This is a genomic window from Prevotella nigrescens, assembly GCF_031191185.1.
GTDB lineage: Bacteria > Bacteroidota > Bacteroidia > Bacteroidales > Bacteroidaceae > Prevotella > Prevotella nigrescens.
Map to the genome: position 1 here is coordinate 461,372 of NZ_CP133464.1, position 57,671 is coordinate 519,042.

Annotated in this window: 45 protein-coding genes, 1 tRNA gene, 3 pseudogenes and 1 CRISPR repeat array (2 of these 50 running past the window's edge); of the genes and pseudogenes, 17 read left to right on the forward strand and 32 right to left on the reverse strand. The window is 43.0% G+C overall.

The window, feature by feature from the left end; translation table 11 throughout:
- Window positions 1-764: direct repeats of the CRISPR family, unit length 47 nt; unit sequence GTTGTGATTTGCTTAAAAAGTTGTATCTTTGTGGTGTCAATTACAAC; it begins 4,970 nt to the left of the window's first position.
- Window positions 765-887: 123 nt separating this feature from the next.
- The 3 genes from cas2 to RDV52_RS01735 all read right to left on the reverse strand — a co-directional run bounded on the left by cas2 (window position 888) and on the right by RDV52_RS01735 (window position 6,428).
- Window positions 888-1,229, reverse strand: a complete 342-nt coding sequence (gene cas2 / locus RDV52_RS01725; RefSeq protein ID WP_004367722.1) for a CRISPR-associated endonuclease Cas2 — start codon at window positions 1,227-1,229, stop codon at window positions 888-890.
- Between the two features lie 33 nt (window positions 1,230-1,262).
- Complete coding sequence (gene cas9, locus RDV52_RS01730; protein WP_004367721.1) at window positions 1,263-5,783, reverse strand: type II CRISPR RNA-guided endonuclease Cas9; 4,521 nt, start codon at window positions 5,781-5,783, stop codon at window positions 1,263-1,265.
- A gap of 261 nt (window positions 5,784-6,044) precedes the next feature.
- Window positions 6,045-6,428, reverse strand: coding sequence for a fluoride efflux transporter FluC (locus RDV52_RS01735; protein ID WP_040557249.1), 384 nt, complete (start codon window positions 6,426-6,428; stop codon window positions 6,045-6,047).
- 138 nt (window positions 6,429-6,566) lie between these two features.
- Between RDV52_RS01735 and RDV52_RS01740 the strand changes: the two are divergent.
- The 6 genes and pseudogenes from RDV52_RS01740 to smpB all read left to right on the forward strand — a co-directional run.
- Window positions 6,567-8,484 (forward strand): annotated as a pseudogene (locus tag RDV52_RS01740) (endonuclease MutS2); the annotation flags it as partial.
- An 86-nt stretch (window positions 8,485-8,570) separates the two neighbouring features.
- Window positions 8,571-9,200: pseudogene (locus RDV52_RS11220) on the forward strand (Smr/MutS family protein); the annotation flags it as partial.
- Between the two features lie 671 nt (window positions 9,201-9,871).
- Window positions 9,872-11,089: a hypothetical protein gene (locus tag RDV52_RS01745; protein WP_004367716.1), complete on the forward strand. Its 1,218-nt coding sequence runs from the start codon at window positions 9,872-9,874 to the stop codon at window positions 11,087-11,089.
- Between the two features lie 447 nt (window positions 11,090-11,536).
- Entirely contained in the window at window positions 11,537-12,703 is a 1,167-nt protein-coding gene (locus RDV52_RS01750; protein ID WP_004364903.1) for a replication initiation protein, read from the forward strand.
- Window positions 12,704-12,737: 34 nt separating this feature from the next.
- Window positions 12,738-13,247 carry a DMP19 family protein gene (locus RDV52_RS01755; protein ID WP_004367714.1) on the forward strand — a complete coding sequence of 170 codons (510 nt, stop codon included), beginning with the start codon at window positions 12,738-12,740 and terminating at the stop codon, window positions 13,245-13,247.
- Window positions 13,240-13,719, forward strand: a complete 480-nt coding sequence (gene smpB, locus RDV52_RS01760) for an SsrA-binding protein SmpB (protein WP_004364756.1) — start codon at window positions 13,240-13,242, stop codon at window positions 13,717-13,719. Before RDV52_RS01755 ends, smpB begins: the two co-directional genes overlap by 8 nt.
- A 209-nt stretch (window positions 13,720-13,928) precedes the next feature.
- On the opposite strand, the gene RDV52_RS01765 is transcribed toward smpB, so the two are convergent.
- The 9 genes from RDV52_RS01765 to RDV52_RS01805 all read right to left on the reverse strand — a co-directional run bounded on the left by RDV52_RS01765 (window position 13,929) and on the right by RDV52_RS01805 (window position 20,585).
- Entirely contained in the window at window positions 13,929-14,765 is an 837-nt protein-coding gene (locus tag RDV52_RS01765) for a hypothetical protein (protein ID WP_004367713.1), read from the reverse strand.
- A gap of 47 nt (window positions 14,766-14,812) precedes the next feature.
- Window positions 14,813-15,250, reverse strand: a complete 438-nt coding sequence (locus RDV52_RS01770; RefSeq protein ID WP_004367712.1) for a hypothetical protein — start codon at window positions 15,248-15,250, stop codon at window positions 14,813-14,815.
- Window positions 15,240-15,707 carry a hypothetical protein gene (locus tag RDV52_RS01775; protein ID WP_004367711.1) on the reverse strand — a complete coding sequence of 156 codons (468 nt, stop codon included), beginning with the start codon at window positions 15,705-15,707 and terminating at the stop codon, window positions 15,240-15,242. Before RDV52_RS01775 ends, RDV52_RS01770 begins: the two co-directional genes overlap by 11 nt.
- Window positions 15,698-16,207, reverse strand: a complete 510-nt coding sequence (locus RDV52_RS01780) for an RNA polymerase sigma factor (protein WP_004367710.1) — start codon at window positions 16,205-16,207, stop codon at window positions 15,698-15,700. The genes RDV52_RS01775 and RDV52_RS01780 overlap by 10 nt, the downstream gene beginning before the upstream one ends.
- Window positions 16,208-16,464: 257 nt before the next feature.
- Window positions 16,465-16,971, reverse strand: a complete 507-nt coding sequence (locus RDV52_RS01785; RefSeq protein ID WP_004367709.1) for a gamma carbonic anhydrase family protein — start codon at window positions 16,969-16,971, stop codon at window positions 16,465-16,467.
- 163 nt (window positions 16,972-17,134) lie between these two features.
- On the reverse strand, window positions 17,135-17,710 hold the full coding sequence (locus tag RDV52_RS01790; RefSeq protein ID WP_004367707.1) for a Maf-like protein: 576 nt from the start codon (window positions 17,708-17,710) through the stop codon (window positions 17,135-17,137).
- Between the two features lie 7 nt (window positions 17,711-17,717).
- Complete coding sequence (locus RDV52_RS01795; RefSeq protein WP_256593323.1) at window positions 17,718-19,175, reverse strand: S41 family peptidase; 1,458 nt, start codon at window positions 19,173-19,175, stop codon at window positions 17,718-17,720.
- An 81-nt stretch (window positions 19,176-19,256) separates the two neighbouring features.
- A complete protein-coding gene (locus RDV52_RS01800; protein ID WP_004364764.1) occupies window positions 19,257-19,775 on the reverse strand; it encodes a KdsC family phosphatase in 519 nt (172 codons plus the stop codon).
- Between the two features lie 36 nt (window positions 19,776-19,811).
- On the reverse strand, window positions 19,812-20,585 hold the full coding sequence (locus tag RDV52_RS01805; RefSeq protein WP_004367705.1) for a Rossmann-like and DUF2520 domain-containing protein: 774 nt from the start codon (window positions 20,583-20,585) through the stop codon (window positions 19,812-19,814).
- A gap of 131 nt (window positions 20,586-20,716) precedes the next feature.
- Here RDV52_RS01805 and RDV52_RS01810 point away from each other — a divergent pair, with 131 nt between their 5' ends.
- Both RDV52_RS01810 and kdsB read left to right on the forward strand, forming a co-directional pair.
- Window positions 20,717-21,700 (forward strand): GNAT family N-acetyltransferase, encoded by a 984-nt coding sequence (locus RDV52_RS01810; RefSeq protein WP_004367703.1) that lies wholly within the window; start codon window positions 20,717-20,719, stop codon window positions 21,698-21,700.
- Between the two features lie 92 nt (window positions 21,701-21,792).
- The gene (gene kdsB, locus RDV52_RS01815; protein WP_004367702.1) at window positions 21,793-22,548 is read left to right on the forward strand and encodes a 3-deoxy-manno-octulosonate cytidylyltransferase; all 756 of its coding nucleotides are present in this window, start codon (window positions 21,793-21,795) and stop codon (window positions 22,546-22,548) included.
- Window positions 22,549-22,784: 236 nt separating this feature from the next.
- Here the strand turns inward: kdsB and RDV52_RS01820 are convergent, their stop codons facing one another.
- The 3 genes from RDV52_RS01820 to RDV52_RS01830 form a co-directional block, all read right to left on the reverse strand.
- A complete protein-coding gene (locus tag RDV52_RS01820) occupies window positions 22,785-24,146 on the reverse strand; it encodes a dipeptidase (RefSeq protein WP_004367700.1) in 1,362 nt (453 codons plus the stop codon).
- 294 nt (window positions 24,147-24,440) lie between these two features.
- Complete coding sequence (gene rbr / locus RDV52_RS01825) at window positions 24,441-25,094, reverse strand: rubrerythrin (RefSeq protein ID WP_004364910.1); 654 nt, start codon at window positions 25,092-25,094, stop codon at window positions 24,441-24,443.
- Between the two features lie 249 nt (window positions 25,095-25,343).
- Window positions 25,344-25,511, reverse strand: coding sequence for a hypothetical protein (locus RDV52_RS01830; RefSeq protein WP_155799712.1), 168 nt, complete (start codon window positions 25,509-25,511; stop codon window positions 25,344-25,346).
- Between the two features lie 589 nt (window positions 25,512-26,100).
- Between RDV52_RS01830 and RDV52_RS01835 the strand changes: the two genes are divergently transcribed.
- Together RDV52_RS01835 and RDV52_RS01840 are read left to right on the forward strand one after the other, a co-directional pair.
- On the forward strand, window positions 26,101-26,514 hold the full coding sequence (locus RDV52_RS01835; protein WP_004367691.1) for a leucine-rich repeat domain-containing protein: 414 nt from the start codon (window positions 26,101-26,103) through the stop codon (window positions 26,512-26,514).
- Between the two features lie 5 nt (window positions 26,515-26,519).
- Window positions 26,520-27,539 (forward strand): leucine-rich repeat domain-containing protein, encoded by a 1,020-nt coding sequence (locus RDV52_RS01840; RefSeq protein ID WP_004367690.1) that lies wholly within the window; start codon window positions 26,520-26,522, stop codon window positions 27,537-27,539.
- Window positions 27,540-28,015: 476 nt separating this feature from the next.
- On the opposite strand, the gene buk is transcribed toward RDV52_RS01840, so the two are convergent.
- From buk to RDV52_RS01855, 3 genes are all read right to left on the reverse strand, one after another.
- On the reverse strand, window positions 28,016-29,080 hold the full coding sequence (gene buk / locus RDV52_RS01845) for a butyrate kinase (RefSeq protein ID WP_004367687.1): 1,065 nt from the start codon (window positions 29,078-29,080) through the stop codon (window positions 28,016-28,018).
- A gap of 3 nt (window positions 29,081-29,083) precedes the next feature.
- Window positions 29,084-30,001, reverse strand: a complete 918-nt coding sequence (locus RDV52_RS01850; protein WP_004367685.1) for a phosphate acyltransferase — start codon at window positions 29,999-30,001, stop codon at window positions 29,084-29,086.
- Between the two features lie 307 nt (window positions 30,002-30,308).
- Window positions 30,309-30,716 carry an OsmC family protein gene (locus RDV52_RS01855; RefSeq protein WP_004367683.1) on the reverse strand — a complete coding sequence of 136 codons (408 nt, stop codon included), beginning with the start codon at window positions 30,714-30,716 and terminating at the stop codon, window positions 30,309-30,311.
- Between the two features lie 352 nt (window positions 30,717-31,068).
- Between RDV52_RS01855 and RDV52_RS01860 the strand changes: the two genes are divergently transcribed.
- From RDV52_RS01860 to RDV52_RS11225, 4 genes and pseudogenes are all read left to right on the forward strand, one after another.
- Window positions 31,069-31,782, forward strand: a complete 714-nt coding sequence (locus RDV52_RS01860; protein WP_040557345.1) for a DUF2975 domain-containing protein — start codon at window positions 31,069-31,071, stop codon at window positions 31,780-31,782.
- 13 nt (window positions 31,783-31,795) lie between these two features.
- Complete coding sequence (locus RDV52_RS01865) at window positions 31,796-32,023, forward strand: helix-turn-helix domain-containing protein (RefSeq protein ID WP_004367680.1); 228 nt, start codon at window positions 31,796-31,798, stop codon at window positions 32,021-32,023.
- Between the two features lie 103 nt (window positions 32,024-32,126).
- Complete coding sequence (locus tag RDV52_RS01870) at window positions 32,127-34,946, forward strand: M16 family metallopeptidase (protein WP_004367679.1); 2,820 nt, start codon at window positions 32,127-32,129, stop codon at window positions 34,944-34,946.
- 414 nt (window positions 34,947-35,360) lie between these two features.
- Window positions 35,361-35,515, forward strand: a pseudogene (locus tag RDV52_RS11225) (IS256 family transposase, variant Zn-binding type); the annotation flags it as partial.
- A gap of 59 nt (window positions 35,516-35,574) precedes the next feature.
- On the opposite strand, the gene nifJ reads toward RDV52_RS11225, so the two are convergent.
- Both nifJ and RDV52_RS01880 read right to left on the reverse strand, forming a co-directional pair.
- The gene (gene nifJ, locus RDV52_RS01875) at window positions 35,575-39,141 is read right to left on the reverse strand and encodes a pyruvate:ferredoxin (flavodoxin) oxidoreductase (protein ID WP_004367678.1); all 3,567 of its coding nucleotides are present in this window, start codon (window positions 39,139-39,141) and stop codon (window positions 35,575-35,577) included.
- A 126-nt stretch (window positions 39,142-39,267) separates the two neighbouring features.
- Window positions 39,268-40,452 carry an ATP-binding protein gene (locus RDV52_RS01880; RefSeq protein WP_004363790.1) on the reverse strand — a complete coding sequence of 395 codons (1,185 nt, stop codon included), beginning with the start codon at window positions 40,450-40,452 and terminating at the stop codon, window positions 39,268-39,270.
- Window positions 40,453-40,711: 259 nt separating this feature from the next.
- Between RDV52_RS01880 and RDV52_RS01885 the strand changes: the two genes are divergently transcribed.
- Window positions 40,712-41,827, forward strand: coding sequence for a hypothetical protein (locus tag RDV52_RS01885; protein ID WP_004363789.1), 1,116 nt, complete (start codon window positions 40,712-40,714; stop codon window positions 41,825-41,827).
- A gap of 218 nt (window positions 41,828-42,045) precedes the next feature.
- Here RDV52_RS01885 and RDV52_RS01890 read toward each other — a convergent pair whose 3' ends face one another.
- Window positions 42,046-43,161: a porin gene (locus RDV52_RS01890; protein WP_040557343.1), complete on the reverse strand. Its 1,116-nt coding sequence runs from the start codon at window positions 43,159-43,161 to the stop codon at window positions 42,046-42,048.
- 244 nt (window positions 43,162-43,405) lie between these two features.
- Between RDV52_RS01890 and rlmD the strand changes: the two genes are divergently transcribed.
- Window positions 43,406-44,845, forward strand: coding sequence for a 23S rRNA (uracil(1939)-C(5))-methyltransferase RlmD (gene rlmD / locus RDV52_RS01895; protein ID WP_004367674.1), 1,440 nt, complete (start codon window positions 43,406-43,408; stop codon window positions 44,843-44,845).
- 85 nt (window positions 44,846-44,930) lie between these two features.
- Here rlmD and RDV52_RS01900 read toward each other — a convergent pair whose 3' ends face one another.
- The 11 genes from RDV52_RS01900 to pyrB form a co-directional block, all read right to left on the reverse strand.
- Entirely contained in the window at window positions 44,931-45,506 is a 576-nt protein-coding gene (locus RDV52_RS01900; RefSeq protein ID WP_004367673.1) for a LutC/YkgG family protein, read from the reverse strand.
- 31 nt (window positions 45,507-45,537) lie between these two features.
- Window positions 45,538-46,929, reverse strand: a complete 1,392-nt coding sequence (locus RDV52_RS01905; protein ID WP_004367672.1) for a lactate utilization protein B — start codon at window positions 46,927-46,929, stop codon at window positions 45,538-45,540.
- A 22-nt stretch (window positions 46,930-46,951) separates the two neighbouring features.
- Window positions 46,952-47,683 carry a (Fe-S)-binding protein gene (locus RDV52_RS01910; RefSeq protein WP_004367671.1) on the reverse strand — a complete coding sequence of 244 codons (732 nt, stop codon included), beginning with the start codon at window positions 47,681-47,683 and terminating at the stop codon, window positions 46,952-46,954.
- Between the two features lie 312 nt (window positions 47,684-47,995).
- Window positions 47,996-48,068, reverse strand: a tRNA-Phe gene (locus RDV52_RS01915).
- Between the two features lie 359 nt (window positions 48,069-48,427).
- Complete coding sequence (locus tag RDV52_RS01920; RefSeq protein ID WP_040557341.1) at window positions 48,428-49,528, reverse strand: thiamine-phosphate kinase; 1,101 nt, start codon at window positions 49,526-49,528, stop codon at window positions 48,428-48,430.
- Between the two features lie 26 nt (window positions 49,529-49,554).
- Window positions 49,555-50,364 (reverse strand): purine-nucleoside phosphorylase, encoded by an 810-nt coding sequence (locus RDV52_RS01925; RefSeq protein ID WP_004367669.1) that lies wholly within the window; start codon window positions 50,362-50,364, stop codon window positions 49,555-49,557.
- The gene (gene lpxK / locus RDV52_RS01930; RefSeq protein WP_004367668.1) at window positions 50,249-51,436 is read right to left on the reverse strand and encodes a tetraacyldisaccharide 4'-kinase; all 1,188 of its coding nucleotides are present in this window, start codon (window positions 51,434-51,436) and stop codon (window positions 50,249-50,251) included. Before lpxK ends, RDV52_RS01925 begins: the two co-directional genes overlap by 116 nt.
- Window positions 51,437-51,481: 45 nt before the next feature.
- Window positions 51,482-53,251 (reverse strand): signal peptide peptidase SppA, encoded by a 1,770-nt coding sequence (gene sppA, locus RDV52_RS01935; RefSeq protein WP_004367667.1) that lies wholly within the window; start codon window positions 53,249-53,251, stop codon window positions 51,482-51,484.
- 335 nt (window positions 53,252-53,586) lie between these two features.
- Window positions 53,587-53,874, reverse strand: a complete 288-nt coding sequence (locus tag RDV52_RS01940; RefSeq protein WP_004367666.1) for a hypothetical protein — start codon at window positions 53,872-53,874, stop codon at window positions 53,587-53,589.
- Window positions 53,875-53,902: 28 nt separating this feature from the next.
- Window positions 53,903-54,358, reverse strand: coding sequence for an aspartate carbamoyltransferase regulatory subunit (gene pyrI, locus RDV52_RS01945; protein ID WP_036875284.1), 456 nt, complete (start codon window positions 54,356-54,358; stop codon window positions 53,903-53,905).
- 13 nt (window positions 54,359-54,371) lie between these two features.
- Window positions 54,372-55,319, reverse strand: a complete 948-nt coding sequence (gene pyrB, locus RDV52_RS01950; RefSeq protein ID WP_004367665.1) for an aspartate carbamoyltransferase — start codon at window positions 55,317-55,319, stop codon at window positions 54,372-54,374.
- A gap of 175 nt (window positions 55,320-55,494) precedes the next feature.
- Here pyrB and RDV52_RS01955 point away from each other — a divergent pair, with 175 nt between their 5' ends.
- On the forward strand, window positions 55,495-57,671 hold the 5' portion of the coding sequence (locus tag RDV52_RS01955; RefSeq protein ID WP_004367664.1) for a transglycosylase domain-containing protein. It continues 127 nt past the right edge of the window; 2,177 of the gene's 2,304 nt are visible here — the first part of the coding sequence; its start codon is at window positions 55,495-55,497; the stop codon falls past the right edge of the window.

The following is a 57,671-nucleotide window of genomic DNA, read 5'->3' on the forward strand; positions in this document are numbered from 1 at the left end:
TATGATAAGCTGTATTTTCTTTTTGGTGTTGTGATTTGCTTAAAAAGTTGTATCTTTGTGGTGTCAATTACAACGGGGCGCAAGTTAAACATTAAACATTAGATGTTGTGATTTGCTTAAAAAGTTGTATCTTTGTGGTGTCAATTACAACGATACGTCTCTCCGTCTGTATTTGAATAGCGTTGTGATTTGCTTAAAAAGTTGTATCTTTGTGGTGTCAATTACAACATAACATAAATTTTTAATAAATAAATAAATGTTGTGATTTGCTTAAAAAGTTGTATCTTTGTGGTGTCAATTACAACCTTCAAGATGCTGCAAAGCATCCGTGCCCTGTTGTGATTTGCTTAAAAAGTTGTATCTTTGTGGTGTCAATTACAACGTTGTAGAAGTTACTATCAAAACCTTATTGTTGTGATTTGCTTAAAAAGTTGTATCTTTGTGGTGTCAATTACAACACGCACTTTCTTTGAAGAATACGAATACTTGTTGTGATTTGCTTAAAAAGTTGTATCTTTGTGGTGTCAATTACAACTCTTCATGTGCTTGCCATCAGTACAAGAAGGTTGTGATTTGCTTAAAAAGTTGTATCTTTGTGGTGTCAATTACAACTTTAAGCGTTTCACGCAGAGCCAGGCAACGTTGTGATTTGCTTAAAAAGTTGTATCTTTGTGGTGTCAATTACAACACCGACACGCCAAGTGTCAGTGTGCCCATGTTGTGATTTGCTTAAAAAGTTGTATCTTTGTGGTGTCAATTACAACTGATTATTAATAAATACTTGATAATCAGATATATGTATAGTTATTAAAAGAAAATAAAAATGAGACCACAAAAGGAAATCCCACTCGGTAAGAGTGGGATTTTTACTTCTATATAGACAAGACTTAGAATAGTTCTAATTGCTGTCCGGGTGCATTGGGTGGCTTAGGTTTCTCACAAGAAAATAATTGAATATTGGCAAATTGCTTATCGGTAATATACAATATACCCACATCTCCATGACGAGGAAGGTGGGCACGAATACGTTTCATGTGGACTTCGGCATTTTCCATACTCGCACAATGACGCACATAGATAGAGAACTGAAACATAGTAAAGCCGTCTTTCACTAAGAACTGACGAAAGTTAGTATAAGCCTTTTTATCTTTCTTAGTCTCAGTTGGTAAGTCGAAAAACACGAGAATCCACATGACACGATATTCGTTGAAACGATAACTATCTAACATAAGAAAATAATAGCGTATGATATGGAGACATCGTTACTTGATAACTTTGATGATATTCCCCAAGCGATCTACCTTAAGTTTCCAGCAGATTTCTTTAATCATTTCACCAGTTAGGGCACGTTGATTCTTTGACTGTGGGCTACCAAGTCCATACTCATTCAGAAAAACAGCACCATTACAGCATTTTTCGGCATATTCTTTATCTACATTATAAATAGTATTAGCCGATGTGTGAGGAACGAAATTGGCAGTTGTACCACTTGAATCAACGAATTTGTAGATTCTATCTCTACATAACTCATCTTCATTTTCCTTAGTTGGGACATACACCAAATCGTTAGGCGATAAGTAAAACTTAAGTGGAATGTCAGCTTCATTGGCTTGGGGTACTGGACTCAGCCCCTCTTTTAGTCGCTCTACCACAATATTTAATGGAATTGTATCGTAACTACGTACCCCTAATTCATTTTCATAGATGGCAAAATAAAGGTTTGTTCCCTTTTCTGCTACTACAAATTTAGTAGCTTTATTGCCTGTTTGTCCCACGGGATATTTCATTCCTTTTGGTGTTGCCACTCTCACTTTCAGTATCGGCTGGTGTGCTTTACCGTCATTATATAGAGAGATGTTCTTATTCATCTCTTCAATACCTTCGGGCGTGAAGGCTATTTCCGCATTACCATCTTTCGTTTGAAGATAATTTAATAAGATTTTCTGGATACCAGTATCGGTAATAGACGATATTTGTTTGTCATCGAACGATGTGTCGAGTGATTTTCTTCTTGCCACCATCTCTATTTTTTCATCGCTGAACTGCCACACTTCTACCTTCTCGACACATTGCCTGTTCAACCGATAGTTAATGCTTTTGAAGTGTGCTAACAATTGTCGTGTATTAAAATGCTTCTCAACCAAAGCATTAATATAGTCGCGAAGAGTTTTATCGCAAATAGCGGGAATATTCTCTAAAGCCTTTTTTAGGCTGACAATAACCTTTCTGCAGAGATTCACACGACCGAAGACAGATTCTTTGTGCAGTGGTTTCCTGATAGCCCACATATCATTTCCTTTTTGCGAGATCATAACTTTATTGCCAGATGAACTATAATGTTCGTAGTAATTGGTAGCTTTATTAATAACACGCACATAATTTTTAAAGCTAACCACTACATCACTTAAAGCTTCACGAGCATCTTGCGTAAAGGTCTTCCATGGTTTTCTAATCTTGCGTTTCTCATCGCAAAGCTTTTTACGCAGGTCTTCACGCTTCTCAGGACTATTTGCCGATTCGTTGTTCAGATAATTAACAATATTGCGCGAAGCACACGCAATAACAAGCGCGTCCATAGCATGGTGCCGGTGGTCGATGCGTTTCTTGCTAAACCCACGCTGCAATTCTAATGGAACAGTAGTTTGAAAGACATGTTTACCGGCTTTATCTTCCCAATGACCGAATGCGTTTGTTTTTGTTATTTCGTTGAGTCGCTTGAAGCGTGGACACACTATGCTACTCCAAACATCGTTCAGTCCCCAGTCTTTCTTTAGTCTATTGGTTATTGCACCATTGCACGACACAACGAATTTAGACGTTGCTTCTTGTTCGTTTTCGGCTCTGACAATATTGGACAGCACGGTTTGTACCATCTTACTTATATATCTGCTGTCATTCAGTTGTCGGGCTGAGAACTCTTGTGGGATATCTTCCAATAGAAGTTTATCCCGTTTATATGTATTATCAATATAGTGCTTGGTTACGAAATCTTTATATTCTTCCTTCGTAAAAATCTTTACATCACCCAACAATGTGCAATGTACTATCCGTCCTCCACATTCCTTAATAAACTCATAGCCCAACATATTATCCTTCAAACTATTTACTTCCGATTCACAAATAACTTTATTATTGAAAGAATCGTCGAAATAACGACTCTGTGGAATGATATGCTCTATTTGATAAGCTGTGGTAAACAGCTTCGAAAGAGGAATTACCCTGCCTGTATAAGGTGAACGATATTTCTGTTCGAGCCACAGTTTATATCGTGAAAGTTCCGTTGGTGAAGGCTGCGCCATCTTCGATATCTTTGAAATATCTTCAAACATCTCGTCTTCTTTCGATAACTCTTGCAAAGCACCTTCTTCGTAAATACGTAATATTTCCTGTTGTGAGGGCGAGTAAGGACGTACGTTCTCTATCTTATCATCGTTCTTCAGTTCCACCAGCAGATTTTTTATACGCAAATTTGTATTCTCATTACGTAGAATATCTTTTGTTTTGCGTGCTCGTTGCTCCGCTGTACTCTTCATGTTTCGTCCTAACTCTATATGGATTTCATCTATTTGTCCTGCATCTTTCCATATATCGTACACCGTACGAAGTGTTTCGAGTAAACATTGTTCTACTATTGGGTTACGAAGCGAGTGTTGTTTAAACTTGTTTATATAAGTCTTTAAATCTTCTGGAGACTGCCAACATTGTATTTGCGCAGCCTCAGAGTGCCGACCATACACTACATAACAAGCAAGCCATGTAGGCAAACCTTGAAAATCTGACAGTTTATTAAATGAAGAAACAGCCGCTTCTATTTTCTTTTTTAGCTTCTCATCAATATCGTTTTGCAGTATTTTGGCAATATTCTGCTTTGTTGCCTCACAAATATCAGCTTCTTTCCATAAACTGCCTCTACGCATAACAGCTAACAGTTTCTTTATTGCTTTTTCAGAATATGCCCCATACTCCTTTTCAAAAGGCTTTATTTTTAGGAACGAATTAACAAAAGCATCATCTATGTTAAGGTCGCCGAATGCTTTGTTTGCTTTCAGTTTACGCAATGCGCTTTCTGTTTCTTCTTTCGCTTCTATAGAATATAACAGATGCCAAAGCCTGTATTCTCTCTCTTCCACATCTAACAATTCACGCGGTATGTCTGCTCTGTCGAATGCAAGAAGCAACTCATGTCGAGTAGCATTGCACGGATAGCTTTTATTAGCATCTTCTATGTAATTCCAACGAATGGGATATATCTTCTCTGAACCTATGGATTCTTTCTTCAGCTTTAGGAAACTTCTCAAAAATGTTTCTTGTTTTATATCTTTCCGGTCATTCAGAAAAGAAAATAAGCGGACATAATCTTCTTCCGTCTTAAGGTATTCTGCTGTTACCTCTTTGCCGTCTGTTACGCTGAAAAGGCGAAGATTGGCTATAAACTGCCACAACCTGAACTCCTGATAATAAGGATTAGACTTAGCTATACATTTTATTTTCTTCTGCCCCTTTTTGCCTGTCAGCTTATCATCGTACTTATATACTTCGTACGGACAATCGGCTATTAACGATTTCTTGCTTTTTAATGGTCGTTGATAGAATATCAAATCATTGAGAAGAAGAAATGTCATATCTTTCTTCAACAAGTATTCCTGATGCTGTTGGTTATTCTTATACAGTTCTTCAGCACATATTTTCAATGCTTCTAAGCTATGTAATCCTTCATGATACTTAGTTTGTTCGCGCAGAATTTCACGCAATTCATTCTTATAATACTTGCGTTCTATCGTGCGAATATACTTTCCACGAATCTTATCGAACGGCTTTTCTAAAAGATAGTCGTATATAAATGCACCTACAGTTTTATTCGAATCGTCTATAAATTTCTCCGTTCGGGTCTTTATAAGTTGCCAATCGTCTTTTTCAGGAGATTTGAACGAACGCTTAACTTTGCCTTCCTTATCGCATTTGGGCGTTTTTCCATCGTCCTCATATTCGGTGGTTACAATATATTCTTTTACCTTTCCAACCCAGTCATCTAATGGTATCTTACTCTGACAACGAGCTGTCCATCCGTTTTCTAAGTGTATATTGTACCACGTTTTCCCACCTTTTGGTGCTCCATCGGCTTCAACTCCAACAACTTTCAACTTATAATACTCTTTACGTTTCGTTAGATTATCTTCTTCTTCCTCGCCTCTCAACTGGTAATAGCCACGCTTCTGATTGAAATTAAGCAGAATCCAAGCCAATTCTTCTTTCTTTATTGGTCGTGTCAATGCTTTCTTTCGCAGATAATAAATGGTCCAATCAAGCGGTATTTTCTTTCCATCAGATACTAATGATGGTTGGTTCTGGGCAAAATCTGCCACCATCTCGTTGAACGATTCCATAAAGAGAAAACGCATAGACCCGTCTTCTTGTCTCTCCCAAGCTAATTTTGGCTCGCTATTATTAACGAATTTACCGTATGTGGCAGGTTCGTTTCTATCCCACCCTATGGCATCTTCATAATGTTTAGGTAGAAACTTTAATGCGTGTAGCACCCTGTGCAATCGTTCACGACGCAACAAATGTCGTTCTATTAAACGTCTATTGCCTCGAAAATCCGTTCTTATTGCCGTTTGAGACACCTTTACTCCTTTGTCGAAATCACCAAGCATATCTTGAGTCATAGGTATAATACGACTGCCAAGCTTAATGTTTCTTAAGTAGTTTCCTTCATCGTCTACTTCTACTTTAGCCCAACCAATGCTATTGGGTCCTAAGTCTAATCCAAGGATTGTTTTCATTTTATCTTGTTTTAATTTGGTTTTTAATTATTAAATGCTTAAATTTGCACTCAACTTTTTAAGCAAGTCACAATAAGGATTATTCCGTTGTGAAAACAAATTGGGTGGGACACTTCAGGTGTACTCACCCTCCTTATTTTATATATGGGTTCAAATTTAGTAATAATTTTATAGACTTGCAACTTTTCTTAATTCTTTTTCATACTTCGTTCTTGTGCAGAAGAAGGCTTAAAAGGACCATTTCCAAACAGTATTTGCTGCTTATAATTTGTTGAAAAAGGTAGCTGTCAGTTGTCCCATCAATACTGCAAGCGAACCTAAAACGATGCTTCCAAGAAGATAAAGGAGTGTTGCTGTAGGTGCTCCTCCCTTCCAAAGTGTCGCATTTCCGTGCGAAAAGGTTGAACAGACTATGAAACCGGCACACAGACCAATCACCAACATTAACCGTGTATGGGGATTAAGCGACTGACTATAATGGAAAATGGAAGCAAAGCCAACGATAAAGCAGCTTAATATATTAACGAAAAACACTGCACGAGGCGTTGGCTGGGTTACGAAATTCGACACCATGCGCATGACAAAGGGGCTTATGACAGCACCAAAGGCACCACTAAAGATTAATAGAATAATATTGATTGCCATCTGCTTTTTTGTCTACAAAGATACAAAATCCACAATAAATAAACGAACGTAGCTATGTTTTAAAAAGAAAAATAGTAACTTTGCTTCTCAAAAAACACCGACGAAAGGTGCATTTTAACAACCATTTTACAAGCAAAGATGATATATCCCAACAATTTTGAACAGAAAATAGGTTTCAACGAAATTCGTTCGCTACTGCACGAACGCTGTCTTTCCACGCTCGGACGCGAGCAGGTAGACTGCATGGAGTTCTCTTCCGACACGACACAGATTAACTGTTGGCTGACCGAAGTGCGCGAGTTTCGCCGCATTCAGGACGGTTTAGAACCCTTTCCACTCGACAACGTGTTCGATGTCCGGGCAAGCGTGGCTCGCATTCGCCTTGAAGGCACGCACATGGAAGAGGACGAACTCTTCGATTTGAAGCGGTCTTTGGAGACCATCATTGCGGTTGTTAAGTTTCTAAGTGCGGGCGAAGCGTTGCCAAATGGAGAAATACAACGCACCTACCCTACCCTTTATGCGCTTTCCGATGGCGTGGCAACGTTCCCAGTCTTGGTGCAACGCATCAGCCAAATCATCGATAAATTCGGCAAAATGCGCGATTCTGCATCGCCAGACCTGCTCCAAATCCGCCGAGAACTGGCTCGTGTGGAGAGCAGCATATCGCGCACGCTGACCCATATCCTGCATTCGGCACAGAGCGAGGGCGTGGTAGACCGCGACGTAACACCGACCATGCGCGACGGACGCTTGGTTATTCCAGTGGCTCCGGGCATGAAACGCAAGATTTCGGGTATTGTACACGACGAGAGTGCAACGGGAAAGACGGTCTTCATAGAGCCTGCCGAGGTGGTGGAAGCCAACAACAAGATACGCGAATTGGAGAATGAGGAACGCAAAGAGATTATCCGCATACTCCGAGAGTTTGCCAAACAGGTGCGTCCGCACGTCCGCGAAATCCTCGATTCCTATCATTTCCTTGCCCTTATCGACTTTATCAGGGCGAAAGCAGAGCTGGCTCGTATGTTCAAAGCCATTGAACCGGAAGTCGGAACAGAGCCGTACATCGACTTTATTCGTGCCATTCACCCGCTGTTGCAGCTTTCGTTGGCTAAGAAACAGCGCACGGCAGAAAACAGCGATGCCCCTTTGGCAGTCGTTCCGCTCGACATTCAGCTTACAAAAGAAAAACATTTGCTTATTATTTCCGGACCAAATGCCGGCGGAAAGTCAGTCTGTCTGAAAACCGCCGGACTGCTTCAGTATATGCTTCAGTGTGGTCTTTCAATCCCAGTGAGCGAGCGTTCCACCGCAGGAACGTTCCAGAACCTCATGATAGACATTGGTGATGAGCAGAGTATAGAGAACGATTTAAGTACATATTCATCTCATTTGATGAACATGAAAGCCATGATGAGGCAGGCAAACAGCCACACGCTCATCTTGATAGACGAGTTCGGAACGGGAACGGAGCCGCAGATAGGCGGTGCAATCGCCGAAGCTGTGCTGAAACAGTTCTGGAAAAAGCAGGCGTGGGCGGTGATAACGACCCACTATCAGAACCTTAAGCACTTCTCAGAAGACCACAAAGGAGTGGTGAACGGGGCTATGTTGTACGACAGGCACGAGATGCGACCGCTCTTTCAGTTGGCTATCGGTCGTCCGGGCAGCTCGTTTGCCATAGAAATAGCGCGCAAAACGGGTATTCCCGAAGAAGTTATCAGCGATGCTTCTGCCATTGTTGGCTCGGATTACATACAGAGCGACAAGTATTTACAGGATATTGTTCGAGATAAACGCTATTGGGAAGCAAAGCGACAGACCGTGCACAGCCACGAAAAGGAACTGGAACGAACCATTGCCAAATACGAAAAGGAACTGGAAGAGCTGCGCCAAAGTCGTAAGGAAATTATAAAGAAGGCGAAAGAAGAGGCGGAGGAGATAATCCGAGAAACCAACAAGCGCGTTGAAAACACCATTAGAGAGATACGCCAACAGCAGGCGGAGAAAGAAGCAACGAAACGTATTCGACAGGAACTTGCTGCCTACGAGCAATCTATGCTCGGTGGTTCTACAATATCTTCAGGTGGAAAAGACAACGCAAAGACACCGAAAGCAAACAACAAGCAAGCTATGCGCGAAGGTGGTTTGATGACCGACGAGGAACTGCAGGCACGCATAGAAAAGATAAAGAACAGGAAAGAACGACACGAACGACACCTGCATGAGAAGGAAGAACGCAAGCAGAATGCTGCCGAAGGACTGAGGGCGGCTGCCGAAAAGCGGGCTGCCGCCCGACCAATTGGCGTAAATGACACCGTTCGCATCAAGGGATTGACATCAATTGGGACGGTTGAGACAACCGATAACAAGCAAGCTGTGGTGATATTTGGCGGAATGCGCACCAAGATGGCGCTGTCGCGGCTTGAACGTGTAGATGAAAACACGCTGAAAGAAAGTCAGAAACAGTTTACAGCATACAGCTATAGCCGACAGACCCGGGAGACGATAGACGAGCATCGCAACCAGTTCAAACAAGAAATAGACGTGCGGGGAATGCGCACCGACGAGGCTTTAAACCAAGTGCAACACTTCATTGACGACGCCATTCTTGTTGGCGTGAGCCAAGTGCGCATACTTCATGGAAAGGGGAACGGCATTCTGCGCACCATGATAAGGCAGTATCTGAATGCCATTCCGAACGTCAGGAACACCCGGGACGAGCACGTTCAGTTCGGAGGAGCCGGCATAACGGTAGTAGAATTATAGGGCTTGCACATATTCATAAAGCGTCGTCGTGTCCCGGCAGTGTGTAGCAAAACACCGTTGAGCCTGCTTTATTGCATGCCTAATATCTATGTTGTACCGTTTCATCGTTGCCAATTGTCCACAGTATGGACACGATGATGCAATGAATTGACTGCCATCTACTTTCAACATGCCTGCGGATATGCACAAGCAGACAGACAGATATCCATTATATGGAGTCGTAACACAGAGTGTTCTGCAATGATTAAAAACCCCAATGTGTGGTTGCTGATTTTCAAAAGAGCCTGTTCTGTACACCAAAAGAGCCTGTTTTACCTTGCAAAAGGGCTTGTTTTGGCATGCAAAACAGGCTCTTTTGCAATCCATTGATAATGAAATGGTTAAAGAATACGGCAGAATATGCCTCATACGCAGCCATTTAAACACCGCTTTTTTATATATCAACAAAGCGGAAAACGAAGCAAATGGGATTTAATTGTGAGACTTTGACAATATTCGACCCATCGGTTTGGCAGTAAAGACAAAAAGACGTAACTTTGCCATGGCACGCAATGCAGGTTTACCGATGCTGAAACGATACTGCCATGGCGTTGCCCTTGCAGCATAACGCCCAATGTATGGTATGCACATACCGATGCGTGAGCGATGTGGTAAATAATCCAAATGGTACAATGAAAAGATTTCAAACAACCCTGTTAATGCTTGTTGTGGCAACAATGTCGCTGCAATGCAATGCACAGACCACGAAAACAACGGTCGATGCCCATCAGCAGGAAATGGCATCACGCCCCGTCTACAAGCGTTTGCTCACGCGCGAACAGCTGGAAGCAATGGGAATTAACTGGAACAAACTGCTGAAACATATAGAACTTCAGAAAGTTGCATGGAAAGGAGGCGACTTTCGCGACGACCAATCGGAACCAAGATACGAGCCAACGCGCGAAGATTTTCTGCTAACAATACCCTTAGTGGAATATTATATGCGCACACATGGCTACCAAAAGCCTTCCGACGAACTTTTTGCACAACGCATACAAGAAGTGTTTGGTGCAAATCTTAATATGCAAAGTCAGAAACCTTATTTGCCTATACAAGGAGAAGCTGATTACAATTTTGCCAGTACGTATTATGCCTTGTGTGGTAAAGGTATTATAACCTACAACTGGTTGTTAGACGATTTGATGGACGTTAGAACAAACAAAATAGTGTTGCGCCCGAAAATATTTCAGCAAATACTTGCCCTGAACAACTTTGTCATGTACAACGATACAGCAGCTTTCAAGTTCTTGACGCAGGCAACCTATAGCGGACACGAGGACGACTATGATGGAATGGGCGACCCTTACGATGGAAACAATATTCTGTGCGATTTGTTTTCAACCTATAACTATTATGGAAGTGCCCCACTTAACCAGTGGTATTTTACCACACAAGACGTTAATCCAGTGTTGTTCTATCATCTAATATTCGAAAGAACACCGCAAGGCAAGTTGGTTGCCCATCGTCAGCTGATAGAATTGATAGAGCAAAACACCACAGGCACAGATACATACACGTATTGGAAGTATTTTGGCAGACTGCTTTTTGACGTATTAGACAACGAAGACGACTTTAAAGATATGCACTATAGCGTTGTACATAAGGCAAAAATGCTTTGCTATTTTGCCAATTCGGAACACAAAATGCGCAAGCGTTATGCCAAATATATACCTTCGCTCACAGCAACAGCTTATTGGGACAAGTCTTCAACCACCTCTTCCATGATTATGCAGCACCCCGATGTGTACGATATGGCATGCAAATACAACTACTTCGGAGTGGTTAGACCCGAAGTAATGAAGGCGTATGCCGCAGAAGCCGAGCAGCGGAAGAAGAACGAAGGAATGTAAAATGTATCGCAGTAGCATTCACAGTGTGTTGCAATAATATTCAGAATGGAACGGATAAACATAAAAAAAGATTGACTGTCTCACGACAACCAATCTTCAAAACCTTAATAATCTAATACCATGAAAAACACTTTGCAAAGTTAAACGGATATTTCCAACATTGCAAATATATTCCTTTAAAGAATGTTAATCATCTTGAATTGCACCAATTTTCTTAGTGTATTGCTCTTTTTTCGCCAAGAATATTGTTCAACGGGTAACATATTGCACATACTCGGATAAATAATTGCATTCCAACATCGGTTTTTTGCAAGTGCGAAAGTTTTTTTAGTTTTTGTCGCCAATAGTCGCTTTTATCAAAAAGTTTTGTTATCTTTGCAATCAAAATATAGCTGTACACTTGGCGAAAATACAATTTAGATTTCCCCACACATTATATAATAAGGTATGGTAACAACCAAAAAGACTGCAACGACGAAGCCTGCGACCACGGTTTCGAAGCCCAAAAAGGGAGCAAAAGCCCAGAAAGCACCCGTAAAACGAGGCATTTCGGACGAGCTGATTCCCATTGAAGAAGAGACGTGGCTGCTTCAACCCATTGCAGTAACGATGATGCGGCACGACTATTCGCTCATTCAAGTGCGCATACTTGTATCTATTGTAGAGAGCTTGCAGTCCATTTTGCATGGCATTCTGAACAATAAACGCAGTCCGCAGTTAGACCTTTTCAAGACAAAAGAATTGGACGAAGACGGAAGAATGCCCATAAAGCTACCCTTCAAGGAACTTGGCGTAGACCCAAACCATTATCCGCAGTTGCGGACATCGCTGAAAATGCTGGCTGCTATCCCCGTTGAAATACCTTACAAGACGAGCGAAGGGCGCAAATATACAAAGGCAACGAACCTTTGCGACGTGTATATTCCAGAAGACAGGTCGTACAACAAGTATGCAATATTGAAGCTCGACCGAAGCGTTGCCGAACGTCTCGTATCGTTGGACTTCGGTTACCATCGTCTTGGAAAGCAGATAGTGTTCGCCTGCAAGAACCGATATACGCAGCGTATATATATGTTCATCGAGTCGTGGGTAGACAAAGGGCGTACCGTTATAAAGACTCTGGAGTTCAGGAAGATGCTCCGTTTAGAGAACAATTACAAGAAATTCTCCGACTTTTGCCGCCGTGTGCTCGAGCCGGCAAAGCAGGAATTGAAGGAGTTAGCCGACAAAGGGTTCTGCGATTGCTACTTCGATTACGAGAAAAAGTACGACCATGGGCAGCGTGGAGGCGAGCCCGACGAGCTGGTATTCCAGATATTCCGAGCCAAGAACAAGATGGACGCGCAGCTGGAACAGATGAACGAGATGCAGCGAAGACAGTTTCAGCAAATGCTTATACAGTATTTCGACTTCACACAACCCAATGCCAAGAGCATGGCAGAGCGCATAACGGCAGAGCTTTATCCGCTTGCCATGCAGAAACTAATGGACTTGCGCCAGCGTTTCAACACTACTTACGTGAAAGACAAGGCTGCCTACACCTTTAAAAGCCTCGACCAGATGATACGAGAGCACGACATTCCGAACACAACGGTAGAGGAAATAAAAGATTGAGGACTATAAAACGAGAACCGAAAACCATAACACAATGATAGAAGTCAAGGTAAACGATGCTGCACTTCGCACGGCTGCAGCCGAAGGAGAGGACGCTTTCGTAGAAGTGTTCATCGATGCCATCAATGCAGCAATAGGCGGAACGCTCACCGAAGAGAACATGCAAGAGCTCAATTCCGACCAGATTACACTGTTGGGGTGGAGCTATTTGCACGGTGAAGTAATGAATGGAGGCTACGTCCAGCTTATTTATAACGGCTATGGGGCATTCATTTTCAAGAATCCTTTCGGTGTTGCAATGCGCGATTGGGGCTTAACTAATTTGTATTCGCACCTCCGTCGCACCAGGAAAGCATACGACAAGTATCACGAACAGATAGAAAAGGAAATGTCGGACGACGACTTTATGGCACTCTACGAACAGATGCCGGAGTTCGACGAAGCCGACGACGACTTTGTTTTGAACGAAGAAGAATGGACAAAAATGGTGGCTGCATACATTGACGACCACATTAACAACTTTGCTACGATAGAAAATGAATAAGGAAGAACAAGAAATTCGCAAGAAGTCGCCAGTGCAGATACGCAACAAAAAGGCTTCTTTCGAATATTATTTTGTAGATACTTACACGGCAGGAATAGTGCTCACGGGTACAGAAATCAAGTCTATACGTGCCGGTAAGGCTTCTTTGGTAGACACATACTGCTTCATTAACAAGGGCGAAATATGGTTGGAAGGCATGAATATAGCGCCTTACTTCTACGGTTCGTTTGCCAATCACGAGGCAAGACGCAAGCGCAAGCTGCTATTAAACAAGCGGGAGATACGCCGTTTGGCAGAAGATGCCAAGTCGCCGGGCTACACCATCGTACCCATATTGGTGTTCATAGACCAGCACGGGCGTGCAAAGGTGGACATTGCCCTGTGCCGTGGCAAGAAAGAATACGACAAACGGCAGACGTTAAAGGAGAAAGAAGACCGCAGGGAAATGGATAGAGCCATAAAGCGGTACTGATTTCAGCACTTAATGTAAAAGCTTTTAGGCTTAAATTTCCTATTTTTCTTAGGAGATCTAAGCCTTTTTATTGCACAAGCTATATGCTTTTAGGCTTAGAAACTCCCCGTTTTCTTGGAGTTCCTAAGCCTTTTTTATTGTTAAAAGTGAGAGCTTTTACACCTGAGTTCCTTAGTTCTCATGGAGTTCCTAAGCTGTTTTTGCATGGTTTAAAGCTCGAAACCAACGCCTATACCAATCGGGTGGCAAGCCAAGCCGCTATTCATCAGCTTTGTAAGACTGTAGTGTGCGTAAACCGAAAAGGAGTTAAAGCCGAAGTAAGCCTCAAGGTTCAATCCTATCGGATTGGTGTCTAAGTTGCGACTGACAGTATATCGTTTGCTCTTAATACGATACTTACTGCGTATCTCTCCCTTAATATCCACCGAACAACCCAGCCCAAAATACACTTTCTTCTTATCCATCTGTTTTTTCCATTCTATCATAATCGGAGCCCTGAAGTAGTAGTATTTTATAAAACTTGTGCGCACATTCTCTGCCGTATTCCTTGCTATCGTTGGTTTACCGTCCACATCTGTCAGCATATAATTGGTTTGGAAATGGTTGTGAACAAACCCCGTTTGGAAAGCAAAGACTAAGCCGAGAGAGTTAGAAGGGTTGAGCCCCACGCCTATTTGGAAGTGTGTAATTCCCCATTCCAACGATTTTACGTCTTTGCTATGCATAGCTTCTCCGCCATTCAGCAGGTTTACACCAATGTAGAAATCGGGAATGTTACCATAAAAAGTGTGGTTATTTCTCTTTCGGATAGGCACGAACGGTGAAGAAATAAAGAAGCGTTCCACCTCCTGACCGTCTATATAGCTGGTCTCCTGGCTCTTGACAAGTGCGCTGCCGTCCTTGTTGAATACAGCCACATGGGTTGCAATACTGTCTGTACTCACCACAATTTGTTTGTTGTTGTAGTAGATTGTTGTGTCGTTTTCTTCTGTAGCCATTGCCGGAACAGCTATAACGAGCGTTAAGAAAAATAGCAAGTGTTTCATAATTCTATCTTTTTTGCGTTTATATTACGATGATTGCTTGTCCCGTTTCAGTGCTTGGCGTAGCACAATTTCATAATATCGTCAGGACCGAGCGTACCTTCTATATAGATAACGGCACCACTATTGTTCGGTGAATTACTGAAAAGTATATACCTGTTAAGCCCCGAAGGCAATGGTGGAAGCATGTAATAGCCACTGGTAACCTTACCGTTGTCTACTATTTCGCGTATTTTGCGTGCTTTTTTTCTATCAATATTCAGATATGGGGCTATACTTGCACCAATCTTTTTATAGGTCAATGCCTTGTAAACCTTTAGCTTGTAGCCCCTGAGAACAGCATCGTTGAGCACCACCATCTTGCAGTTCTTGGCTTTTCCGAAGCGTTCGAACACTATGCCTGTCTGCAAATCGCTCTGCGCTCGTGCTGGTAGCAGAGCAACAAACAGGCATAGCATAAAAGCTATTCTCATTGTTTTATTCTTCATTGGTAGTTCCTCCTATTTGTGAAAGTGCCTGAAAATCTTCGCTTTCGTTGGCAGAAACCATGTTGAGAGCCGCCTCTGCTTCGTGCTGAACCATGTTTTTGTTGGTGGTACATTCACCGTTTATAATGGCATAATCGCCTGTTTTAGTTACATTATGGCGCACAACGAACATGGTAATAACCACTGCTGCGACAGCCGAAACAGCTGCAACTATCCAGTTAGGCAGGCGCTTCTGTTTCTTCAATACGTCTGTTTCTGTCGATGAAACCGATTGTTTTGCAGTTTGTTTGCAACGTTCTTGCTGTTCCCAACGGAACAAAGCACAGAATGGTTTCAGCTCGTCGGGCAGCAATAGCGGGTCTTGTGCAAAGAAGTTTCGCAGTTGCTGTTCTTCTGCAACCGTTGTTTCGCCGTCCGTATATTTGCTTATTAGGCTGTCAATGTCGTCTATCTGCATTTCTTTATCCTCCCTGTTGTCAGTCTTATAAACTCCTTTTGAATGTGCCTTCGGGCTCTCGACAGGTTCTGTCGTAGTGCTTCCGGCTTGCAATTGCATATTTTTGCAATCTCTTCGTTCTCGTATCCGTCTATCTCTTTCAGCCGGAATACCTGCTGTTGCAGGGGCGGCAGATGGTCTACAATATGCTGTATCAGCTCCATGTCGTCCTTTCCGTCTGTCCATTCCTGTTCTGCTGCAAGCTCTTTGGGTCGATTGCTCTCTGCACATTCCATCTTTCTGTGTCGCCAATGGTCTATAGCTACACCCTTAATTATCTTTATAGCCAATGCCTCAAGGTTGGTATGCGTGTCCAATTTCTGTCGCATTGCCCACATACGGAGATAGGTTTCCTGCACGAAATCTTCGGCTTCGGCATCTCCTCCCTCCAGTGTTGCAGCCACTTTCAGCAGTCGGCTACGCAGGTTTATTGCTATTTGGCTAAATTCTTCTATTTCCATTGCTCTTCAAGAGGTAAACGAACGAATGGCTTTTTTGTGACATCGAGCTGTAAAAAAATATTTATTGATGCTGGTTTCTGCTGTTTTCATTGGTAAAAAGAAGGGGCTAAAGTACAAATCACAAGTGTTTTCTGTTTGGTATAGAGTTGGTTTGATGCGTGCATAATGCCATCGTGTACAGAGTTTTAAAGGCATTATGCACCGCATTAGTCGGGTTGCGGGGACGATGAAAAAGTAGTATTTCTCGTTCAAACCCACTATTCCTCATCTTCGTACCACTTCTTTATGTACAGATAATGGTCGGCAAACAAACGCGATTGTCCTGGTACTGCAGCCTTAATACGTCGTGCCGGAATGCCACCCCATATCTCGTTAGGAGGGATTATCGTACCTTGCAGCACCACTGCGCCCGCTGCCACCACTGAGTTTTCGCCCACTTCGGCATTGTCGAGCACCGTGGCGTTCATGCCGACGAGGGCATTTCGGTGGATAGTAGCACCGTGCACAACAGCCGAATGGCCAATGCTGGCACCATCTTCAATAACTACGGGCTTCCCCTCAGTCTGGTGAATGCATGCCAAATCCTGCACGTTCACCTCGTTGCCCATCACAATGGCATCTACGTCGGCACGTATCACTGCACCGAACCATACCGAGCAGTCGTTGCCCATCGTTATATTACCTGCCAAAGTGGCATTTTCGGCGAAGTAGCAACGCTCTCCCCACTGTGGACTTTTTCCTCTTGCTGCTTTTATCAGAGCCATTTTTCTTAATCTTTATAATTGTTGTCTTTCGCTGGAACCCTTGTTCTGTTTTGCAAAACCCATTGTTTTATCTTGCAAAACCCATTGTTTTGCGTTGTAAAACCCATTGTTTTACTTTGTAAAAGCCCCTGTTTTGTTCCGTTGAAACCGTTGTTTTTGTACACTAAAAGGCGTTCAGTTCTTCCCAAATGCGCTGTACGGGCAGTCCCATTACGTTGAAATAGCTGCCTTCGAGTGCCGTTACACCGATGTAGCCAATCCACTCTTGAATGCCGTATGCGCCTGCCTTGTCTAATGGACGATAGGTTTCTATGTAGTAATCTATCTCTTCTTCCTTCAGATTTTTGAAGGTTACGTCGGTAGAAACCGAGAAACAACGCTGCTTTTCCGTCGTCGTAAGGCACACGGCAGTAACCACTTGGTGCTTCCGTCCGCTTATCTTGCGCAGCATTTGCTTTGCTTCGGCATCGTCGTGGGGCTTCCCCAATATTTCGTTTTCCACGATTACCACCGTGTCTGCCGTAATAACGAGTTCGTTTTCCGCAATGGTGTCCTTGTAGGCATCAGCCTTTTCGCGGCTGATATAGCCGGCAACGTCTGCAGGTGCGGTCGTTTCGGGATATGTTTCGGCTATGTCGGGCTGCACGCGCACGTCGAATGCTATGTCGAGACCGCGCAACAGCTCCCTTCTTCTGGGCGAATTGCTCGCCAATATAATGTGATAATCCTTGTAACTCATATCTTCTTTATTTCTCGTTTCGTATCAATTGCAATGTCGTTTCCAATGCTTTGTCGGCAGAAACCGCAATGTCGGGTATCGTGCCGTGTATGTCTGTCTCGTCAGCGCCGTATTGCCAGAACCGCTTATACGACATATAGCAATACAATTGCGATATGGGCAGACGGTATTCGAGCACATCTCCGAAGCAAACATTCATGCCGCCGGTTTCCTCGCCAACGACTTTGCCCATATTGAAGTATTTGAATGTCCACGAAAAAGAAGCGGCTGAAGAGAACGTGTAGTTGCTTGTTAACAGCCAAACCTTGCCGTTGTAGCAGCGAGTCTTGTCGTTTAGCGGCACATTCAAGCTATCTTCGTTTTCCAAGTACAGTCCTGTTGGCGAGAGAAACTCATTTCCGTAAGCGTTTTTTAACAGGCGTTGCGTTGTTGGAGTTATGCGCATAAAGGCTTTTCCGAACTGTTGGAAGGGCACTTTGCTTATGCGTTCGAATATCAAATCGCCTATACGAGAATCGCCACCGCCATTTTTGCGCACGTCTATGATAAGGTTCTGCACCTTCTTGGCGTTTATTTCGGTTATCATCGAGTCCAGAAAGGCAGTCATTCCTGCACTGTCTGTGCAGTCGTTGAACGACATCAGTGCCACCCGATCACCCTCCAAGAGTTGGTATTCGAAATGTTTCGGTGCCTGTTTCTTTACCTCAGGTGTTTTCCCTGCAGCCTTTTCGGCTTTCTTTTTCTCGGCTCTTATCTCGTCGAAGGTTGCCCCTTTCAGCGTTGTTTCCTTTATTTTGTCTTTCCATACATACTTGATGGCATACTTATCGGCAGGATAGCAAAGTTGGAAAAGATAACTAAAGTAATTCTTTAGTATCATTAAACGAAAGAAATGACGCTCTCCCGACACGTATTGGAGCAGGTTTGCAACGATGTCGGAACTTGAAACACCGTTTATTTCGGTAATTTCTGCCCCCTTAGGAATGCCAAATATCGAGTAGCAAGCAGTTATTTTGCCACTCTGGTTGTCCACATCTACCTGTACAGGAAGGCGCAAAACGGTCTTTGTAAGTATGTCGTTGTAAGGTGGAACCACGTGTGTGTGTCCGTCGCCGAGCAGTGCTAACAGTGGCGCAACATATTTATATAAGGTGGCACGCGTAAGAGTGTCGGGCATTTCCTGCTCTATTGCGTTCACACGGCTCATGAACTCGCCCTGATTGCACACCGCATACATGTTCGGATGTACTTCACTGACGGTATAAACCAAGGCATTGAGATCGTAAATAGCTTGTTCTTTGGTCATTCTTCCGTCGGGAGCGAGGCGCAAACTGTCGGGAACGGGCGAATCGTAAGGTGTCATATTCACCATTTGCGCATAGGTCTGGCGGGCATACATGCACATTACGATGGGCAAAAGCACCAATAGCGTTTTCTCAAAATTGTTTTTCAACGCTGTTTTCATATACATATTATCGTTTTAAAGGTCTGCAATTCTTGCCGAAAAACTTCGGTGTGCCTTTGTAAGAAGTCCACCAAGGCACTCTTACCACCCAAAGGCTTTGGCACTTTTCAGCCATTTTCCCTGTGCACGCAACACCTGTTCGATAACGTCGCGTGCCACTCCCATGCCACCATCGTAGTCGCTTATGTAGGTGGAAATGGCTTTAATGTCGGCACAAGCGTCTTTGGGGCAGCACGGACAGCCCGCTCTTTGCATGATTTCGTAGTCGGGAATGTCGTCGCCAACATAGATAACGTCTTCTGCTTGCAGGTTGTTCGTCTTCAGATAAGCGTCCCATGTGTTCAGCTTTACAGCACAATTAAGAAACACATCGTGCACTCCGAGGTTGGCATACCGCTTCCGTATCTCCTCGTTGCGCCCCCCTGTCATAATCGCAACCTTGATTCCAAGCTTCACAGCCAGCTGAATGGCATAGCCGTCCTTAATGTTCAGCGTTCTTACGGGGTAGCCCTCGCTGTCCATGGCAACCGTGCTTGACGACAGAACACCGTCCACATCGAATACGATAGCTTTTATTTTATTTAACTCGTAGTCTATCATTGTATTACAACAGATAATTAAATACTTTCTATATACTTATTTCTTACTTCTTTCGTGAATGCTCTGCGCCATCAGTTGGTAGAGCTGTTGCGCCCTTGGATTGTCGTTCATAAGCTGCATTTGTGCCGCGATAATGTTTTCATCGTAGCGAATGGCAGGTCCTGTCTGTGCCTCGTGGGGCAACAGTTCGTGCACTTTTTTAGCCGTTTCATCGGTCAGTGGCAACATTATATCGAAAGGAAGACCCACCTTTTGCAGCACTTCGGCTGCCATATCGTAGCAGAAATTGGTATAATTGCATGCCCATACGGCAGCCAAATGCAGGTAACGGCGGTCGGAAGAGCACAGTTCGCGAACGTTGTTGCTGACGGATTGCGCCACTTCGGTGATGCTTTTAATTGTCGCAGGACTATCCGCTTCTATGAAAACCGGAATGTTTCGGAAGTCCACAATGCGTGTCTTGGAGAACGTCTGCATGGGATAGAACACGCCAAAATGCCTTGCCCGACCACGAAAGACGTCAATCGGCACTGAACCTGCGGTATGAACAAACAGCTTCTCGGTGCGATTGGGACACAATCTGCCTATAACTGCATCGAGCACACTGTCTCTCACCGCTATGATATAGAGGTCGGCATCGTTCGTTATCGTGTCCAAGCTGTCTGTCGGCGCGGCATTCAGCTTCTCAGCCAATAGGTTTGCTGCCGTCATTGTATGGCTGTAAACCTGCACAATGTCGTGTCGTGCGTTGCAAAGGGCATGCCCCAGAACGGTGGCAAGATTGCCTGCACCTATCAATGCTATCTTCATAATAGGCACAAAATTAATAAATTTGAAAAGAAAAACAATACTTTCTTCTCTTTTTTACAAAACATTCGTTACATTTGCAAATAGTGTTTGCACACCCATCTGTGCACATTCGGTAGCACTTTGTTTGCCATATGGAAGTTAAAACCAGTATCATAACACGCAGTAAAGACCTGCCCGAGCTTTGCAAAGGCACTTTTTTCCACAGTCGCGACCTGTTCTGCATGTTGGAACAGACCCCTCGACTGAAGCCGTGCATGGTGGTGGCAACTGACGAAAACGGCGAAACCATCGGGCAAATCCTTGCTCAAATTCGTGTGAAACGACGCATTCTTGGCATTAATTTCACCCGAAGAGCACGTGTTTACAGCGAAGGTTGCTACCAAGACGGCATCGACAACACAGAGAAAGGCAAACTTTTCGATGCCATGATAGATGCGCTTGTGCACCATTTGTTGCGCCATCGGTGTTACCACATAGAGCTTAGCGACATCTCAAAGAAGATGTTTGGCTACCGAACACTGCGCAAACATGGTTTCGTACCCATTCCGTGGATTCAGGTCCACCATTCCTTGCACAGCCGTGCACCCGAAGAACGGGCATCGGAAAAGGTGCTCCAGCGTATAAAGAGAGCCTTGGAAAACGGTTTTGAGACGCGTAGCGCCATGGATAAAGCTGAAATTCACCAACTCTATCGCCTCATTAAGCGATACTATATACTGCGCAAACAGCGCTACATACCCCACGAAGAACTGTTCCAACAGATTGGAAACAGTGCCTTCGGACATGTTTATGTTACGCTATACAAGGGCAGAATGGTGGGCGGAAGCGTGGTTGTGGACTCTGGAAGAGACTCCATGCTGTGGTTCGATGCGGCAATGGAGAAACGTTACATACTCTATCACCCCCACACCCTTACCGTCTGGTATGCCATCAAAGAGGCGCACAGACGCAAGCAAGACCATATCCACATTCTTAATCTCGGACTTCCGTTCTCGCGCAGCAAGTATCGCGACTTCATTCTAAGCTTCGGCGGAAAGCCCGTAAGTGCCTATCGTTGGTTCCGTTTCTCCAATTCCCTCATGCGCCGCTTTATGTTTTGGTATTACCAAATATAGCAATGGGCTGTCAGAGAAAGAGATATGATACAATGACGCTGCCGCTTTCGTGCAGTACAAATATATAAAGACAAAAACAAAATAAATAGAAAATGAAAGCAATTGGTATTATTCCTGCCCGCTATGCATCGTCTCGTTTCCCGGGCAAACCGCTTGCAGTGTTAGGCGGAAAGTATGTTATACAACGCGTTATGGAGCAAGTCAGCACCGTTCTCAACGATGTTTATATTGCCACAGACGACAAACGAATTTACAATACAGTAACTTCGTTGGGGGCAAAAGCCATCATGACGAATTCCGACCACCAGAGTGGCACCGACCGCGTGGCTGAAGCGTTGGAAGAAATAGGCGGAAACTTCGATGTGGTGGTAAACATTCAGGGCGACGAACCCTTTATACAGAAAAGTCAGATAGAGACCGTCATGGCTTGTTTCAATGATGTTGGCACACAGATAGCAACTCTTGGAAAGCCGTTTGCCACCATTGAAGAGGCAAAAAACCCCAATTCACCGAAGATTATTCTCGATAATCGCAACTATGCCATGTACTTTACACGTGCCCTTGCGCCCTATATCCGAGGTAAGGAGGAAAGCGAATGGCTAAGTGCTTATTCTTTTCTTAAACACATCGGGCTATATGCTTATCGGACAGATGTTTTAGACAAGATAACAAAGTTGCCACAATCATCGCTCGAACTCGCCGAAGGTTTGGAGCAGCTGCGCTGGTTGCAGAATGGATTTAAGATAAAAGTAGGACTTACTGACGTGGAAACCGTGGGCATAGACACTCCCGAAGATTTGGAACGCGCGGAGCTTTTCCTTGCCGAACAAAATAAAAACGAGGAGTAAGACGGAGCTTTTCGTCGTGCAAAAGAGCCTGTTTTGAAACCGTCAACAGATAGTTTTATAATACACTGATGGCAAGATAGTTGCGTTATGGAGTCTCTCCCACTACCCTTCCATGCTGTCGCCATCTTTTTATTGTTCTGGTTTTAGACACAAAACGACCACAAAGGGAAAGCCTTCGTGGTCGTTTTTTGTTATTATGGTGTACCGATGCTGTTACAAAACAGCCTGTACGGCACTTACAACTTGTCGTATTCCAGGTGGAAATTGATAACGGCTTCGATCGATTTCCAGTACATGTCGAGCTGGATATTCTCGTTCGGAGAGTGTATAAGGTTCGATTCCAAGCCGAAACCCATAAGCACTGTCTTCACGCCAAGTATCTCTTCGAAGGTTGCAATGATAGGTATGCTGCCGCCACGACGTGCCGCAATGGGACGCTTACCGAATGCTTTTTCGAACCCGCGCTCGGCTGCTTTGTAGGCCGGGAGGTCGATTGGGCACACATAACCTTGTCCGCCGTGCAACGATTCTACCTTTACTTTCACGGTTTTGGGTGCTACTCGCTGGAAGTAGTCTACCACCATCTGCCCTATTTTCTTGTGATCCTGATGCGGGACAAGGCGGCATGAGAGCTTCGCATACGCCTTTGAGGGGATTACGGTCTTGGCTCCTTCGCCCTGATAGCCGCCCCAGATGCCGCAGACATCGAAGCTTGGGCGGAACCCCGTGTGCTCTATTGTGTTGTAACCTTTCTCTCCAAAAAGCTCATCAACGTCCAACGACTTCTTGTAAGCTGTCTCGTCGAAAGGTATTTGTGCCACCATGGCACGTTCTTCGGGCGACACTTCTTCCACGTCGTCGTAGAAACCGGGGAACTGAATGCGCCCGTCCTTGTCGGTAACATCGGTTATCAGTTTGCAAAGCACGTTGATTGGGTTTGCCACTGCACCCCCGAAGTGCCCCGAATGCAGGTCGTGGTTGGGTCCAGTAACTTCGATTTGCCAGTAAGCCAGACCGCGCAGACCTACCGTTAGCGATGGTATGTCCTTGGCAATCATGCTGGTATCGGATACAAGAATGACATCGCACTTCAGCAAGTCCTTATGTTTCTCGCAGAAAGCACCCAGACTTGGCGAGCCTATTTCTTCTTCTCCTTCGAGTATGAACTTTATATTGTGCTTCAGCAGGTTATGTTTTACGATATATTCAAAAGCCTTTGCCTGAATAAACGACTGCCCTTTGTCGTCGTCGGCACCGCGTCCCCACAGGCGTCCGTCCTTGATGACGGGTTCGAAAGGTTCGGTTTTCCAAAGTTCAAAAGGCTCTGCCGGCATCACGTCGTAGTGTCCGTAGATGAGCACAGTGCGGGCTGCAGGGTCTACAATCTTCTCTCCGTAAACCACAGGATTGCCATCTGTCGGCATCACTTCTGCCCTATCGACACCTGCCATCAGCAGCAATTCTTTCCAACGCTCGGCACATCTCACCATGTCGGCACCGTGTTTGTCGGGCTGAGCACTCACACTGGGTATACGAATCAGACTGAACAGCTCTTCAAGTATTCGGTCCTGATTTTCCTTTATATACTCTTTTATCATAATTTTGGGTTTAAAGGTTAAATATTTCTTGCTGCAAACTTACACATTTTAAATGTGATTATCGAAAGAAAAATGCTAAATGTTATTTAAGAAGAATGGTCCGCAAAGCATAAGGACGATTTTCTTAGGAGGGCGGACAAACTTTTACTTTCATCAGAATGCTGTCTGTACAGAACAGAAAAAGCGAAACGCCACATCGGGCATCTCGCTTTCCAGGTTTGTTGGCAATGTCCTGACAGCAGAAGAAAGGAGATATTAGACTGCCGACATTGCCTCTTCGGTAAATGAAACCGATTAGAAGTTGTTTTCTTGCAGCTGGAAGTAGCTCTGTGGGTGGCTACAAACAGGGCACACTTCGGGGGCTTCCTTGCCAATAACGATGTTGCCACACTGGCGGCATTGCCATATTGCAGAGCCGTCGCGTGAGAAAACAATCTTGTCTTCAATGTTCTTCAGCAACTTGCGATAGCGCTCCTCGTGCTTCTTTTCGATAGCTCCGACGGTACGGAACTTGACAGCAAGCTCTGGGAAACCTTCTTCCATAGCCTCTTTAGCCATGGTGTCGTACATGTCGGTCCACTCGTAATTCTCTCCGTCAGCCGCATCTTTAAGGTTCGCTACAGTGTCCGGAATACCGGCATCGTGCAGGAATTTGAACCACAATTTGGCGTGCATGCGCTCGTTAATGGCTGTTTCTTCGAAGAGGGCAGCAATCTGTTGGTAGCCGTCTTTGCGTGCCTGACCAGCATAATAGTCGTATTTCATGCGTGCCTGACTCTCTCCTGCAAATGCAGTTTTAAGGTTTGCTTCGGTCTTTGTTCCTTTAATTGCCTTGGCATCGAATGCCTTGAACTTGTCAGCCTTTGCGTGGCAAACCGGGCATTCAGCCGGCGCTTCTGTTCCTTCGTACATGTATCCGCATACAGTACAAATAAATGTCTTCTTCATAATGTTTTGTTTTTGTTTGTTATACGTATTTTTTTAGTGGGCAACGTGGTTGTTCCTGAACACGCTTGTCGTTTTCTATTTAACAGAAAAAGATGCAGTTTGCCTCTTTGTTGCCCTGTCTTAGAGTATTTCTATTGTATTGAAATCTATCCAAAATATCTTGTTCACACTGCAAAAGTACGAAATATATATTGCAGCAAATAACAATCTGCTACTTTTTTTCGTTCGATAGCTAAGTTTAGACAGTGGCTAAATAAGGTTTAAAGCATACGTAAAAGTGCATATTTCAGACTCGCTTATGTGGCTGTTGTTGTGCGGAGGCGTATTATCGTTCACGTTCTCATCGCCCACGAACACTACCCTAACAATAAGGAATGCAACAAACTGCAACCCCATCGTTCCACCTGTCCACCTCATTATATAGATGAAAAACAGAAAATAAAGATGTTAATATTTTTTACAAGAATATCTATTGTATAACAATCTCGCTGTCAATACATTACAAAACCTGTTGTTTTGCGTTCCGAAACAGACCGTTTTGTACGGTAAAAGCGTGGTTTTTGTGCCCTAAAACAACCGCTTTCGCAATGCCAAAGCGCAGTTATCGATTCCTAAGAGAATTATCTTTACAAAATCAGAGCTATTTATCTGTAAAATCACTCTGTATAAGCTGTGAGCATTCAGACGGGCTGAAGGGACACGATTTATCACATTCTTCATAGTAATGCTGTTGTTTCGTGGGTGTCAGGAACGTGATAAATCATGCTCCTACACATGCTATCCACTCTTTTCAGTGTGTCTTAGCCTCTGTCTTGTACGGCAAAAGGCACTTCTTTGCTAAATCTTTACCGAGCCGATTGCAGAGCTACAAACAGACGCCAAAGACAAATATTTTCTCTGATTTCTGCATAAAAAACAGCAAATAGATTTGGATTTATCGATTTTTATGCCTAAATTTGCTACCAAAAGCATAGATAACCGAAGTTTAATTTAACACTAAACGATTATGAGAAGAATAATACTTTTGTTACTACCTCTCGTATTTACCTGTGTTCAGAAGGTGTGCGGACAAGCTCATTTCTTCGATGCAAGAGTGAGCAAGTATGGAGAATTAGAGCAAGTCTTAGGCGACAAGTGGGACAAGACAGACTCGCTGATAGTGCACGGACCCATCAATGAAGCCGACTTCAAGACGATGGTGCGTTGTGCAAGATACGGCATCTTGCGCATCATCAACCTGCAATATGCGCAAGTAGAGAACCATAAGATACCCAATTGTGGCTTTGCAGATGCAGAATTGAGCTCCCATGGATACTACTTGGATATTGATCGCGTTATCCTTCCCGACGATATAACAGAGTTTGGCGACTTCGCTTTCTATTGCCTGACACTGCGCAAGGTCAATATTCCTGCCTCTTGAAAAAGATGGGAGAGGCTTGCTTCTACTTAGACAAGTGGCTCGACATCAATCCGATAGTGTTTCCGGAAGGCGTAACCGAAATTCCCGATGCCTGTTTTCTCTATGCTGCCAAAGTAAAAGCAGTGGTTTTGCCCTCTACAATCAAGACCATTTCAAACGTAGCGTTTAGCAATACGTATATATCGGAGCTGATTTTACCCGAGGGACTCGACAGTATTGGCATAATGGGCTTAGGCAGTTCTTCGTTCAAAGAACTTGTTTTGCCTAACTCTGTAAAGCGATTGGGCAAGGACGCATTATCCGACAACCACAAGTTAAAGCGGGTTGTGCTGCCCAAAGGACTTACCGAGATTCCCGAAGGCCTATGTTGTATGTGCAGAGAACTGGAAGATGCAGAAATCCCTGCAAACGTAAGAACTGTTAAAAGAGAGGCTTTCAGATACTGCGAGAAGCTGAAAGTAGCCCTTCCGTACGGTTTGGAGCGCATAGAAGCGCTTGCCTTTGAGCATTGTCTGGCAGATTCCATCGTGCTGCCTTCTACCGTGAAGTATCTCGAAGGTGCTCCGTTCAGGCACGTCAAGGGCTTAAAGAAAATCTATTCCCTCGCCGAAACGCCCCCCGTGTGTACGATAGACCCTCAGAGATTTACTGATAGCATCAATCCTTTCGACGGTTCTGCACCGAAAGACATACCCATTTACGTTCCAATCGGGTCGGCAGAGAAGTATCGGAAAGCCATCGGCTGGGACTATTTCACCAATTTCATTGAGACAAGCAAGCTCCCTGCAGGGATAGAGACCCCAAAAGCGGGCAGCAACGAGCAATATAAGGTGTACGGAAAAGACGGCAGAATCGTCATGGAACCGCAGGGCAGGCTCGCCTCTCCCGTCCGTTATTCTGTTTGCAACATGGCAGGTGCAACGATAGCACAAGGTTATCTCACGGCTTCGCACACCCTGCCAGTGCCCGAAAGCGGCATCTACGTTGTCCGTATCGGCAATGCCGTGTACAAGATATTGCTGTAAAGCCCTGACAACGCTACATATACAGAACTTCCATTCGGGTTATGACAGACCGCATCGGTGCTGTTGGAACGGAGAGAAAACGTAGCAAGAAAAACATAGGGGACGAAACTTTGTGCTTCGTCCCCTATCTTTATGTATGCCCGTAAAATCTAAATATTTCTTATAAAAGTTTCTATTGCATAACCATCTTGTCATCAATGTATTGCAAAACGTATTGTCCGGATTTCAGAAAGCATAGGTCTTACCCATAAAAAGAGCCTGTTTTGCAATGCGAAACAGGCTCCTTTGCAGGACGAAACAGACCGTTTCGCCTCTTGTTGATAATGTGAATGTTACACTATGCAACCATTAAGGAAGGATATTAACATATTTCTGTTTGAAACTTAACGCATTCCTCACATTCAAAAGCCAGTAAAACAACCACCAATAAACACCACTTCGAATGTAAGGAATGCAATAAATGAAAGCTCAACGGCTTAGTATTCTTTTATCGTCTGCTTGCCTTCCAGTGCGGCAAGAGCATTCTCTGTCAGGGCGAGCATCTCGTCCTGACCGGGATAAACAACAACCGGGGCAAGATAGCCAATGCGCTTCTCAATCTCGTTAACAAGGTATTCGCTGTAACACATGCCCCCCGTCAGAATGATGGCGTCTACCTTTCCGCAGAGCACGGCACCTTCAGAGGCAATTGCTTTAGCCACGTTCAATATCAAGGCAGATATGACAAGCTGGGCATGTTCGTCGCCTGCATCTATGCGCTTACGTATTTCGCGGAAGTCGTTGGTGCCTAAATGGGCAAGCAGCCCACCCTGCGACGTTATCTTCTTCATCATTTGCTCTTCGGTGAGACCGCTGTGATAGCACAAGCGCACTATTTCCGACATGGGCAGCGTACCCGTCCGCTCGGGAGAAAAGGGACCGTCGCCCGACAAGGCATTGTTTGCATCGATGGCACGACCTTGCCGGTGGGCTGCAAAAGAAATGCCCCCACCTAAGTGTGCAATAATTAAATTAAGCTTGTTGTACTGTGTATTATGTTCGCGCGCATAGCGACGGCCAACTGCCTTCTGGTTCAATGCGTGCCAAATACAAATGCGTGGAGTTTCAGGAAGTCCGGTAATGTGTGCTTCCGGTATCATTTCGTCTACCACACCGGGGTCTGCTATGAAGCTCTGGCAGCCCGGAATCATCTCTGCAATATCATAAGCCAGCTTGCAACCGAGGTCGCATGGGTGCTGATGAATCGCCTTGCGCTGGTCTTCTATCATCTGTGGGTTCACTCTATACACACCGCTTTCTACGGCTTTCGATAGTCCTCCGCGTCCTACTACGGCATTGAAATCGAGGGGAATGTTACGTTGTTGCAGTTCCTGAAGTATGCGTTGCCTGCGATATTCGTACTGGTCGAAGATGGTATGGAAGTGTTCCAATTCGCTGCGTGAGTGCTTGACATCTTCCACAAAAAGTGGTTCGCAGTTGTTTGCCACTGATATTTTTGTTGAAGTAGAGCCAGGGTTAATGGCTAAAATCTTGTACGCCATGGTTTATTTATTCTTTGATTTAGAGATGATGGCAGCAAGTGCCAAGCTGTAAAACTTCGATTCTACGGTATCGCCGCGGCTCGCCAACACCACGGGAACCTGTGTTCCTTGCAACACGGCGGCTGTTTCGGCTCCTGCAAAAAGCGTTATGGCCTTGTAGAACACATTTCCTGCCTCGATGTCGGGGAAGATAACGGCATCGGCTTCGCCCCCTATTGGAGAGTCTATCTTCTTGTCTGCCAACGCTTCAGCCGAGCATGAAGTCTTCAAATCGAGCGGACCGTCTACTATACAGTTGCCAAATGCTCCTTCGGCAGCCATCTTCTTTAGTTCAAGATAGCCCTCGGTGTATGGGAAATGCTTTCCGTCGGGTTTCTCCGAGCAGTGAATGAGCGAGATTTTAGGTTGTTCTATATTGAAGGCATGGCAGAAATTAGATACGTATTTTATTTGTTCCATGCGTTGTTCGTGCGTCGGGAAAGGAAGCACGGCAGGGTCGGTAAAGAACAAGAGCTTTGGATAAGAAGGTATTTTGGCTGCTGTGATATGAGTTAACACACTTCCTTTCGGCAGGATACCCTTTTCTTTGTTAAGTATGGCGCGTAGTAATACATCGGTGTTCACAAATCCTTTCATCAGGGCGTCGGCTTTTCCTTGCCGCACAAGTTCCACTGCTTTTTCTGAAGCGTCCTGCGGGTCGTTGGCAGAAAGGGTCTCGTATTTCCCTTTCAACTTATCGGCTGTTTGTTGAGAGCATACCAAAATGGGGATTATGACACCTGCCTTGCAAGCCATTTCAACAGCATCGAGGGTATGATTGTCTTCTGCCCAGACAACGGCAACATTATTTTTAATACCACTTTCGTTCAGACTTTCAATCAATTGAGAGAAGTCCGTAATGCTTCTTGTATTGTTCTTCATATTAAATAGTTATATTTGTGCGAAAGTTTTAATCTCTTGTTCAGTGCCACAAAGATACAAAAAAGGTCTTTATTTATCAAAATACACTTTTTATAAAGTAGGTATTTTTTGATATTTTAAGACTTTATCAGGTGATGGAAGTGCGTTGATACAATTGAATGTGTCTGACTAATCTCTCTTAAAAGGAAGTAAGGGAAACTAAGAAAACCCGAGGAGGGATAAGTATTATAAAAGAAATAGTCTCCCTATGGACACTGTGGGCTATAGGGAGACTATGTATTCCAAGAACTATAGAACACCTACAGTTCTATTCTTCGTACACGAAAGTAAAGTCTTTCTGTGCTTTCAGTGAGTTGCCGACAAAGCAACCCTTCAGTGCAAAGCTCTCGAACTTCTTGCGTAAATTTTCATCTAAATTGCCTTTTACGTGGAATTCGATAGCTATTTTCTCCACCGTCAGCGTCTTAGGGTCCTCCACTATCTCGCCAACTACGGCATAGGTACCCGTCAAATCGATGTTTTCGCGCTTGGCACGCATTGCAATGGTAGTTAAAGTGCACGCTGCGAGCGACTGAGCCAATATGTCTACCGGTGTTGCATACTCGCCTAACCCACCCGAAGCCTTGCCTGCATCGGTTTTAAGCGTCTGTCCTGAAGCCTCATAGGTAGCTTCTACCCTGAAGTTTCCTAAGTATTTTACAATTGATTTCTCCATTATTACTATTTTTTTATTATCGAAAGCAAAGATAATAATTTAGTTTTAATTGTGCGAAAGATATTATAACATTATGGTATTTAAACGTTTTTTAGAATTTATACAAACCATTTCACGGCTCTGTAGAAACACGATTACAACCTGACTGATAAAATTTGAGCATGTTGGACGGGAGACGTTATATGTCTGCAACATTGGAAGAGGTTACCAATCTTTAATATAAAATTATTGTTAAACAATAAATTATTGTCGTTTTAAATTTTGGAAAAATAAAATTTATAGCTACTTTTGCACTGTAGAATATAAAGTGTGGCTACCAACTCGCAATACATCTGTTAAACAAAAGGGCACTATGAATAAACGATTGTACCTTTACTGCACCTTGTTACTATGCATTATGTCCTGCATGATGCTCTATACCGTCTACGATGCGGGCAAGGCGCTTGTTAATGGATATGCCGAAGGGGCACACATGACCGACCTTGAGCTGAAAGCGCAACAGGACAGCGTCTATGCAAAATCACAAGAATACAAGGCCATAAAAAGGAAACAATTGGAAGATGAAGACTGGGCTACTGCCACACCCGTATCGTTTAAGGTTGGCTTGCAGGCTCCGCCAACAACTTTCATTAACCAGAAAACCGGCAAGCCAGAGCGGGTCTGGATGCGTACCATAGATGTTAACTATAAATCGCCGCACTATTTCCTCGCCGTAAAAGGACTGAGTTTCTTGATTATGGCAGGACTTTCGCTGACGATTTTAATACTTGCGTTTAAACTTATAGCGCGTTTCCGCAATTCGGAAAATATCTTTCTGGTACGCAACTTGAAGCTTATACGGAGGTTAGCGTTCTGTACGCTCATCTATTATGTATTGTGGTGGACCATAACATTGGTTGAAGTGTACTTCATAAAGCAGTCGTTTAGTCTTGAAGGGTGCAACATCGACCTAATAAGTACGCTCGAACTGCCCAACGGTCTCTTTGAAGTCCCATTCACGTTCATCGTGTACGAGGTATTCTCAATCGGCGTTAAAATGCGAGAGGAAAACCAATTAACAGTGTAGGAAGGGAATAAAGATGATAGTAGTAAACCTTGACGTAATGATGGCAAGGAGGAAAATGTCGCTAAACGAACTTTCTGAACGGGTTAACATTACCCTTGCTAACTTGTCGATTCTAAAAACCGGAAAGGCAAAAGCCATACGCTTCACAACGCTTAACGCCATTTGCGAAGCACTGAACTGCCAACCGGGCGACATATTAGAGTTTAGAGAAGGCGACCAGGGGCAAGAGCTTACATGCTAAAGATTAGCTCCCTATGTATAATGAGGTGTACTATCGAAGAATAAATGATAAAGAAATAAAGAATAAGAAGAAAATAAATATCTACTTTAAGCATGAATAAAATATGAGAATTAAAAACATTTTTATTGCACTTTTTGTGCTTTTTACAACCAGTGCAACAGCACAAAACGAGATGGGAGATATGCCAAAAGCCCCCATCGACGCTGCTGTTAAGATAGGACACCTTGACAATGGGCTAACCTATTACATTCGGAAAAACAACTATCCGGAGGGTAAAGTAAACTTCTACATAGCACACAAGGTAGGAGCAATACAAGAACAAGACAATCAGGACGGTCTTGCACACTTGTTGGAACACATGGCTTTCAATGGGTCAAAGCACTTCCCCGACGATTCCGTGGTCAAGTTCATGGATAAAACAGGCGGTGGCTGGAACGCATACACTACTGCCGACCACACTGTTTACTTTCTTACAGGTATCAATGCCAAGCGTCCTGCACTCGTAGATTCTTGTTTGCTCGTATTAAGCGACTGGTCTCAGGGACTGACACTCACGGCTGACCAAATTGAAACAGAACGAGACGTGGTGCACAACGAGTACCGCGGACACAACGCCATGCAGCGATTGCTACGTGCTGCCAATGCCGACTTGTTCCCAAACAGCATCTATGGCCGGCGCACAGTCATTGGAAGCATGGACGTTATAGATAAATGTAATCCTGAAACACTGCGTGCTTACTATCGCAAATGGTACTTCCCTGGCAATCAGGCTATCTTTATTGTGGGCGACATCGACCCTGACAAAGTGGAAGCCAGCATAAAACGCCTGTTCGGCGGGCTGAAACCAGCCAAGGAAGCAACCAAAGCTACACCTGTAATGGTGGACGACAACGACAAGATTCTATATGCTTTTGGCAGCCATAAAGAGGTTTCACAAGAGATTTTCCAACTCTACCGCAAAATAGAATACATTGCTCCGGAAGAGAAGAACTCTCTTATGTACCTCTACATCAAGCCAATGTACTCGCTTGTAAACATCATGTTCAACAACCGTATGCAGAAAATTGCACAGGCACCGGAGTCAAACATCACGGTTGCACAAGGCAATGTAGATGGCTATGCAGGTCAGACTATCACTCGTGACGCCGAAGGTATCGTGGTGGTTCCTAAGCCTGGCAAAGAGAAAGAGGCTATGGCACAAATCATTCGTGAGATGAATCGCATCGGACAGTATGGCTTTACCGAATCGGAATTTAAGCATGCGAAGGAAGCTTACAAGGCTTCACTCGACAATCGTTATAACAATCGTGCGACAATAACAAACGACAGCTACGCCCAAACGCTCATCAGCAACTTCCTCGAAGGCGAACCTTACAGCAATATAGAGCAACTACACGAACTCTACGGGCAGGTTATTCCAATGCTTCCGCTGGCTACTGTCAACGAAATGGCAAAGAATTTAATCAACGTAAACGAGAAAAACTTTGCTATCAGCGTGATTCTTCAGGAGAAAGATGGCAAGACAGGCTTTACAAAAGCAGAACTTCCAGGCATCGTAAACGCTGCTCGTGCAGAGAAAGTAGATGCTTATGTGGACAACACAAAGGAAGAACCTATGATGTTAAATGAGCCAAAGCCGGGCAAGATAGTAGGTGAGAAAGTGTTAAAACAGTTCGGTGCCAAAGAATTAACGCTCTCTAACGGCGCGAAAGTCATCTTGAAGAAGACCGACCTTAAGGCAAACGAGATTCTTATGATGGCTACTGCAGCTGGCGGAAAGAGTATCGGCAAGAACGAAAACCTCGCTATGCGCAAGCTTTGGGACGATATGGCAAGCATACATGGACTTGGAACGAAAGACATCAACGACCTTGCCAATATTGCACAGACCAAGACTACGAACGTAGAAGCAGGCATAAGCAACGACCTTCACTACCTTAGTGGCTCTACTGTAAACCAGAATTTAGAGACATTAATGCAGATGATAAACCTCAGTTTCACTGGGATTAAGAAAGACGAGAACTACTATAAACTCATAACACAGTACATGAAAGGAAAGATTGAGGGCAAAGCAAACGACCCGGAAATGGTCTTCCAGGACTCAGTAATGTATTATGAGCACAACAAACAGCTCGACGTACTCTCTCCAGACCCTAAAGATATCGACAATATCAACTACGACCGGGCACTCGAACTCTATCGTCAGCTCTTCAATAATGCCTCTGAATTCACCTTCGTGTTCGTCGGAAGCTTCGACGAAGCAACCATTCGCCCGCTCATTGCAAAGTATATTGCCTCTCTCCCATCAAGCAAAAAGAAGGCAGAACTGGCAGATATGCGCAACTATACAAAAGGAAATGTAGAGAAGAGCTTCAGCTTTAAGATGTCGAATCCACAGAGTAAGATTGTCGATACCTATCGTTCTGACAAGGTTCCATATACTCTTGAAAACTTATTAAATGCGAAAGTGCTGGGCCAATACCTCTGGAATAAGATGTTTGAGATTATCCGCGAGAAAGAAAGTGCGGTGTACACACCAATGCCAAGCGTTAGCCTTGAAAACGACTTGAATGGAAACTACCTCGTAATAGGCTGCGAACTGGCAACCAATCCGGAGAAGACAGCCATTGCAAAGAAGCTCGCCAAGGAGATTATCTACGACGCACAGACGAAGATAACCAACGACGACGTGGCAAGAGCAAAGGAGTCAATTCTTAAAAACCACTCTGAAGCGTTGAAGAAAAATAGTTATTGGTTGAACGTTCTCTCTGATTATGCTACCTACGGTATTGATAGAGCCAACGGTTTCGATGCCGTCATGAAGGCGATAACACCGCAGACACTTGGCAATATAGCCAAAACTGTATTGAAATCTGGTAATCATATCCAGGTAACAATGAATGCAGAGAAACTTGATAAATAAAGAAATAGAAGAAAAACGGCAACTTCTCGTTGCACCGAAGAAGTCTTCGAGGAGTGCCGCGTTCATAGTAATTATATAATAACTGGTAGCCCCTTGTTCTTTATAGTTATTCGCGCAGGGGGACTTGCATTTTAATTTAGATTTTGATTTTATGACATTTAGATGGTGGTGCTCTGATTACTGGGAAGCAGTTAGTGCACAAACCGCAAGAGACTGAGAAGTTTTTAGTGGTGCTGGAGCATAAAGAATCGTCTTTACACCTATAAGTTCTCTCGTAAGATGATAGATAATCTCCAGAAAAATGATAGGGAATGCACTTTATACAGTGCGTTCCCTATTTTTTGTATCGAAAAATATTAAATCCAAATCTCTAAGTTTGCAATTCATATTGCAAACTTAGAGATTTGGGATTAATGGTGTGATGGGTGGAAAGAGTTCCTCGATGAACGAAATCTCCTGAACTCAGGCAAGACAAACTAATAACTTAAAATGGTACTGCATAATCATAGTGGAATGAATGAAGTTGATAAAAAGAAGTTCATAGATGGATATTCCTGAATATAAAAAAAGGTAGGCTGGAATTACCAGCCTACCAAATGTACATTACGAAAAAGTTTATAAAATTGTATTAAGCATTCTCACTCCAGTCCTCCTTGCTCTTGCGAACATAGCTTTGGTAGCGGAGTTTTGCCATTTTCTCTGCCGCATCGAAGAGCTCTTGTGCTTCAGTTGGATAAGCTTTCTTGACAGAGAGATAGCGAACTTCACCCAGCAGGAAGTCTTGGAACTTGCTCCAGTCTGGCTCCTTAGAGTCGAGAGAGAATGGGTTCTTGCCTTCTTCTGCCAGCTGTGGATTGTAACGCCACAAGTGCCAGTAACCGCTTTCTACGGCGCGGCCTTCTTCTGCCTGGCTCTTACCCATACCACCCTTGGCTTTCAGACCGTGGTTGATACATGGAGAGTAAGCGATGATGAGTGATGGACCTGGGTATGCTTCAGCCTCGCGGATAGCCTTGAGGGTTTGTGCTTGGTCGGCACCCATGGCGATTTGGGCAACATATACGTAACCGTAAGTCGTTGCCATCAAACCGAGATCCTTCTTACGGATACGCTTGCCCTGTGCAGCAAACTGTGCAATGGCACCGAGTGGAGTAGATTTAGAACTCTGACCACCTGTATTAGAGTAAACCTCTGTGTCGAGCACGAGGATATTTACATCTTCGCCAGAAGCGATAACGTGGTCGAGACCGCCGTAACCGATGTCGTAAGAAGCACCATCGCCACCGATAATCCACTGTGAACGCTTTACCAAATAGTGGTCTAATGTTTTCAATTCCTTGCAGATTGGGCAACCAGCTTCGGCACCTGCAGCAATCAGCGGCTTCAATGCCACACTTGCTTCCTTAGATGCGTCGGCGTTGTTCTTGGCATCAATCCATGCCTGTGCTGCAGTCTTGAATTCTGCTGATACGTGCTCTTCAGCCATAGCATCGTTCAAGAGCTTGGTAATACGTTCGCGCATCTTCTTGTTGCCAAGTGCCATACCCAGACCAAATTCGCAGAAGTCTTCGAACAATGAGTTGTCGAATGCAGGACCTTGCCCCTGTTCGTTGGTTGTATATGGAGTTGAAGGTACTGATGCAGAATAGATGGAAGAACAACCTGTAGCGTTGGCAATCATTTCTCGGTCGCCGAACAGCTGAGAAACTAACTTGACGTAAGGCGTCTCGCCACAACCTGCACAAGCTCCGGAGAACTCGAATAATGGCTGGGCAAACTGTGAGTTCTTGACGTTGCTCTTAATGTCTACCAAGTGCTGCTTTGTCTTAACATTCTTAACAAGGTAGTTCCAGTTGCCGATTTGATGCTCGTCGTGTGTGAATGGAACCATTGCAAGTGCCTTGCCATTCTTGTTACCAGGGCAAACGTCAGCACAGTTTCCACAGCCTACACAGTCGAGAATGCTGACCTGAATGCGGAAATGCATACCTGCCATAGGCTTCGGAACTTTCATCTCCAATGTCTTGTCTTCAAATCCTTTCACTTCTTCATCGTCGAGAACGAACGGACGGATACAAGCGTGAGGGCAAACGTAAGCACATTTGTTACACTGAATACAGTTTTCGGAAGTCCATTCCGGATAGAAAGCCTCAACACCACGCTTTTCAAACGCAGCAGAACCGTTCTTCATCGTACCGTCTACCATATCGTACTTGATGAAGTCGGAAACTTTCAGCAAGTCGCCCACCTGACCGTTGATAGGACGGACAATTTCCTTAATGTATGCAGGAGCATCGTCGGTTGCATCTTCTTCATCGTCTGCAAGGTTCGCCCAAGCTGGGTCTACTGGTAATGTTTTGTATTCGCCACCACGGTCTACGGCTGCATAGTTCTTATCAACCACATCTTGTCCCTTATTGCCGTAAGACTTAACGATAAATTCCTTCATCTGCTCAACTGCCAAATCAACAGGGATTACTTTCGTAATGCGGAAGAATGCACTCTGCAAAATAGTGTTGGTACGGTTGCCAAGACCAATTTCCTGTGCAATCTTTGTTGCGTTGATGTAGTAAACGGTTATGTTATTCTGAGCGAAGTAACGCTTAATCTTGTTAGGAATGAAGTTTACAAGCTCTTCGCCTTCGAAAATGGTGTTCAGAAGGAAGGTGCCGTTCTTCTGCAAACCACGAATTACGTCGTACATACGTAAGTATGCCTGAACGTGGCAAGCTACGAAGTTAGGTGTATTTACCTGATAGGTAGAACGGATTTCGCTATCACCGAAACGCAAGTGAGAGCAGGTGAAACCACCAGACTTCTTAGAGTCGTAAGAGAAGTATGCTTGGCAGTGTTTGTTGGTATTGTCGCCGATAATCTTTACAGAGTTCTTGTTGGCACCGACAGTACCGTCAGCTCCCAAACCATAGAACTTAGCTTCGAACATACCTTCGCCACCCATCGGAATTTCATCAATCAGTGGAAGAGAGGTAAATGTAACATCGTCTACGATACCTACCGTGAAGTGGTTCTTAGGTTCGGCAAGTTCAAGATTGTTGAATACAGAAATGATGTGAGCCGGTGTGGTATCAGATGAACCGAGACCGTAACGGCCACCAACAATCAATGGTTTGTTTTCTACATCGTAGAATGCGCTCTTAACATCAAGATACAATGGTTCACCTTCTGCACCGGGTTCTTTCGTTCTGTCGAGCACTGCAATGCGCTTCACTGTCTTTGGAACAGCGGCGAGCAAGTGCTTCACAGAGAATGGACGATAGAGATGGACAGAAATCATACCAATCTTCTTGCCTTGCTTCATCTGATAATCGATGACTTCACGAGCAGCCTCGGTAGCAGACCCCATAAGGATAATGATATTTTCTGCATCTTTAGCACCATAATAAGAGAAGAGGTGGTATTCACGACCAGTAATGTCCTTAATCTTTGCCAAGTAGTCTTCAACTACTTCTGGAATATTCTCGTAGTATTGGTTGCAAGCTTCACGATGTGTGAAGAATGTCTCTGGGTTTTCAGCAGTACCACGGGTTACTGGACATTCCGGAGAGAGTGCACGGTCGCGGAAACGTTTCACATCTTCTGGGTCGAGGAGCTTGGCTACTTCGTCCTGGTCTATCATCTCAATCTTCTGATATTCATGAGATGTGCGGAAACCGTCGAAGAAATTTACGAATGGAATGCTTGTCTTCAATGAAGCAAGGTGTGGAACAGCTGTAAGGTCCATTACTTCTTGCACTGAACCAGAGCAGAACATTGCGAAACCTGTCTGCCGACAAGCCATAACGTCTGAATGGTCGCCGAAGATGCACAATGAGTGTGTAGCGATTGTACGAGCTGAAACGTCGAACACGCAAGGAAGCATTTCACCTGCAATCTTATACATATTAGGAATCATCAACAACAAACCTTGTGAAGCAGTAAATGTTGTTGTGAGTGCACCAGCCTGCAGCGAACCGTGCATAGCACCTGCAGCACCACCTTCTGACTGCATTTCCTGAACTGTTACAGTCTGACCGAAAAGATTCTTACGTCCTTTTGCTGACCATGTATCAACATGTTCCGCCATTGGAGAAGACGGAGTGATAGGATAGATAGCTGCTACCTCTGAAAACATGTAGCTCACATGAGCTGCAGCTTCATTACCATCACAGGTAATGTACTTTTTTTCTTTCGCCATTGTCTTTATTTATTAAATGTTTCTATAATGTTTTTGGTCTGTTTTGTATAGGCCTGTTTAATATCAAATTCTTCTTTTACTATATTTATTGTAGTTTTGTTTTGTGCTTGCACTTCAGGCTTCGTATCAATATAGAAATCCAAACAACCAAAGTGGAATTTTATTGTCTTTCCCTATCTCTGTATTATAGCGAGCGTAAATAGTTTCGTTGTTTAAACGCATCTTTACGTTTTCCGCATCGCAAATCCTGAATCTCTTATTTTCGTCTATTATATAATTTCCTTGTTTGTTTCCTTCGTTCACCAAATGCCCAGACAACAGAGCATTGACAAAGAATGTTTCCATTACATCTTGCTGTTCTACATGTATGGGATATATTGCGTAAATAAGATTGGAATTGTTCATTATCACCTTTGCTGGCTTTTTAGGAAATTCCTGCCCAACAGTATAGATAATGTTTATCAAACGTGAATCTGATAAATACTTAATGTAGTTCATAACAGTTGCACGACTTGTATTTATCTCTTTAGCCAAATTGCTTATATTAGGCGATTTCGGACCTTCTAAAGCAAGTAGGTAAAAAAGTTTCTTAATCTTTGTAAGGTACTTTAGTTCTATTTGTTTGATAAGCAAAATATCCACTTCGGTCATCATGTTCATTGTCTTCAGCAGATTTTCAGAATAATTTCTGTTTTCCAAAAAGAAAGGATAATAACCATGATGAATATAATCCTGAAAATATTTTAGTGGGCTAACCTTTGGTAATATCTGCCTTGTTATCTCTTCGTGGTTTTTGATGATATCGTCAAGTGAGTAGGAAGGGAAGTTGTGTCCTGACATATAGTTTAGGAATTCTCTAAACGAAAAGCCTCTTAAATTATAGCTTTTAACGATTCCATTAAGCTCTGGGTTTTCTTCCTTCAGGCGCATGACACTCGAACCAGTAAAGGCTATCTTTAGTCCTGAATAGCTATCATAGCACTTACGTAGGTCATAGCTCCAATTAGGCTGTTTGAAAATTTGGTCAATAAGCAATACTTTTCCACCACCTCTATAGAATTCTCCTGCAAAGTCGGCAATCCCTCTTTCCTGAAAATAGAAGTTATTCATATTTATGTAAAGACACTTCCTGTCGTTAGCTCCAAACTTCTCTTTCGCATACTGAAGAAGAAAGGTCGTTTTCCCTACGCCCCGTGTTCCTTTTATGCCTATCATACGATCGTTCCAATCTATTTCGTCCATAAGCATACGCCTCACAGGAGCATAATTATGTTCCACTAAGTAGGTGTGAGTACGGAAAAATGCATCCATCTTACTAACTGCTAAATTATTTCATATCCTGACTAATACCACCAGAGAACACATTTACAAGTGCGTACACCTAATAATATTATCGTGTGCAAAGATAATATTTATTTCTTTAATTTGCAAACTATAGATTGCAAAAACAACCTTTTTACTATTATTTATATTTTGTCTTCTTAGATATTTGCTATACCTTTGCATTAAAAATCCAGCAAATAGAAAATAAACTTTCGGCATTCTCGCATAAACATAATGAAGAAACAAGATGACACTTCACATATTTAACCCAGAACACGACATAGCGTTAGCACAAAATAATTCTAACTACACCCCATCAAATGCTGTATTGCAAATACGTAACGACTTAGCTTTCATACCTTATATATGGGCTAATCAAGGCGACCTTATATTAGTAAATGATGTTATGATGGCGAATAAATCTGTTGAAGTGCTACGATTGAAGAAAAAAGAGATACATTTTATTGATATAAATACTTTAGAGCAACTCTTAAACAAAATAGATACCATTCAACCTTGGGGGTGGGATTGTACAATAAAAGAGCAGTTAAGACGATTGGGAATATCGCCAATGCTCTTGCCTTCTGATGTGCAACTTTCTAAAATACGCTACCTAAATAATAGAAAGACATCTATAAATTGGCTGTCAAATTTGAAAACATTGCTACCTAAAGACACGATGGTAGGAGAATCTTACTTTTTTAATAATATTGATAATTTGTGTTCAAAAGCCAAAGAAATAGGAAATGCCGTTATTAAAGCTCCTTGGAGTGGTAGCGGAAGAGGATTACGATTTACCGACAGAGAAATATCTACTGTTCATATAAATTGGGCAAGAAACATTATAGCACACCAACAAGGCATTATCTTAGAGCCATATTACAATAAGGTACAAGATTTTGCAATGGAATTCTACGTAGACAATAAGGTAAAATATTGCGGCTTATCTATCTTTCAATCCTTACATGGCGCATATATAGGAAACATCATTGACAATGAAGAAAGAAAACGCAGCCTATTAGAACAGTATATCGATTTAGGATTATTAGACGCGATAAAAATTGCTTTAATAAACCTATTGGAATGTAATATTAAACACAATTATAAAGGATACTTAGGTATTGATATGATGATAGTTGAGGACAGACATTTATCCTATTCCGCAACTATTCCGTATCGTATTCATCCTCTCGTTGAAATAAATTTTCGACACACAATGGGACATGTCGCTCTATCTCTTAACAATGAACATAGTATACAAAATAAAATAATGCAAATCACATTTGACGGATCACATCATTCTTTAAAATTAGAGAATAGCACTAATCTAACATTTGACATATATCCAAAATACAAAAAATAAGATGACAAGAGCTATTAAACATGTAATGATTAGCATTATTCGTGCTATTATTTTTCTTCTATGTGCTAACGAGGAATGTTTCTGTTGATTAAATTCAGAATACAGATCGTAACGATGTTTCTTCCTGTTACTTTGCGTTTTTTTCATTATTGAAGATAGATGTTATCCTAAAGAAAGTATCTTTTCAGATACTTTCTTTTTACATTTTAGTAATCTATCTAAAATTTAAAACTTAATTGTACATCGACTAACGAGTAGTTTGGTTTTGCCAAACTACGGTCGTGAACATAAGCATATTCTGTAGATAGTCGTACGCTCTTGTTAAAATCATAGTTCAGACCAACCTCGTATAATGTGCGTTGCTTCTCTGCACCTTTAGAAGGCTGATACATATCGTAGCGTGCTTTTCCATATAATTTCTGCTTTATTATAGGGGCTATCACCAAAGCATAGACTCCCTGTGCTTTATTGCCATTGCTGCCTATATTACAATCTTTTGCAGCTGCATCGTTTGTGCTTACAAGCGATTTCGCAAAAGCTTCTCCTGTAGAATGTGCATATTCTGAACGGAAAGTCCAGTCGTCAACTACATATTCGGCAGAAATTGCATATCTACGTTGTTGCAACTTGCGTACGCCTGATTGCGGTACACCGTAGGCATCTGTCCATGTCCCCTTACGGGCATACGAACCTGTCCAACCAAACCAGCCAATGCGCATTCCCTTTACAGGCATAACCCAAACACCGCCGATAATATTCTTTTGTTCGTCTACGTCCTTTACGTTAATTCCTTGTCCGTTGAACACGCCAACCTGATAGTGTAGCAAGTTTCTGCCAGCAGCATTCTTCAACAAATCACCTTGAATTTGAACACCAATATCGCGCCCGTTTGAACTATGTGTTCCTGCTCTATCCGAAAATCCTGCGAATTTGCTAACTACTTGAGAATAGCCCATAAAGCCTTGTGTAATGGGGTGAATTGGATTTTCAAAAGTGAATGGGTTCTTAAACTGGCCAATCTTTACGCGGAAGAAAGTGTACTTCTGCCATTCGGTAAATAAATCAACAACACGTGGCGATGAACCTAAAGTCGATGTATTGCCATTAAATTGGATTTGGACTTTCCATGCCCAATCATTAAACAGCCTTCCATCTATAGAAACACGACCCAAACGCAGATTGAACGAATTAGATTTCGCATTATCTTGTGTTGTCAATTGATACTGCGCAATGCCATATCCCGATAGTTTCACATTGTCTATCCACTTCGTCGTCTGTGCAGACACATTAGATGTAAGAAACGCTATGGCAGCTAACATAAAGATTTTTTTCATATAATCGCCCTCGAATATTAAGTTTATAGTTTCACCTTGCAAAGGTACAGACATTTTGTAAAAAATGAGAACTATTCTTAAAACTTTCACTAAAAGCCTCACAAAATATGGTGTATAAACTCTTTTATACAGCCTATGTTGCATTACACAGTAACAAAAATCCTGCATTAATACTTCTCCCTTTTACTTAGCGTACGATGCGTAGGTCGAAAAAAATAGCTAACTTTGCAGCAAATTTATTAATATGAGCAGGAAAAGAAAAACATTACCTATATTAGAAAGTGTAAAGATAGAGTCGGTTGCTGCCGAAGGCAAATGTGTGGCACACGTAAACGACATGGTTGTGTTTGTGCCGTTCGTGGTACCAGGCGATGTTGTAGACTTGCAAGTGCGCAAGAAACGCCACAGCTATTGCGAAGCTACGGTGGTAAGAATGATACAACCAAGTCCCATTCGTATAGCTCCTAAATGCAAACACTTTGGAGTTTGTGGCGGTTGCAAGTGGCAAAACCTTCCTTATAAGGAACAGTTGGCTGCCAAGCAACAACAAGTCCTCGACCAGCTAAAGCGCATTGGCAAGGTTGAACTGCCGACAATCTCTCCCATCTTAGGTTCTGAAAAAACAGAAGAATATCGCAACAAACTTGAGTTTGCCTGCTCTAACAAACGTTGGTACACCAAAGAAGAATTAGAAGTATTGCCCGAAGGCGTAGGATTGGGACAGGGGGCAATAGGCTTCCATATAACGGGCGCATTCGATAAGATTTATCCTATTAATAAATGTGTGCTCATGGACGACTATTGTAATAAGGTAAGGAATGCCATTTACAACTATGCCGTGAAGCACGGACTTAGCTTTTACGACATCAGAGAGCAGCACGGCTTGTTGCGCGACATTATGATGCGAAACTCCAACACCGGAGAATGGTTGGTGCTCGTTCAATTCCATTACGATGAAGCAAGCGATGAAGCGCGCGCAATGGGTTTGATGCAGTTCATAGCTGATGAATTTCAGGAAATTACTTCATTGCTGTATGTAGACAACCAAAAGGGAAACGACACGTTCAACGATTTGGAACTGACCGTGTTCAAAGGCAACGACCATATGTTTGAACTGATGGAAAACCTTCGTTTCAAGGTAGGGGCAAAGAGCTTTTACCAGACCAATACCGACCAAGCCTACCATTTATATAGTATTGCACGCAGTTTTGCCAACCTTACAGGCAATGAACTGGTTTACGATTTATATACGGGCACGGGAACCATCGCAAACTTTGTGGCAAAGAAGGCAAAGAAGGTAATCGGCATTGAATATGTACCTGAAGCAATAGAAGATGCTAAAATAAATTCGAAGATAAACAACATTGTTAATACACTGTTCTATGCGGGCGACATGAAAGATATTCTGACCGAAGAGTTTATAAAGCAACACGGTCGCCCCGAAGTAATTATTACCGACCCGCCTCGTGCCGGCATGCACGCCGACGTGGTGAACGTAATTCTGAGCGCGCACCCACAACGAATTGTTTATGTAAGTTGTAACCCCGCAACACAGGCTCGCGATTTGGCACTTTTGGACAAAGATTATAAGGTTACAGCTGTTCAGCCTGTCGATATGTTCCCCCACACACCTCACGTAGAAAACATTGTTTTATTGGAAACAAAGGGAATAGAGAGAGCATAACGTAGTATATTGACGTGAGTTCTACGAATTGCTATTGTTTGTAAATAGGGCTATGTTTGTACCCCACGAGTGGGGTATGTTTTACTTATCCTACAAGAATAACTGTAACACCGCGGGCAGCTTGTGCCCCCATTACCAAAGCCTGCTCTATGTCGGCTGTCTTGCTCGGTCCAGAAATAAAGACACCATAGCCGTAGTGTGGCATTTGTATGCGCTTATAGGCTTCGTGCATATTGCTAACAATATTGTCTTTATCAAGCAAGATAACTAATTCTTCCGAAATAAAGCACACGGCACGTTCTTTCATTGTCTGCGGTATCCATACGCACCCATTCTCGGCTACACCTAATTCGCCTTGAATAATACCCACGTCAGTTCCATTTAAGTCTGCAGCAGACGCAATTGTATCAGGATTCAAATCAGCTTCTATCCCGTTTATGCTCGATGCAAATATCTTTGCATTTGGATAGGTCTCCCGAATAACAGAGTTCAAATCGTCGCTACTTTTTACTTCCAGAACCTTAGCACCAACTGTTTTAGACATTTCTACGAACTGGTTGGTAACATCGCTGTAAACAATACCATCTACAGGTTTACTTGGCATATCGAATTGTCGTACAACATTACGGCGCAATTTATTGAGTAATTCTTCTTTCTTCATCTTGGTCTTCGTTTATGAAAACATAAAACATTTATTCTTTCCCTTCAGTATTCTCCTCTTCCATCATCTGTTTGTAGAGTTCATGGAATGGTTTCTTGGGAAATCGTGGCATATCGTGCCCTACACTCCATGGATTTAACTTTATATCCATAAGTTTCTGCGGTACGATGTTTGCGATATGGGCGGACCTCGTTGCTATATTGTAGACCGTTGGGTGTTCGTACAATGCAGTCATTCCAACAGCCATGTATTTCTTTTCTTTGTTCTCTGTGCCAAAGCCTTCCAGCTCCTGACGCCAATGATATATCTGACTGCCTGGTGCTACCTTAACAGGACAAACCATGTCGCAACTTAAACAGAGCGAGCAAGCCGAAACATTTCCGCTGTGTTCCTTCGGATTGCTGAGCATTCCGAGATTTACACCGATAGGTCCAGGAATAAAATAACTGTACGAATAGCCCATTGAGCGACGATAGACAGGACAAGTATTCATACATGCACCACAACGAATGCACTTGGCAGTCCGCCAATGCGCTGGGTTCGCAATGATGTCGCTTCGTCCGTTGTCTACCAGAATAACGTGCATTTCACCACCTGGACGAGCTTTACGGAATTGAGAAGTAAAGGCAACAGAAGGTTGTCCGGTTGCGCTTCGAATTAACAAACGTTGAAATACAGCCAGCGATTCGTAGTTTGGAACAACCTTATCGATACCCATTGACACGATATGCAGTTTCGGAATGGAAGTACTCATGTCAGCATTGCCTTCGTTCGTGCACACCACGCAATCGCCCGTAGCGGCTACACCGAAGTTACAGCCCGTCATGCCTGCTTCGGCTTCTATGAACTCCTGACGCAGACTGTAGCGTGCACATTGTGTCAGATAGGTTGGATCGTGGTTGCCAATCTCTTTCGATATACCTTTCCTTTCAAACAATTCGCCAACCTCGTCGCGTGTAATATGTGCTGCCGGAACCACTACATGAGCAGGCTTCAAGTCCATTAGCTGCAAAATGCGTTCACCCAGGTCGGTTTCTACAACGTCAATACCTTTCGCCATAAGGTATTTGTTCATTTCGCACTCTTCGGTAAGCATCGACTTAGACTTCACCAGCTTCCTCACGCTGTGGTCTGCCAATATGCTGTATGCTGTTTCGTTAAACTCTTGTGCATCTTTTGCCCAATGAACAATAACGCCATTGCTTTCCAAGTTCTTTGAAAACTCGTCCAGATAGTCAGCCAAATGTGTCAGTGTATGTTCCTTTATCTCGCTCGCATGTTCTCTTAAATCTTCCCATTCGGGAAGCATTGCAGCTTGTATGTCTCGTTTTTCCCTAAGTCCCCAGAAGGTCTGGTCGTGTCGGGTTACTCTTTCGGGGTCTGATATAAACTTTGCCGCTTTCTTTGCATGACTTGTTGCCATCTCTATTCCTCTTCGTTATGACCTAAATACCAGCAGCCAAGATTTCAGCTACATGCTTAAATTGAATATTGTAGTGCTTCTTGTGTGCCACTCCTTGCATGTGCATTAAGCAAGAAGAATCTGAGCCGGTTATATATTCGGCGCCTGTTTCCATGTGTCGCTTCACCTTATCGTCGCCCATACGGCTGCTCACATCTGGCTCTTCTATGGCAAACATACCGCCAAATCCACAACATTCGTCTACTCGTTCGGGTTCTTTCACCGTGATGCCTTCTTTAAGTTTCAGAAGGTCTACTATCTTGCTATATCTTGGAATATGCTCTTCGGAGGGCGAACTCAATCGTAGCTCGCGTACTCCGTGGCACGAGTTGTGAACAGTAACTACGTGTTCGAATCTTCCTGGCAATTCTTTCACTTTTAAAACATCGTGCAAGAATTGCACCAATTCTAATGTCTTCCCGGGCGTAGAGCATTTTTGCTTATGAAGTTGAGGGTGGTTGAACTGCACGAAGGCTGCACACGATACGCTTGGAGTTACTATATAATCATAATCCTTAAATACATCTTCGAATTTCTCCACGAGGCTACCCGACATACGCTGGAAACCACCATTCGCCATTGGTTGTCCGCAACAAGTTTGTCGTTCAGGATACTTCACATCAAGGCCTAATCCACGCAGAAGCTTATAGGTTGCCATGCCTACTTCCGGATATAATGCATCAACATAGCACGGGACAAATAATCCTACTTTCATAAAATAGTTACATCTTGTTAGCTTTTTATTGTACAAAGGTAGAAATAAAATAATAAATATAAAAGGAATGCACCTATAAAACTACGTGCAATAGAGTATTTTTGTTCCTACAGTACTTTATAAATTAAAGGCGCGGTATCTTGGCAAGTATGCCACCTATGTTATAATGGATCTTATTTACGGATAGCATAGAAATTCCCCAAATAGACAGAACACTCAGATAGACAATATTCATGTCAAAAACAAAAAAGTGCCATAGTTAATATTATCTATGACACTCTATAGTTACCTTCTTTTTCCGAAACATCTGTGTGGTACCACCAGGAATCGAACCGGGGACACAAGGATTTTCAGTCCTTTGCTCTACCAACTGAGCTATGGCACCATTTATAAACTCTATTAAAGTTACCACTTTCTATTTTGCGAGTGCAAAGGTACTGTTTTTTTTTTATTACTGCAAATATTCTGCAAAACATTTTAATACTTAACATTTATTTACAATAATGAGGAATGTAGCCACTATTTACAATGAAAGCATGTAGCCAGAAAAAATGATATAACCTCTTTGACAATGTAAAACCCACTGTTCTACAACGTAAAACCCATTGTTTTACAATGTAAAACAATGGGTTTTGGTATTCCATTCTTGCACCTATTAAGTTTCATCTTTTCTCTTCTGAAAACCTATCTAAGCATCATATCATCATTTATTCTTAGGAACAGCCTCAAATAATACATTATATCTTATTCAACCCAGCCTTGCGCAGTCAACTGGAATTCGTTCCCATCTCTTGCAATAAGGTATTCGCCCAGTCTGCTCTCCGTGATATAACCTATCTGGTGAATATTTTTGAGCGATGCTACCTTTGCATGGTCTCCAATAGGAATTGTAAAAAGAAGTTCGTAATCTTCCCCCCCATTCAATGCTGCCGTTGTAAGGTTCATATTAAACTCTTCACAAGTAGTAGCCGTCTGGTAATCTATGGGTATTTTATCTTCATAAATACGACAACCCACGTTACTTTCTTTGCAAATATGTTTTAAATCGCTTGCAAGACCATCAGAAACATCAATCATTGAAGTCGGACTAATATTGGCATTACGAAGTTGTTCTAAGACTTCGCCAGGTGCTTCCGGCTTTAATTGACGATCTATCAGATATTCTTTACCCACGAAGTCTGGTTGGAAGTTGTCTATTATAGCACGCTCGTTATTCAGAAGCTCTATCCTCTTTTTATCATTATTGGCATGTGCCTGCTTTAGCTTTTTATTAAATTCTTCTACCTGCTGATAGTAAACAGCTTTCTCTCGTTCTAAAATTTGCAGTCCCATGTAGGCAGCTCCAAGGTCGCCAGAAACGCATATTATATCGGTTGGTTGTGCATCTTTTCTATATACAATGTCTTCTTTTCCGCACTCGCCAATACAAGTAATATTAATAGCCAGTCCCGTATAAGAAGACGTTGTGTCGCCCCCTACAATATCAACATTCCATTTGCTACAAGCTGTTCGCAGACCTTCATAAAATTGGTCAAGGTCTATTACTTTAATCCGCTTCCCCACACCTATTGAAACTACTATCTGGCATGGACGCCCATTCATTGCAAATATATTAGTCATTGCAACCATGGCGCATTTGTAAGCCAGATGTTTCATATCAATATAAGTAAGATCGAATTGAATTCCCTCCATAAATAAATGGGAAGAGACAAGAATCTCCTTATCTGAATAACGAAGCACAGCTGCATCATCGCCAACTCCTGTAATTGTAGAGGGGTTAGATGGTTTAATATCCTTTGTCAGCCGTTCTATCAGTTTAAATTCACCCAATTCTTTTATTTCCATATCCATTCTATTAGGATTATCGCTATTTAGGCTTGCCTTATCATCTCACGCATAATCGCAGTCATTAGAGGTTGTGCTTTATTAGCCGCTTCTTGAACCTCTTCATGGCTGACTTCAACAGGAGTCTCAAACCCGCCCAAGTCGGTAATTACACTCATACCGAATACCTTTATTCCCGAATGTCGAGCTACTATAACTTCAGGAACAGTGCTCATTCCCACTGCATCGCCACCCAAGTTCCGATACATTCTATATTCTGCAGGTGTTTCAAAAGTAGGTCCTTGGACACCTACATAAACACCTGATGTTATTCTGATATTCTTTTCTTTGGCTATTTCGTTTGCCTTGTTTATCAGAACACGGTCGTACGCTTCGTGCATATCTGGGAAGCGAGGACCTGTAGGAAAGTTCGGGCCATGTAAAGGATGTTCGGGGAAGAAATTAATATGGTCAGTTATAACCATTAAATCTCCAATTTTAAATTCAGGATTCATACCGCCCGAAGCATTAGAAACGAACAAAGTTTCAATTCCTAACTCGTGCATCACACGTATAGGAAAGGTAACTTCTTGCATACTGTATCCCTCGTAGTAATGAAAACGCCCTTTCATTGCCATAATATCTTTGCCACCAAGTTTTCCAAAGATTAGACAACCAGCATGTCCTTCTACAGTTGAAACTGGGAAATTTGGGATATCGCGATAAGAAAATTCATAACTATCAGTTATCTCTGAAGCTAATTGTCCGAGACCTGTTCCGAGTATGATTGCGGTTTTCGGACTTGCCTGCATTCTTTCTTTTAGCCAAGATGCTGTTTCTTGAATTCTTTTGTACATAGGATAATATTTTTTCATTGAATTTATCTTCTTCGTTAAGCATAAACTTAACTTGTATTGGCAATGCATATATGTTCTCTCTTACATCGTCGTTTAACCCTTCCAATCTCAATAATCGAGCCTTATCTTTCTCGGTTGTAATAATTATTTTCGGACTTTCCATTACGGCAAAAGTTTCATTAATAATGGCAACGTCCTTTAGATTAAAAGAATGATGGTCGGGGAACGTTAATGTCTTTATATGTGAGGTATCTACATAAGAGCTTATATCAACTTCCAATTGCTTTGGCAAGGCTATACCAGTAAGCAGCAATATATTCTTGTTAGAAATATCAGTTAGTTGAATTTCTTTTTCTTTGGCAACATTTTCAAATACAGGTATAAGGCTACAATATTCAAGTGTGGTAAAGAATAGTTCTTGAAATGGATACAAGTTCATTGTCTTACTCAACACTCGATAATCTATAGGATTTAACTCTTTGGGGCATTTTGTAACAATAACAATATCTGCTCGGATCTTGCCGGAGAGAGGTTCGCGTAGACGTCCAGCAGGCAACAACTTATCATAAATAATAAGTCGATGATAATCTATCAATAAAATATTTATTCCTGGCTTTACATATCGATGTTGGAAAGCATCGTCGAGCAACACGACATCGGTATTTTCCGTTTGTTTGTCTTGCACCAATCTGTCTATACCTTCACAGCGATTCTTATCTACTGCGATGTAAATATCAGGAAACTTCTGCTTCATCTGAAAAGGTTCATCGCCAATCATTTCAACAGGAGTATCGTTTTCTGCAAGCACATAACCTTTACTCTTCCGCTTATAACCTCGTGACAGTACTGCTACTTGTGCTACATCTTTCAATAGTCGTACAAGATATTCAACATGCGGGGTCTTCCCTGCTCCACCAACGGTTATATTACCAACAGAAATAACTGGCACATCGAAACTACGACTTTTCAACACACCGAGTTCAAAAAGTTCATTACGAATCATTACCCCTAATCCGTAGAGCCAGCTTAGCGGTAACAATGCTCTGTGTATTTTAATAAAATCGCCTTCCATTCTTATTTACTGCATCTTGTAATATAGGCTACGCAACATAAGTACCTAATTTATATTAATGAAGTAAGGTATTCTTGCTTGAATTGCCGACTGCTGATTTAAAGTACGCAATATGGAGAATGGTTGGTATAGCATTCCCAGCGAAGAATGTAGTTGTTCGCTAAGATAGTTATCTTGTACATAGTCCCCAAATATCTGATCCAACCAATTAACGGGAGCAGGATAGTTCTTCGTATAGTAATCCTTTATTTTAGCCAACTGCACTGCCTTCTGTACGGCTTTGTCCAACCCTCCAAGTTCATCGACTAATTTTATTTTCAATGCGTCTTCTCCTGTATAAACATGTCCCTGGGCAATGGTTTCTACTTGTTGCATTGTAAGTTTCCTTCCTTGAGCAACCCTGTCTTTAAATGTATTGTAGCCACGGTCTATGTACACTTGCAGCATTCTCATTTCATCTGGAGTTAAAGGGCGCATAGGAGAAAGGAAAGTTCCATTCTTGTTAGTCTTTACTTCATCGAATTTAATTCCTAATTTCTCTGAAGCCAGACCGCTAAAATCGGGGAACATACCGAAGATACCTATCGAGCCCGTAATCGTTGTAGGTTCAGCAACAATCCAGTTTGCAGGCACCGACATATAATAACCACCTGATGCGGCATAACCTCCCATACTTACAACAACAGGTTTCACTTTCTTTAACTCCATTATTTGATGCCACATTTGTTCTGATGCAAAGGCTGAACCTCCGCCGGAATTAACTCTGATAACAACTGCTTTCACATCGTCATCGTCCATTAATTCCTTAAGATCTTTGCAAACATCTTTACCTACTATGTTGTGCTGGCTTAAAGACGTGCCTGATACGGGAGCGTCTACGATGTCTCCATAAGCATAATACACTGCTATTTCATTGCCATTCTTATCGGCTTTTACTGTTTTCAAATCGGCAAGTGATACTTGGTTAATGTCGTCGCCTGAAGCTATTCCTAACCGTTTCTTTATCTCATTCCTTACTTGGTCTGTATAAAGAAGTTTGTCTACCAGCTTCATCTTTAGATAGTCGGTGGGATTGGCAAACGTTATAACACTGTCAGCATATTCGTTCAGTTTGGCAATAGGAATATTTCGACTCTCGCCAACACCTTTTAAGAGATATTTCCAAATCCCATTCAAATACGCAGAAGTCTGCTGCCTGTCGGCATCGCTCATCTTGTCGCCCGTAAACATCTCCGTCGCACTTTTGTATGTACCTACCTTAGACACTTGCACTTTTACTCCAAACTTTGCCAACATATCTTTTAGATAGATGCGCTGTGTTGATAGACCGTGCCAATCCAACATACCTTGCGGATTCAAATACACATCATTTGCAACCGAAGCTAAATAATAAGTTCCCTGTGTATAGCTGTCGCCATAAGCTACAATCCATTTATTGCTCTTTTTGAAGTCAATTAAAGCATCTCTAATTTCTTGTAATGCGGCATAAGAGTTTGGGACAAACACTCCTGCTTCAAGATAGATTCCTTTTATATTCTTGTCTGCTTTGGCTTTCTCTATGCCAGAGAGAACATCTTCTAAACTTGTTTCATTTGCTGTTTTACCAACGAACTTGGTTATAACATTCTCTTCTGTCCGTTCATTTAATGGTCCTGATAAATTTATTACCAATACCGAATTATTCTTTATCTCAGTCGTACTTTCGCTCGACAACACCATACCGAAGATACAAACGAAACCAAGGAGCAACGTTACTAACACAAAAAGGAACAAGCCAACAAATGTGGCGAAGACATTCTTAAAAAAGTCCTTCATAAAGGCTGATGTTTTATATGTTTTTGTTTAAAGCATTGTTGGTGTCATTTCATTTATTCCACCATTCAAATATTATCTATATGCAAAGATAGGCATAAATAGCCAACATTCCAAATTTCAGTTTAAATCTTTAGCTGTTAATAGTTGTACATTCCAAATCGAAGTGCAACAAACAGCCACGTTTTTTCATGGTCTCTAATCTATGAAAAACACCGCAGGTTTGCCTTGCGGCCAGGGCGCGTAGCCCTGAAGAGCGATACCGGCAATACAAAAAAAGGAGTCCCCTTTGTGGGCTCCCCAAGATTAATTATCTTTGTATTGTAATGTATAAACAATTAACCTCGGAGCAAAGGTAGCAATGATACAGAAGAAAATAAACAGAAGACAAAGGGGAAAATTGAACTTTTCAACACCGAAGCAGGAGTTTTACAAATATTATGCGTAATATTGCACTTGCTGGTTGATTCGACACCCAATGCGGCAATAAAAGGATTATGTATTTTCATGTTAATTACGCCGTCTTCATCATCTTTTTTCGATACGTACCTGTCGCAGAAGCCTGCTGCATAAGCTTTGACATACGAAGCAACTATTCCTCTTATTGCCTTTTCTTTATATTCCATAAGGTTCTATTTCTATGTTTCTCTAAATCTAACACAGTTCCACTTTGTCCATTTGCTGCTCTTTGTCGCAGTAATGGCACTTCAATGTGCCTGCCACCTTGTCTACTACATTGAATATTGTAGACACTGGCTCGTTGTTGGTGATGCACTTTGGGTTGTTGCATTTCACAATTCCATGCAGTTCATCGGGCGTTATAACTTGTTTTTTCTCTACCACTTCGTAATCGTGAATGATGTTCAGAATGATATTGGGAGCCACTACCGAGAGGCGAGATATTTCGTCGTCAGTGAAGAACTTGTCGCTTACCTTGATGATTCCCTTGCACCCTACCTTGGAAGAACTGAAGTTGTAGCCGATGGTAACAGGGGTTGAAAGGTTCTGAAGTTCAAGAAGATTTACCACTTGGAAAGTCTTTTCGGCAGGTATATGGTCGATTACGGTGCCGTTTTCTATGGCGGCAACCAGACGTTCTTTCTTGTTCATTTCCATATTCTTCTTATTTTATAATGGTTGTATCTGTCTTTACTTTGTCCATTCCTATGCCGAGGCAGTAGGCAAAAATGGCTTCGCGGGCGAAAAGTCCGTTTTTGGCTTGCTGTATGTAATAGGCGTGCGGGTTGGTGTCTACGTCGTATGCTATTTCGTTCACGCGGGGCAGTGGGTGCAAGATGCGCATATTGGGCTTTGCAAGGTGCAGCATATCGTTGCGCAGAATGTAGACGTTCTTCACACGTTCGTATTCCATAAGGTCGGAGAAGCGTTCCTTTTGCACACGTGTCATATATAATATGTCGGCACCGGCAATAGCTTCGGGAGTGAAATCTTCCTGCTCCGTGTATCGAATGCCGTGCTGTTTGCAGAATATCTTGTATTCTTCGGGCATGGCAAGCTCGGCTGGTGCAATGAAGTGGAACGTAGGATTGAAGTGGCGCATCGCCATCAGCAGTGAGTGAACGGTGCGTCCGTATTTAAGGTCGCCGACGAGATAGATGTTCAAATTCTCTAATGTGCCCTGCGTTTGATTGATGGTATAGAGGTCGAGTAGGCACTGTGAAGGGTGCTGGTGGGCACCGTCGCCAGCATTCACAATAGGTACGGGCGACACTTCCGAAGCATATTGCGCTGCTCCCTCTATGTAATGGCGCATCACGATGGTATCTGCGTAGTTCGCAACCATCAGTATGGTATCCTTCAAAGTTTCTCCCTTGCTCACGCTCGATGCCTTTGCATCAGTAAAACCAATGACTTTCGCCCCCAAGCGGTTGGCTGCTGTCTCGAAACTAAGGCGTGTACGGGTGGAAGGTTCATAAAACAGAGTCGCTATAATGCGACCTTTCAATAGCTCACGGTTAGGATGCTTCTCAAATTCCTGAGCCATTCGAATAAGGTAGAGAAGCTGTTCCTTATCCAAGTCCTGAATGTTCACAAAGTTCTGTTTCTCCATTGTGTCATGTTGAATTGATCGTTTTCGAGCGTAAAGGTACACAATTTATTTACTACCAAAGAAGTTTTATAAAAGAAAATATAGATTAATTGCATTCTGAAAAAAACACTTCGGTTTTATTTTGCCTTCTCATCTATTTGCCTTATCTTTGCAACCTATAACACTATAAATAGGAATGCAAAGACACTTTGTACATGCTCTGTGGGCTATTTTAATATTTGTCATAAGCTCCACTACCATATTTTTCGTGTCGGTGTGGAACGGATGGATTGGTTATATGCCTGATATGGAAGAGCTTTCAAATCCCGTAGACAAGTTCGCTTCGCAGGTTTACTCTGCCGATGGCAAGCTTATCGGCACGTGGAATCAGGACAATGCCAACCGTGTGGCAATAGACTACAATAGCCTTTCGCCCCATTTGGTGCACGCTTTGGTGGCTACCGAGGACGAAAGATTCTATGAACACTCAGGCATAGACTTCATTGCGCTGGCACGTGCCGTGCTGAAACGTGGTGTCTTGGGGCACGACAATGCAGGTGGTGGTTCAACCATTACGCAGCAATTGGCAAAGCAGGTGTTCTCGGAAAAGGCACACAGCATGTTCGAACGTGCATTGCAGAAACCCATTGAATGGATTATTGCCGTGAAATTGGAGCGCCACTTTACGAAGGAAGAGATTATTGCGATGTATCTAAACTACTTCGATTTCCTTCATAATGCCGTTGGAATAAAGCGGGCAGCTAACATTTATTTCAGTAAGGAACCACGGCAACTCTCAGTTACCGAGGCTGCAACCCTCGTTGGGTTGTGTCAAAATCCATCATTATATAATCCTTTGCGACACGAAGAACGCTGTCGTATCCGTCGAAACATAGTGTTAGGGCAGATGTGCAAGTCTGGTTACATCACTCGCGAAGAATATAACGAACTTGTGCAGCGTCCGCTTGGCATAAAATTTTCAAAGGAAAAAAGCATCAAAGGTGCCGGCGATTACTTCCAGGCATTCTTGCGTCAGTATATGATGGAGAAGAAACCTGAACGCAAGAACTATCAGGAATGGCGCTTGCGCGACTTTGTGCTCGACTCTATTGCATGGGAAAAAGATCCTCTTTTTGGTTGGTGTAACAAGAATACGAAGCGGAATGGCGAAAACTACAACGTAAATACAGATGGCTTGCGCATATTTACCACCATCGACACACGTATGCAGCAGTATGCCGAACAGGCTGTACGTAAACATGTTGGTGGCTATCTGCAGAAAGAATTTAATATTGCTAATCGATATAAGAAGAATGCTCCATTCTCGACGAATATCTCGCGTAGTACCATAAAAGCCATTCTCAACCGTTCCTGTCGGCAGAGTTTAAGATACCTAAGACTGAAAGAACAGGGAGCGACACCCGACGAAATACGACGCAGTTTCCGTACGAAACACGAAATGACGCTCTTTACTTATCATGGCAGCGTGGACACTTTGATGACGCCAATCGATTCCATTCGATACTACAAATCGTTCTTGCGGGCAGCCTTTCTGAGTATGGAACCACACACAGGAGCCGTTAAGGCTTACGTGGGAGGGATTGATTACGACCACTTCAAATACGATATGGTTATGGGCGGACGGCGCCAAGTGGGTTCTACCATAAAGCCTTTTCTTTATGCGCTCGCCATGCAGAATGGCATGACACCGTGTACTACTGTCCTCAACGTGCAGCGTTCGTATGGCAACTGGACGCCCCGCAACGGCTCAAAGGCACGCTACGGGCAGCAGGTTCCGCTGCGCTGGGGACTGCAACAGTCGAACAACTGGATTTCGGCATACCTCATCAGTCTGCTCGGACCATCTCAATTTGTTAGTATTCTGCATGATTTCGGACTGAACAATCCTGATATCGACAAGAACACATCACCCGTTCTGTGTCTCGGACCATCGGAACTTTCGGTGGGAGAAATGTGCAGTGCATACACCACTTTCGTCAATCGTGGTGTTCGTTGCGCCCCTCTCTTCGTTACAAGAATAGAGGACAGCCACGGCAACATAGTAGCTAAGTTCCAGCCATTGATGAACGAAGTCATTTCGGAAGAAAGTTCTTACAAGATGCTCGACATGCTGCAAGCTGTCGTTCAAGGTGGAACAGGTGGGCGCCTGCGTTATCATTACAACCTCACAGGCGAGATTGGTGGTAAGACTGGAACCACAAACAAGAACTCCGACGGTTGGTTCATGGGCTTCACACCACAGCTTGTAAACGGCTGCTGGGTGGGCGGAGAAGACCGCGACATACACTTCGATGTTACTGCAATGGGGCAAGGTGCTACGATGGCACTGCCTATATGGGCTTATTACATGCA

Excerpts from the sequence above, each read along its gene's own strand:
- cas2 (WP_004367722.1), bottom strand. The coding sequence starts at position 1,229 with ATGTTAGATAGTTATCGTTTCAACGAATATCGTGTCATGTGGATTCTC.
- cas9 (WP_004367721.1), bottom strand. The coding sequence starts at position 5,783 with ATGAAAACAATCCTTGGATTAGACTTAGGACCCAATAGCATTGGTTGG.
- RDV52_RS01735 (WP_040557249.1), bottom strand. The coding sequence starts at position 6,428 with ATGGCAATCAATATTATTCTATTAATCTTTAGTGGTGCCTTTGGTGCT.
- RDV52_RS01745 (WP_004367716.1), top strand. The coding sequence starts at position 9,872 with ATGAAAAGATTTCAAACAACCCTGTTAATGCTTGTTGTGGCAACAATG.
- RDV52_RS01750 (WP_004364903.1), top strand. The coding sequence starts at position 11,537 with ATGGTAACAACCAAAAAGACTGCAACGACGAAGCCTGCGACCACGGTT.
- RDV52_RS01755 (WP_004367714.1), top strand. The coding sequence starts at position 12,738 with ATGATAGAAGTCAAGGTAAACGATGCTGCACTTCGCACGGCTGCAGCC.
- smpB (WP_004364756.1), top strand. The coding sequence starts at position 13,240 with ATGAATAAGGAAGAACAAGAAATTCGCAAGAAGTCGCCAGTGCAGATA.
- RDV52_RS01765 (WP_004367713.1), bottom strand. The coding sequence starts at position 14,765 with ATGAAACACTTGCTATTTTTCTTAACGCTCGTTATAGCTGTTCCGGCA.
- RDV52_RS01770 (WP_004367712.1), bottom strand. The coding sequence starts at position 15,250 with ATGAAGAATAAAACAATGAGAATAGCTTTTATGCTATGCCTGTTTGTT.
- RDV52_RS01775 (WP_004367711.1), bottom strand. The coding sequence starts at position 15,707 with ATGCAGATAGACGACATTGACAGCCTAATAAGCAAATATACGGACGGC.
- RDV52_RS01780 (WP_004367710.1), bottom strand. The coding sequence starts at position 16,207 with ATGGAAATAGAAGAATTTAGCCAAATAGCAATAAACCTGCGTAGCCGA.
- RDV52_RS01785 (WP_004367709.1), bottom strand. The coding sequence starts at position 16,971 with ATGGCTCTGATAAAAGCAGCAAGAGGAAAAAGTCCACAGTGGGGAGAG.
- RDV52_RS01790 (WP_004367707.1), bottom strand. The coding sequence starts at position 17,710 with ATGAGTTACAAGGATTATCACATTATATTGGCGAGCAATTCGCCCAGA.
- RDV52_RS01795 (WP_256593323.1), bottom strand. The coding sequence starts at position 19,175 with ATGAAAACAGCGTTGAAAAACAATTTTGAGAAAACGCTATTGGTGCTT.
- RDV52_RS01800 (WP_004364764.1), bottom strand. The coding sequence starts at position 19,775 with ATGATAGACTACGAGTTAAATAAAATAAAAGCTATCGTATTCGATGTG.
- RDV52_RS01805 (WP_004367705.1), bottom strand. The coding sequence starts at position 20,585 with ATGAAGATAGCATTGATAGGTGCAGGCAATCTTGCCACCGTTCTGGGG.
- RDV52_RS01810 (WP_004367703.1), top strand. The coding sequence starts at position 20,717 with ATGGAAGTTAAAACCAGTATCATAACACGCAGTAAAGACCTGCCCGAG.
- kdsB (WP_004367702.1), top strand. The coding sequence starts at position 21,793 with ATGAAAGCAATTGGTATTATTCCTGCCCGCTATGCATCGTCTCGTTTC.
- RDV52_RS01820 (WP_004367700.1), bottom strand. The coding sequence starts at position 24,146 with ATGATAAAAGAGTATATAAAGGAAAATCAGGACCGAATACTTGAAGAG.
- rbr (WP_004364910.1), bottom strand. The coding sequence starts at position 25,094 with ATGAAGAAGACATTTATTTGTACTGTATGCGGATACATGTACGAAGGA.
- RDV52_RS01830 (WP_155799712.1), bottom strand. The coding sequence starts at position 25,511 with ATGAGGTGGACAGGTGGAACGATGGGGTTGCAGTTTGTTGCATTCCTT.
- RDV52_RS01835 (WP_004367691.1), top strand. The coding sequence starts at position 26,101 with ATGAGAAGAATAATACTTTTGTTACTACCTCTCGTATTTACCTGTGTT.
- RDV52_RS01840 (WP_004367690.1), top strand. The coding sequence starts at position 26,520 with ATGGGAGAGGCTTGCTTCTACTTAGACAAGTGGCTCGACATCAATCCG.
- buk (WP_004367687.1), bottom strand. The coding sequence starts at position 29,080 with ATGGCGTACAAGATTTTAGCCATTAACCCTGGCTCTACTTCAACAAAA.
- RDV52_RS01850 (WP_004367685.1), bottom strand. The coding sequence starts at position 30,001 with ATGAAGAACAATACAAGAAGCATTACGGACTTCTCTCAATTGATTGAA.
- RDV52_RS01855 (WP_004367683.1), bottom strand. The coding sequence starts at position 30,716 with ATGGAGAAATCAATTGTAAAATACTTAGGAAACTTCAGGGTAGAAGCT.
- RDV52_RS01860 (WP_040557345.1), top strand. The coding sequence starts at position 31,069 with ATGAATAAACGATTGTACCTTTACTGCACCTTGTTACTATGCATTATG.
- RDV52_RS01865 (WP_004367680.1), top strand. The coding sequence starts at position 31,796 with ATGATAGTAGTAAACCTTGACGTAATGATGGCAAGGAGGAAAATGTCG.
- RDV52_RS01870 (WP_004367679.1), top strand. The coding sequence starts at position 32,127 with ATGAGAATTAAAAACATTTTTATTGCACTTTTTGTGCTTTTTACAACC.
- nifJ (WP_004367678.1), bottom strand. The coding sequence starts at position 39,141 with ATGGCGAAAGAAAAAAAGTACATTACCTGTGATGGTAATGAAGCTGCA.
- RDV52_RS01880 (WP_004363790.1), bottom strand. The coding sequence starts at position 40,452 with ATGGATGCATTTTTCCGTACTCACACCTACTTAGTGGAACATAATTAT.
- RDV52_RS01885 (WP_004363789.1), top strand. The coding sequence starts at position 40,712 with ATGACACTTCACATATTTAACCCAGAACACGACATAGCGTTAGCACAA.
- RDV52_RS01890 (WP_040557343.1), bottom strand. The coding sequence starts at position 43,161 with ATGAAAAAAATCTTTATGTTAGCTGCCATAGCGTTTCTTACATCTAAT.
- rlmD (WP_004367674.1), top strand. The coding sequence starts at position 43,406 with ATGAGCAGGAAAAGAAAAACATTACCTATATTAGAAAGTGTAAAGATA.
- RDV52_RS01900 (WP_004367673.1), bottom strand. The coding sequence starts at position 45,506 with ATGAAGAAAGAAGAATTACTCAATAAATTGCGCCGTAATGTTGTACGA.
- RDV52_RS01905 (WP_004367672.1), bottom strand. The coding sequence starts at position 46,929 with ATGGCAACAAGTCATGCAAAGAAAGCGGCAAAGTTTATATCAGACCCC.
- RDV52_RS01910 (WP_004367671.1), bottom strand. The coding sequence starts at position 47,683 with ATGAAAGTAGGATTATTTGTCCCGTGCTATGTTGATGCATTATATCCG.
- RDV52_RS01920 (WP_040557341.1), bottom strand. The coding sequence starts at position 49,528 with ATGGAAATAAAAGAATTGGGTGAATTTAAACTGATAGAACGGCTGACA.
- RDV52_RS01925 (WP_004367669.1), bottom strand. The coding sequence starts at position 50,364 with ATGTACAAAAGAATTCAAGAAACAGCATCTTGGCTAAAAGAAAGAATG.
- lpxK (WP_004367668.1), bottom strand. The coding sequence starts at position 51,436 with ATGGAAGGCGATTTTATTAAAATACACAGAGCATTGTTACCGCTAAGC.
- sppA (WP_004367667.1), bottom strand. The coding sequence starts at position 53,251 with ATGAAGGACTTTTTTAAGAATGTCTTCGCCACATTTGTTGGCTTGTTC.
- RDV52_RS01940 (WP_004367666.1), bottom strand. The coding sequence starts at position 53,874 with ATGGAATATAAAGAAAAGGCAATAAGAGGAATAGTTGCTTCGTATGTC.
- pyrI (WP_036875284.1), bottom strand. The coding sequence starts at position 54,358 with ATGAACAAGAAAGAACGTCTGGTTGCCGCCATAGAAAACGGCACCGTA.
- pyrB (WP_004367665.1), bottom strand. The coding sequence starts at position 55,319 with ATGGAGAAACAGAACTTTGTGAACATTCAGGACTTGGATAAGGAACAG.